A 57,671-nucleotide genomic window follows, 5' to 3' on the forward strand; every position below is an offset into this window, starting at 1 on the left:
GCGTTTGGGACGAGCTGAAGATTACTCAAAAACCCGATTTATGATATATTAATACCAAGTTCGACAGATCGGGGTTGGAAAGTTTTGTTGCATAAATTCGGGTTTTCCCAATATGAAAGTAAAGTGTATGAAACGCTGGCAGCGACGATGCAGCCGATGGATGCGACGATGATCGTCAAGCATTCCGGTGTGCCGAAAGCGAAAATCTACGAGGTCATTTCCCGGATGGTAGAGAAGGGGATGGTGCTCGAGTCGATTTCGGAAAAGAAAAAGCTGTACACGGCTTTAGCACTCCCGCTGGTCATCGAAAAGCTGACCTCCGAGTTTCAGTCCGACATCAAGGAGCTGGAGCAGCAAAAACTGCAAAAGGAGATTGTGGATGACCGGGTATGGAGCCTGAAGGCTGATACATCGATACAATCGCAGATCAAGCAAATGATGCTTGAGGCAGTCTCGTCGATCCGTTACTCGTCCTGGAAGGATGATTTTCTAAATTTTTTGCCGATTCTCGAGGAGAAGGAGCGCGGGGGCATCTCTGTTGAAGCGTTGTCAGTGGGGGACATCCCAAGCGAATTACAGCATTTGGTCATCCTGGAGCCAAACAAGGAGCATGTGTCACTTGAACGTTTCAGGCTGCTCATTGTGGATGATGCGGAAGTTATTTTCGCGGGTGTGGAGGATGACGCCTGGCAGGCCATCAAGACAAGATCGCAGCCGTTTGTGCGCTTCTTTACGGATTATTTCCATCATGATGTGCTCCTGAGCAAAATTACAACCAAATACAACGACGTCTTAATGAAGGATACCGAAATCATGGCCCAGCTGTTGCAGCTGCGGTATTAAAAGTCTATGGATTCGGTCCGGTAGCGGATAGAGCAGATGCTCTATCCGTTTTTTTTATCTTTCAGAATTTATCACTTCCGGGGCTCCCCGCAAAGTCTCCACTTTGTGGGGTTATATTGTGTGACTAAAAATTTAGGCTTGAAGACAAATGGGTAATAGGTTACCATTGCGGTAGTAACTAATTGGACGACATCATAGAAGGGAGCATAATTCTTACATGAATTTTAAAATTTACATTCTTGCGATCGCCTGCTTTGTAATTGGCATGGTAGAGCTGATCGTAGGAGGCATTCTGGATCTCATTTCGGGGGATCTTCATATATCTGTAAGTGCTGCGGGGCAGCTTATCACGTTGTACTCAATCGTGTTTGCCCTGTCGGGACCTCTGCTGCTTACGGCGACCGCGCGGATGGAGCGGAAAAGACTGTACCAATGCGCCTTGCTGGTGTTTATCATCGGTAACGTGCTGTCCTCGTTAAGTCCCAATTTTACAATCATGTTGATTGCGCGCGTCTTGTCGGCGGCAAGCGGTGCACTGATTACGGTTCTCTCGATTACGATGGCTTCGCAGATGGCGGAAGAACAATATAAAGCCAGAGCGATCGGCGTGATTTTTATGGGCGTCAGCGGGTCGCTTGTACTTGGTGTTCCGCTTGGTATGATGCTGGGGAATGCTTTTGGCTGGCGTGCCCCGTTTATTATGATTACGGCTTTGTCGGTCCTTGCTCTGATTGCGATTAGTATTTTCTTTCCGAAAACACAACCGGAGGCAGCCGTACCACTTCGTCAGCAGCTGGCATCCTTGAAGAACGGAAAAATCATTTTCGCACAACTGATTTCGGTCCTGATGCTGACAGGTCATCTGACGCTGTATGCTTATCTGACGCCTTTCCTGCAGGAAACGCTGCATCTGGGGCCTTCAGCACTTAGCTTTTTTTACTTGATCTTCGGCATTGCTGCGGTCATGGGTGGAGGCCTTGGCGGCTGGGTGTCGGATAAATTCGGTGCGGAAAAGAGCATTTTGACGATCGTTAGTGTGTTTGCCGTGGTAATGTTCCTAATGCCGCTTTCGACCGTTTCCGTTTATGTATGTTTGATCGTCATGATTGTGTGGAGCGCCTTAAGCTGGTCGATTTCACCTTCACTGCAAAGCTATCTCCTGCGATCGGCTCCGGAATCGGCCAATATCCAGCAAAGCCTGAACAGTTCCGCTACGCATATCGGCATCGCGCTGGGCTCGGCTATCGGAGGTATTGTTATTGAAAATTCATCGGTTTATTACAACGCTTGGGTGGGTGTGATTTTCGTGATTCTGGCATTTGGTTCTGCATGGATGTCTATCAAATGGAAAGCTCGCAAAAACACATCAAAGGCTGCGTCTGCGGCTCAGCATGTACAGTAACGTGTGAGGAACATTCCCATGTCTTCGCTTATGAGCGGAAACTGGACGGCAGACGTTTCCTGATCGTATCGAATTGGAGCAGGGAATCCCTTGATTTTGAAATGGATAACGACTTTATGAATGGAGGAATCCTGTGTCGGTGTATCCGCGGGCAGGCTGAAGCATAGAAAAGACCGTATTCTCCAGAAGAGAGAATGCGGTCTTTTTGCTCCAAATATAGAATTGTCTATCTTGCCATCCATCCGCCGTCCACACACAGGACATGCCCGTTCACATAATCGGAAGCGGAAGAGGCTAGGAAAATGGCTGCGCCCTGGATATCCTCCGGCGTACCCCAACGTCCAGCAGGAATGCGTTCCGTGATGGAAGCTTTGCGCTTCTCGTCCGCTTGGATTTGAGCCGTATTATCCGTAATCATGTATCCGGGAGCGATGCCATTGACCTGGATGCCGCTTGCGGCCCATTCATTGGCAAAAGCCTTGGTTAGTCCGGCAATGCCATGTTTGCTCGCAGTATAACCCGGCACATTAATGCCACCTTGATAGGACAGCATGGAGCAGATATTAATAATCTTGCCGCTGCCCCGTTCGATCATATGTCTACCAGCAAGCTGCGACAGCAGGAAGACCGTATTCAGGTTCAGGTCAATGACATCGTACCAGTCTTTTGCGCTGTGGTCCTTGGCAGGTGTCCGCCGGATGGTACCCGCATTGTTGACGAGGATATCAATCCGTCCCGTTAATGACAGGGCTTGATCGAATACCTTCTGAAGTCCTGACGCATCGCTTAGATCAGCTTCGATTGCAGCGCTCTTGCGGCCCATGGCTTCCGCTTTCTGCACGGCTTCCTGGGATGAGCTGCGGGCAACACATACCACATCAGCTCCGGCTTCAGCCAGGCCTATGGCAATACCTTGGCCGAGACCGCCGGAAGTACCGGTAATCAATGCCGTTTTACCTTCCAGATTAAACAGATTCATATGTACATCCGCTCCTTGACTATTCGATGGGGATCAATAATCCCCGCTCAGCTCAATCGGTACATTGGCTGCCCGGAACTGCTCCAATAGTTTGCCTGGCATCTCATTGTCTGTAATCAGACTGTGAAGCTCCTTCAGCTGCGCAAACGTACGCAGCGCAGTCTGTCCAAATTTATGATGATCGGCCACTACGATAATTTCCCTCGCTGTGTCGATGAGAGCACGCTTGAATGCAATCAATTCCCCGGTATAAATGGTAAGTCCATGCTCCGGATGTATGCCGGTAGCTGATATGAAAGCTTTTTGGATATTCAGCTCTTTTACATAAGCCACGGCTTCCGGACCGGTTAGAATGTTGCGGACCCTGTAGCCTCCAGGAACAACGAGATTGATTTTATCTTTTTTGGAAAGCTCGCTGATAATATATACATCGTTCGTAATGACCGTAAGCTGCTGGTTGGGCAGAAGGCGGGCAATTTCCAGCGTGGTGCTTCCGCCGTCCAGAGCGATAATATCGCTGGGCTGGATCCGTTTCACGGCTGCCGCAGCAATGCTCCGTTTCATGTCCAGATGTCTTGCGATCGGTTCCTTTAACGGCAATATGCCGAATTGATCCGCTTGAGCAAGTACGGCGCCGCCGTGAACGCGGCGAATCAGCCCCTGTTCCTCCAGCTTGGTCAGGTCTTCACGAATCGTTTTACCCGTGACCTCTAAGATGTCGCTTAATTCCGTCACGGTAACTTCTTTGCTTGTCAGCAAAACTTCCATAATCTTCTCGTGCCGCAGTATCGGGTTCATTTCACATGCCTCATTTCAAATCAGGGTAAATAAGAATCGGTTTCGCTTTATTTTAAATCCTTCATGTCAACCGGGTCCATATCGGAATAAATTTTGTTGTCGCCAGCCATGCCCCAGATAAATGTATAATTGCTTGTGCCTACTCCGCTGTGAATCGACCAGCTTGGCGAGATCACGGCTTGCTCGTTTCTCATGACGATGTGGCGCGTTTCGCTTGGTTCACCCATTAAATGAAAGACAACCGATTCCTCTGGAAGATCAAAATACATGTAAGCTTCCATACGGCGGGGATGAACATGCGCTGGCATTGTATTCCACATATTACCTGTCTTAAGCAGAGTCATACCCATGACCAGCTGCGAGCTTTGAATGCCATTTTGATGAATAAACCGGTAGATGGTCCGGTCATTGGAATTCTCGATGGAACCGAGGTCCGCGGACTCGGCATCCGCAAGTGTGGCCTTTTGTGTTGTATAAGATTGGTGGGCCGGAGCGGAATTCAAATAGAACTTGGCCGGAGCGGCGGAATCGACGCTTTTAAAGACAACCTCCTGATTCCCCATGCCGACAAAGAGACATTCCTTGTTGTCGAGCTCATACTCCTTGCCTTCTACTACAACGATACCTTTTCCGCCGACGTTAATGATACCGATTTCACGACGCTCCAGAAAATAGCTAACGCCAAGCTCTTTTAAATCCATGTCCAGCTTGACTTCCTCATTTACCGGAAAAGCGCCGCCAATGATGAGCCGGTCTTCGTGTGTCAGAACAAGCTCCAGGCGATTCGGGGTGAACAAGACAGGAATATGAAATTCTTCACGCAGTCGTGCCGTGTCAAATTGTTTGACTTCTCGTGGGTGCGATGCATATCTTCTTTCCAAAATAAACACTCCTTTTAGGGTTCATTTATGTTCATATAGGTTCACAATAAACCTTTTTGGAAATAATGACAATATCTTTTTTACGCATAAATGATACGAAATAGATGAACAACTCCTGGCAGATCGAATCGCTTTGAGCCCATCTCAAAAAAAATTAAAAATTTTATGTTTTTATATGTCCTTGGTGGATGTACAAATCGTTTAAAAGATGCTACATTGAAGATAAATAAACACTTGTATAGTAAGGATTTTTAATGATATTAATGTCCTCTATACGAGGACATATGTATATTTAGGAGGGAATTGCCATGTCCAGTCATTCGCTTGAGCAGTTTTTAACAGAGAATATTGAAGATCTGAAAAGCAAAGGATTGTACAACGTCATCGATCCGCTGCAAGGTCCTAACGGACCAACCATTCTCATTGAAGGCAAAACGCTGATTAATCTGTCTTCCAACAACTATCTTGGATTGGCTACGGACGAGCGGTTGGTTGAGGCATCCATCCAGGCAGCGAAAAAATACGGCGCTGGAGCCGGAGCTGTCAGAACGATTAACGGAACACTGGATCTGCATCTGGAATTGGAACGCAAGCTGGCCGAATTCAAGCATACGGAAGCGGTTATCACGTACCAATCAGGCTTTAACTGCAATATGGCTGCCATTTCTGCGGTTATGGACAAAAATGACGCCATTTTATCGGATGAGCTTAACCATGCCTCCATCATTGACGGCTGCCGGTTGTCGAAAGCCAACACGATCCGTTTCAAGCATTCGGATATGGAAGATTTAAGAGCGCAGGCTAAGGCTGCCAAAGAATCTGGTCTATACAATAAAATCATGGTCATTACGGACGGCGTCTTCTCTATGGATGGAGACATCGCCAAGCTGCCGGAAATCGTGGAAATCGCTGAGGAGTTTGATCTCATTACGTATGTGGATGATGCCCACGGTTCAGGCGTTTTGGGCGGGGGAGCCGGCACTGTGAAACATTTTGGCTTGTCGGACCGCATCGATTTCCAAATTGGTACGCTTTCCAAAGCTATTGGCGTGGTCGGCGGATATGTGGCAGGTACGAAAAAGCTGATTGAATGGCTGAAGCTGAGAAGCCGTCCGTTCCTGTTCTCGACCGCTATGCCGCCAGCATCGGTAGCTGCGTGCATCGCTTCGGTGGATATTTTGATGAATGATCAGACATTGATCAAAAAGCTTTGGGAGAACGGCGATTTTCTGAAAAGCGAGCTGAAGAAGCTCGGGTTTGATGTCGGTCACAGTGAGACGCCAATTACGCCTTGCATCATCGGAGATGAAGTGAAGACGCAGGAGTTTAGTAAGCGCTTGTATGAGGAAGGCGTATATGCCAAAGCGATCGTTTTCCCAACGGTCCCTAAAGGAACTGGACGGATCCGCAATATGCCTACGGCTGCCCACAGCAAGGAAATGTTGGAGCAGGTCGTTTCCATCTACGAAAAGGTAGGTAAAGAACTAGGGATTATCTAAACGGTCTGCGGGGAAGCCAAACGGGGAGGTATAACGATGAAAAAAATTTTGGTGACGGGTGCATTAGGCCAGATTGGATCAGAGCTGGTCGCCAAGCTGAGACATTTGTATGGTAACGATCATGTCATTGCTACCGATGTGCGGAATACGGGACATGAAATTACAAGATCGGGACCGTTTGAAACTCTGGATGTAACGGATGATAAAGCCATGTTCGAGGTTGCCAAACGATATCAGGTGGACACGATGATCCATTTGGCAGCGCTGCTGTCCGCAACAGCTGAAGAGAAGCCGCTGCTGGCCTGGAACCTGAATATGGGCGGTCTGGTGAATGCGCTGGAAGTCTCAAGAGAGCTTGGCTGCCAGTTCTTTACCCCAAGCTCCATCGGAGCGTTCGGCCCAACCACGCCAAAGGATCATACGCCGCAGGATACCATTCAGCGTCCAACCACGATGTATGGTGTGAATAAGGTGTCCGGGGAGCTTCTGTGTGATTATTATTTTCATAAGTATGGATTGGATACCAGAGGTATCCGGTTCCCTGGCCTCATCTCCTACGCGACCCCTCCGGGAGGAGGCACAACAGACTATGCCGTAGAGATTTATTATGATGCGGTGAGCCAAGGGCGTTATGCTTCGTTTATCGATAAGGGCACCTATATGGATATGATGTATATGCCCGATGCGCTGGATGCAGTTGTTCAGCTGATGGAGGCCGACCCTGCGAAGCTGGTGCACCGGAATGCGTTTAACATCACCGCGATGAGCGTAGATCCGGAAGCTATTGCCGCTTCGATCCGCAAGGTGATCCCGGCATTTGCCCTCGAATACCAAGTGGATCCAAAGAGACAGGCTATTGCCGAGAGCTGGCCGAATTTCATTGATGCTTCCGCTGCAGCCAGTGAATGGGGCTTTAAGGCAAAATACGATCTCGATGGGATGACACGTGATATGCTGAGCCAGATCAGCTCGAAAGAGATGCTTGCCCGGAAGGCGTAAACATGAATTGACGTTTGACGCCTGTAACAGAAGGATTAAATTATAGACTGTCTGCTTCGTCCATTTCGGACGTTGATGGGCAGTCTTTTTTACTGCTCTTCCTCACCATCTGCGTACCAAGGGTTCAAATGAACCATCACGTCTCCGACCTGCTTCATCCGCCGCATAATCGTTTTTTTGACCTCGCGACTTACGTCATGACCCTCTTTAACCGTCAATTGGTTGGGTACACTGACCTTAACGTCCACAATAATGGCGTTGCCAAGCTCGCGTGCGCGAATACTGTCTACCCGTTTTACATTCGTAACGGAATAGATAATAGAGCACAGCTCGTCGAGCTGTTCATTTGTAATGTTTTTGTCCATTAAAATATCGATCGATTCTCGGCCCATTTTAATACCTAGGCGAATCACAAGGTAAGAGACGATAATGCCTGCAGCCGCGTCGCCGTATTCGGTGTATGGAATATGATATTTGTCTCCAATCAGGGAAATGCCGATACCGACAACAGCGGCCGCGGACGCATACACGTCGGCAATGTGGTCATAGGCGGTCGCGATCAGGCTGCGGCTGTTCTCCGCTTTACCGATACGCATGCAGTACATATACAGCGCCTGCTTCCAGATCAAAGAGACCAGTGCTGCAATGAGAGATATCCAGCTGGCAGCGGCAGGCGGCTCGAAGAAGGATTCTACGGACTTATATACCATCAGAAGCGCAGCCATAATCAAGATAATCGCCACAAGTCCGGAAGCGATGGCTTCCGCTTTGCCGTGTCCGTACGGATGGTCTTCATCCGCAGGCTTTCTGGAGACGAGAGCGGAGGTCAGGGCGGCAATCGTTGCAACAACATCGCCGGCGTTGTGTATACCGTCTGCCACGAGAACTTTACTATTATAAATGATACCGGTGACAATTTTTAATAACGTCAGCAGGATATTACTGATCAAGCTGATCCAAACCGCAAAAATGGTTTTATCTTTTGCCACTTCTAAATTCTCCTTGAGTAATATTGTAATGTACTAGGGAAGCCGTTTTAACCAAAAGTTGGGATGAGACCCTCAAGTACAAAGTATTTATCACTAGAATAAATTATATTCATCAAGGATGGAAGGAGCAGCCGTTTATTGAATATACCCAAAAAACTCCCCAAAGCCTAAGCACCAATCTTCCTGTTTTGGAAGATGCATGCGGTTTTTGGGGAGTTGTTTTTTTGGAATAACTATCATTTAAGGGTTTTTCAAATAGCCAATCTTGATCAGTGTCGGAGTTCCATCTGCCGTACCGAGCAGCAGGGCGGTGTCCTTTTGACCCGAAATATGTAGAGGCTGAATGAAAAGGCCGCTGTTGAAAGTAGTCCGGTTAATGATCTTGTTCCATTTTGTGGTCCCATCGTCGCCAAGCTTCCAGACAAACTGCTTCGACACCGTACCATGCCAGTCCTGATTCACCGTTCCGGTTGCCATATAACCGCCATCCGGAGCAGGCTGGATATCGTTTAGCATACTTCGGTCAAGCGAAGCATCCGGCTTCTGTACCCATTGGAGAGAACCGTCCTGCCGCACACTCATCGCATATCCCGATGTCAGGTACCGGTAACCGCCATCCGGGTTCGGATGATTGTAATAACCGGCAAGAGCAAGATCGCCGTTGTTCCCTTCGGACATAGCCGTGATCCACAGATTTTGAGTATCCTCCGCAGGATCAAAGCGATTTTGCCAGATCAGATTCAAATCAGCATCCCATTTGGCAACGAAGACCTGCTCTTGGCCGGTTTCAGACACAGATTCCGCCGATAGGGCAAAACCTCCGCCCGATAAAGGGGTCAGCGTGTCCACGTTGTCGAATACTACGCCGGGAAACTCCTGTTCCTGAATGACTTTACCGTCTGCAGAAAAATGGATTAAACGAAGCTTGCTTGTATTCGCCATATCCGCAGGTGTTTTGAGGGCAGCGATATAACTGTTATCCTTCAGCTGAATGGCAGAACGAATGAGTCCTGAAGGAGTGGTGGAAGATGAGGAATAATCCCACTCCAGCTTGCCCGATGGGCCGATCTTCATCATAATATTTCCGCCGGCGATCAGAAATCCGTGGTCACGGGTTCCGTGAAATGAAGAGATATATTCGAGATTTTGCTTGGAAAATGAAGTGATGGGCTTGATCTGTCCGTAGGCACCAATGGCTGTTATGCGTACTTGGTCGCCTTGAATAGCAGCATACATCATTTGATTATCGTCATGCTCATATACAGCCCCATTCGGTATTGACATGGTCGTATAGGACAGCATTTCAGGCGGGATTTGCTGAGAAGGCGCAGCCTGCACATGGGACGCTAGAGGGAGGAGAAGGGCGGCTGATAGTGCAGCAGACAGCAGCTTCCTCTTATGTCCTTCTATTCTCATTGGCTTCAGATGATGCATCTTGAATCCCTCGCTTTATGTAGGTTTTTACCCGGGCTCATTCTATTATGGGCTCCGGCCAAACCGCCTTCAAGCGCAATTAGTCTTGACTTCACCAAGCTGATCATCGACCGAACGGACCGGTAGAATGGAACTAACTTCCTATGCAATCGGCAGCTTGAATGATTTTTTGAAAATGGGGTATAGCCACTTCACGCCGTTTGGCGTAAGCGTATCTGCAATCAGATGTGATAAATACCCGGCGGTAGCCACGAACATGATGCCGTCCAGATGAAGCTGCTTTTCCAAACCGGAACCTATGGCGGCCCAAAGTCCCAGCGCCCAAATCGTGTGCGTCATGCCGCGATGCTTCAGCCATGGGGCTACAGCCACGAATAGGCCGAATCCCATAAGCCACATCATATGATGCGACCAACCGGTATACAAGAGCAGGCATCCAATGCTACTAACAAGAATGTTCCTGAGCAGACCGTCCTTGATAATCAGACCGAGCAGAAACAGGCTTAGTGCTGCCAGAGAATATTCGACGACAAAAAAACTCTCCGTAAAATAAAGCCAAGCCAAAATCACGATCAGAAGCAGACCGGACCAAAAGAGCATTTCCCGCAGCCACTTGGAAAACTGGCCGATTCTTGAACTCAGCATACTTGGCCCATCCAGATCGGGACTGAGCGCAGAAAGTGCGGAAATTGCGATATAGAGTGCGGCATGCTCCAGCGTAAACGGATAGTGGGCGGCAGCTGCCGCTCCAATGGCTACGCCGATCGCCAAATGTGTTGAACCTTTCATTGTTCCTCCTCTGACTGACTAAGATGAAATGAATGCAAACGTATGTTTGCTACCATATTATACATGCTGAACCTGATTTGTGCAAAGCTTCATAGCGAAATGACTACGACACTGGGGTATGTATGACACAGCTGCAGCTTTATGGTTCTGAAAAGTTTGGATCCAGGTCTACGGAAGCGCTGGGTATTTCTCTCCTTCCCAGCAAGTAATCAATGGAGACCTGAAACAGATCCGCCAGTCGGTTCAGAGTATCAAAGTCCGGCTTCCTTCGGTTTTTCTCGTAGTGAGATAAAGCGGCCCTGCTGATGCCGATCGAAGCGGATAATTCCTCCTGTGTCCAACCCTTTTGCTCCCTTAGCTCCGCAATCCGGTGACCGTACTTCATCATTTTCCACCCTCCGTATGGATTTTAAGTCCACTTAAATAACGCTTGACATGATACAAAATGTATCGTAAATTAACAGTGTCGTCAATAGTTAATACACATTTTGAATCCATTTTCCTAAGGGATGGGGTTCCTCTCCCTCTTGCAACCCCTTGGTTTTTTCCTAATGGCGCAAGTTCTAGCCTTGGTTTGGTTTCTCATCAGGACTCTTCAGAATTCGATGTTCTTCAACAAAAAAATGCTGTGGATAAACAAATTATGATACATATTGTTACATTAATAGATATGAAGGAAACAGGTGAGATCAGATGATTGATACTCATTGCCACATCATTCAGGGAGTGGATGACGGTCCTGCCACCATCGAAGGTGCGCTTCGTATGGCTTCGACCGCGGTGAGGGAAGGAATAGATACCATTATTGCCACCCCGCATCATGCAACCAAAAGGTATAGCAACCCCGCCCGAAAAATTCAGAAGCGTGTTGCTGCACTAAACAGTAGGCTGAAGAAGAACAGCATTCCGCTCAAGATATTGCCAGGGCAGGAATTCAGGCTCACTGAATCATACCGGTCGGAGCATCGGGCTGGCCGGCTTCAGACGCTTGCTGGAACCTCCTATCTGCTGGTTGAGCTACCGTCCCGCGGGATTCCTGAATGCTTTCATTCATTTCTGGCTTATGCGAAACAGCAAGGTATTCACCCAGTGATTGCACACCCGGAACGAAATCTTGACATTATTAAGAACCCGGATCAGGTGCTTGAATGGATTAATCAGTATGGCGTGAGGCTTCAGGTGACAACCCAATCACTGATTGGTTTATTCGGTGAGGAAGTACACAAAACGGCGTCCTATTTATGCAGACAACGCTTTATTCACTTGATCGGCAGCGATGCGCATAACACGCTACGGAGGAGGTTTTACACGAATGAAGGTTATGAGGTAGTGAACCGGCTGTGCGGGTCATCTTATTTGCAATCTCTGCAGCATCATGCAGCCCAATTAATCCGAGGAGGCAAGATTGGCAACCTGCATACCTAGTTCCGGGAAGAGTAGCCGCCCGGGTTCAAATCGTATGAGAGTTGGGGGAGTTCTAATGGAATTCAAGTTAATGATAGAGATGCTGAGAAAGAGGCTGTGGCTGATTGTTGCCTTTGTCGTAATCTGCACCGCGGGAGCTGGATTGTTCAGCAAATATATGATGACACCGATGTATGAGGCCACGAGTACGCTGATCGTGAATAAGATGAATGTGGATCAGGGGGGAACCCGGGGACTGGACTTGAATGAGATCAACTCCAATATTATGCTGATCAATTCCTATAAAGTAATCATTACGTCAGCATCCATTATGGACAAGGTCGCCGCGAAGCATCCTGATCTGCAGGTAAGCTCCAAGGAATTAATCGATAAGCTGCAGGTGATTACCGTACAAAATTCGCAGGTGATTACGCTGAAAATGAGGGATCCTTCCTACACCCGAGCCATGAATGTCGTCAACTCCGTGTCGCAGGTCTTTAAGGAAGAAATCCCCCAAATTATGAAGATCGATAACATTTCTATTTTGGACAATGCCAAACCACAGACAGATCCGGTGCCGGTCAGTCCGAAGCTCAAAGTGAACATAGCAGTTGCGTTTGCTGCTTCCTTTCTGATTGCTGTGGGCATCGTTCTCCTGCTCGAATATCTGGATGACACTGTAAAAAGCGAATATGACGTGGAACGGTACCTTGAACTGACAACTCTCGGAGCGATTCGGAAAATAAAAAAGAGCGACCTCCGAGCACGTTCCTCAGCCAGGACCAAAGAACAGGCAGGTGAAAAATATGCGACACTCAGCCAATAAAAGCAAGCTCGTTATGAATACCAACCGCAGATCCAATATCTCTGAGGGTTACCGAAATCTCCGCACCAATATTCAATTTTCCGGCTGGAATCAAAAGCTGCAGGTGCTGGTCGTTACCTCAACCCAAGCAGGCGAAGGAAAGACAACAACGATCAGTAATTTGGCGGTCGCTTATGCCCATGAAGGGAAAAAGGTGCTCTTGATTGACGGAGATTTGCGCCATCCTTCATTGCAAGGCATATTCAATGTTCCCAACCGTGTGGGTCTCTCGAATATTTTGGCGAATCAGTGCTCGTATGGCGAAATCATTCACCAGACGACCGTCGAAAACTTATCTCTCATTACTGCCGGACCAGTACCGCCCAATCCGACTGAACTGCTGTCCTCGGATAAGTTAAGGGAAATCATTGAAGTTTGGAAAGAAGAATTCGATGTCATTCTGATCGACACCTCGCCGGTGATGGCGGTAGCAGATGGCCTGATTGTAGCCTCCATCAGTGACGGAGTCATTCTGGTCGTGCAAGCTGGCAAAGTAAAACGGGAATTCATCAAGAAAACCAAAGAAAAGCTGGAGCTCGCCAAAGCCAACATTCTAGGTGTGGTCCTGAACAATAAAAAGTACACCAAGTCGGAAGCGCATCAATATTACTATTACAGTATTCCTGAATAGAGTCCGGATCGGCTTCTCGGCCGAAGGTTATGTCTACTGAACCTTTATCACGGTAGGCACTCGATCATGCTGTGGGTATTTGTCGTACCTTAGACGTTCATCGTCGAGAGTGTGATGTGAGGCCGGGTTAGATGCCCGAGGTTCATACTTCGATTGAAGTATGAGCTATGTGATGCGCCGGACATATAGCTCATACATTAATCTATCACAAAGAGAATGCAGTATATGAAGGGGGAGAAGGAAGTGAACAAAGTCAGAAAAGCGATTATTCCAGCAGCGGGTCTTGGGACACGGTTTCTGCCGGCAACCAAGGCTATGCCCAAGGAAATGCTTCCAATCGTCGATAAGCCGACCATCCAGTATATCGTGGAGGAAGCGATCGCGGCGGGCATTGAGGATATCATCATCGTTACGGGAAAAGGCAAGCGCTCGATTGAGGATCACTTCGACTACTCTTTCGAACTTGAACATACACTGCAGCAGAAGGGAAAGTTGGAAGTTCTGGAATCGGTTCGCCGCTCTTCGGCTGTCGAGATTCACTACATCCGCCAGAAGGAAGCCAAGGGACTCGGTCATGCCATATGGTGTGCACGGAATTTTATAGGCAACGAACCATTCGCGGTGCTGTTGGGGGATGATGTTGTGAGATCGGAAGTGCCTTGTATAGGCCAGCTTGTCTCGCAATACGAAACTTATGGGACTTCCGTGGTAGGAGTAGGCCATGTTCCGGCTGACCAGACCCATCGTTATGGGGTCATCGATCCGCTGCATGTGCTGGATCATGCGGGTACTGCCTATAAACTGCTCAGGGTTGTGGAAAAGCCAGCTCCCGGCGAGGCTCCCTCCAATCTGGCTATTATCGGCCGTTATGTGCTGACGCCAGAGATTTTTGGCTATCTGGAGCGTCAGGAAGCAGGGTACGGAGGAGAGATTCAACTGACAGATGCCATTCAGCGGTTAATTGAAGAGAAAGGTTGTATCGGCTATGTCTTTGATGGGGAGCGATTTGATGTCGGCGAAAAGCTTGGCTACATTTTAACCACCATTGATTTCGCGCTGCATCAGGAGGACCTGAGGCTTCCTCTTCTGGCGGCCATGGACCGGATTCTGCAAATGGAGAAGCAGGAAAAAGCCGTATATTAGTGCTCAATTATTTCATTAATTTGATAATAAGGCAGGGACTCCAATGGTGAAGAAAGTTTGTGTGGTGGGACTCGGATATATCGGTCTTCCGACAGCCAGTCTACTGGCTATGAGAGGCTTTCAGGTGCACGGTGTTGACGTTAACATACATACCGTAGAAGGCATTAACCAGGGCAAGGTTCATATTACTGAGCCGGAATTGGACCGCGCTGTACAGAGTGCTGTTCAAAGCGGGCTGCTTCAGGCTTCCACGGTCCCGGCAGAAGCGGATATTTTTATTTTGGCGGTTCCGACACCATTTCGTGAAAACAACAGACCCGATTTGACATATGTAGAGCAGGCGGCAAAGGCGGTCATTCCATTCCTAAGGCCTGGAAATCTGATCATTCTCGAATCGACAAGCCCGGTGGGTACAACGGAACGGATTGCAGATTGGATCATGGAAGCGAGAGAAGATTTGAGTTTATCGGATTCACTTCTATATAACCGTATTTATATATCTTATTGTCCCGAGCGTGTGCTTCCAGGTCAAATCATGCATGAACTGGTTGAAAATGACCGCATTATCGGTGGCATCGATGAAGCTTCCACGCGCTGGACAGCCGATTTTTACAAGCATTTTGTCAAGGGAGCTATTCTTGAAACCAATGCCCGGACGGCTGAAATGGCCAAGTTGACGGAAAATTCATTTCGGGATGTCAATATTGCCTTTGCAAATGAACTGTCGCTGATCTGTGATCATCTGGATATCGATGTGTGGGAGCTGATTCGTCTCGCCAATCACCACCCAAGAGTGAATATCCTTCAGCCCGGGCCTGGAGTTGGCGGTCACTGCATTGCAGTCGATCCTTGGTTCCTGGTCGATGCGGCTCCGGAGCAGGCCAAGCTTATACATACTGCCCGAATCGTAAATGATCAAAAGCCCAGGCATGTGGTAGATAAGGTACTGCAGCTTGCCGCCAGGCTGAGATCGCCGGTGATTGCCTGTCTGGGACTGTCCTTCAAAGCGAACATTGACGATTTGCGCGAAAGTCCGTCCATGGCGATCGTAGAACATCTGACGAAGACGGAAGCAGCCACCTTGTATGTTGCTGAGCCTCATATTAAGCAGCTGCCGGAACGTTTGCAATATGAAAATGTGTTTTTCGCAGATGCGGAGGAAGCGATACGGAAGGCGGATATCGTCCTGCTGCTAGTGAACCATGAAGCCTTTCGCTCCATAAGCCCTGATCTATTACAGGAGAAGATTGTTGTGGATACAAGGGGCTTTTTCCTTCAGGCTGCCCGAGTGGAAGTGGGCGTGTAAAGAATGTCGACGGTTCAAACCAAAATCAGGCGTTTGATGGAAATGCCCCTTCGTGCTGCGATGAAGAAAATTGCCGACAAAGCAATCCAAGAGGCACGGTTTGCTTACAGACAGTACCGGATAAGTCGCTCGCCCATTACACTGCGGCCGGAGCTGTTTAGGTCCTTTGAATCCTCGAGTCATTTCCTCGTCGATCCGGCAAAACGCCAGCAGTATAAGGAAGTGCTGATCGCGGAGGGGCTAAACCAGGAGATTATCCGCGATGCGGACCAAATCTGCGAGCATGTGTTTAACCTGCTTGGTTCAGGAGATGTCCATCTTGGATCGTCACTGCCTTGGCATGAGGACTTCAAGACAGGGTTTCGGTGGGAAAACAAATTTTATAAATGGATTAAAATCGTTGACCTAGACAATGTTGCGGACGTGAAGGTTCCTTGGGAACTTTCCCGTTTTCAGCATTTGTTTACGTTTGGTAAAGCCTACTGGCTGACGGATGACGAAAAGTATGCATGTGAGTTTAAGGCACAGATAGATGACTGGATATTGCGAAACCCGGTAGAAATGTCGGTCAACTGGAGCTGCGCCATGGATGTTGCCATCCGTGCGGCCAATTGGATTGCCGCGGTTCCTTTTTTCCGGAAAAGCCCGTCCATACCGGATTCCTTCTGGGAAAGCCTTCATGCCACGTTATACCTGCATGGTGTCTTCATCCGCGGCAACCTGGAGAATACTGGGGAGCATACGGGCAATCATTATACGGCTAATTTGGCCGGATTGGTCGCGTTGGGCTTATATTTTGGTAGCTTCACCTTGCAGTCAAATCAGCCTCATGGCGGAAGCCCTGAAGAATGGCTCAGCTTCGGAATGACAGAGATGGAAAAGGAAATGTTCGTACAAGTCAATGGGGATGGAACGAACTACGAAGCTTCCACTTCATATCACCGTCTCGTTGCTGAAATGTTTCTGGTAACAACAATATGGTGCTCCCAAAACGGTCTATATTTCTCAGATCGCTATCTGAAGCGTCTTGAAAAAATGCATGAATTTATGCTGAGCATCATGAAGCCGAACGGATTGACTCCGCTGGTTGGCGATGCTGACGATGGCAGGTATCTCATCGTATCCCGTTACGGCAGTTGGGTACGTAGTGATTTTCGCCATCTGATGGCAGTGGCTGGTGAATTCTTTGACCGGGATGATTTCCGGGCTGCCGGTCTAGGCAGCGCAGAGGATGCGTTGTGGATTGCCGGACGAATAAAACCTGTCTTGGAGCAGGGAGATACTCTCATGAAATCCTCCGCTTTCTCGGATGGCGGTTACTACGTCCTGCGCAGTAGGGAGGCATACTGCCTGATCCGCTGCGGAGAGTTGTCTTTTCATGGCCATGGGGCGCACAGTCACAATGACCAGCTCAGCTTTGAGCTGAACGTGAAGGGACAGGATATTATTGTCGATCCCGGTTCATATGTCTATTCGGCAGATTTCCGGGCCAGGAACCTCTTCCGCAGCACGGCTGTCCATAGCACGCTGCAGATTGACGAACTAGAGCAGAATGACATCGAAGAACGGAATTTGTTTTTGTTGCGTGAGCAGACTTTTGCGTTATGTGATTCTTTTACGGATCATCATTTTTCCGGGAGTCACCAAGGTTATCTGACAAAAGCGGGATTTATTCATAGACGCGAGATGAAGCTGGAAGAAGCGGGGCTGGTTATTGTCGATACGATGGAGAAAGTCGGCGTGAGCTCCGATCCAGCTCCATCGGTATCCATCTCGTTAATGCTGGCTCCAGGGGTTAAAGTAACCGGACATCAGATGAACTGGGTTCTCGAAACCAGTGGATGCAGGGTTGCCATTGCTTTTGAGGGAGCTGCAGAAGTAATGCTTCATGATGCATGGGTATCCGCAAGCTATGGAACTCGTATTCGAAGTCAATTGCTGCGGGTGCATACCCGTAATCTAAGTCTGAAGATGAACATTCGTTGGGAATAAAACGGGGGAGCTAAGTCATGAATCAAGTCATTATTAGACAAGGAACTGCTGTCGTTGAACAAATTCCGGCACCTGAGATTCAAAAGGGAACCGTACTTGTACAGGTTGATCATTCATGCATTTCCATCGGAACCGAAATCAGTGGTCTACGAACAAGCGGTGTTCCACTGTGGAAGCGGGCGGTTCAGCAGCCGGACAAAGTTAGGAAGCTGATGAGAATTGTCGCTACACAGGGCTTGTCTCACACGCGAAATATGCTCAAAGTGAAAACGAGCGCGGGACAGCCTTCGGGTTATTCTGCAGCGGGAACGGTCATCGAAGTAGGGGAGGGCATCACAGACCTGAAAGCAGGGGAACGTGTAGCCTGCGCGGGAGCGCAGTTTGCCCATCACGCAGACATCATCCGGGTTCCCCGGAATTTGGTCACACCAGTGCCTGAAGGCTTGGGCTTGGCGGAAGCCAGCACGGTAACGCTCGGAGCGATTGCCATGCAAGGTCTCCGCCGCGCTGCTCCCACGCTCGGGGAGACATTTGTGGTGATCGGACTCGGCATCCTAGGGCAGTTGACCGTGCAGCTGCTGAAGGCAAATGGCTGCCGGGTTATTGGTACCGACTTGGATGACAGCAGGATCACCATGGCGAAGGAGATGGGGATGGATCTGGCCATACAGCCAAGGGAGGATAATGGTGTTGAAGCCGCTCTCCGGCTCACGGACGGCGTGGGTGCAGACGGTGTTATTATTACGGCAGCGACCAAGTCGAGTGTGATCCTGTCCGATGCGTTCCGGATGACAAGGAAGAAAGGCCGCGTCGTGGTCGTCGGAGATGTGGGGCTTGAGATCAACCGCGCTGACATCTATGAAAAAGAGCTCGACTTTTATATCTCTACCTCCTATGGACCTGGAAGATACGACCGGAATTATGAAGAGAAGGGGCAGGATTATCCACTTGGATATGTGCGCTGGACGGAAAACCGGAATATGAGGGAGTACTTGAAGCTGACTGCGGAAGGGAAAATTCAGCTTGGACCGATGATTTCACGAGTATTTCCGATTGAAGAAGCACCTGAAGCGTATGAATATATTCAGCATGCTGCGGCAAAGCCGATGATGGTTCTGCTATCTTATCCGAAAAAGGCCGAAACCTCCGGATCCGCACATCGGGTTACCGTTAATCTCCGGCCGCAGCATTTCCAGAGAAGTGGACAAAAGATACGTATCGGATTGATTGGAGCCGGTGAATTCGCCAAAAATATGCATCTCCCGAATATCAAAGCTTTATCCGGAACCTATGAACTGCAGGCGGTCATGAGCCAAACTGGCTACAATGCCGCCGAGACGGCCAAACAGTTTGGGGCCGTATATGCGGCGACAAGCTATCCGCTGCTTCTGCAGGACCCCGAAATCGATGCGGTTCTGATTGCCACCCGGCATGATACACACGCTCCGATTATTCTGGATGCACTGCGGGCCGGCAAGCATGTATATGTCGAGAAGCCGCTGGCTCTTACCCGTGATCAGCTCGAGGATATTCAGCAGTTCTATGAGGAGATTCCGGAAGGGAATGCCTCCCCGGTATTGATTACCGGCTTCAACCGGAGATTTTCACCCTACGCGGTGAAGATCAAGGAGCTCGTTGAGCAGCGTACTAATCCTATGATTTTGAATTACCGCATGAATGCCGGTTATCTTCCGCTGGATCACTGGACCCAGACTGAAGAAGGGGGAGGACGCAATCTCGGGGAATGCTGCCATATTTATGATTTATTCACCTATCTGACAGGCAGCAGGGTGCAGCGGATTCGCGTCTCCCATCTCCAACCGGCAACGAAGTTTTATTCGCATACGGATAACTTTGTGGCAACGATGGAGTTTGCTGACGGTTCCGTTGCTTCGGTAACCTATACTGCTCTGGGCTCGAAAGATTATCCCAAGGAACAGATGGATATTTATGTGGATGGAAAAAATATTTTTCTGGATGACTACCGTAAATTATCCATCGCAGGCAGTAAAGCGAAAGGTATGGAAACGAAAATTAGCAGCAAAGGACAGCGGGAGACGCTCGAACGGTTTGCCGAAGCGGTTCAGGGACACAACGATTGGCCGATTCCGTTATGGCAGCAGGTTCAGGCGACGGAGATTGCCCTCGAAGTTGAACGATCATTATCTAAAGGAATGATGAACCTATGAGTTTCACCAAAGTGGCTGCCAAACAGATTTTATCGTATTTCCCGTTCCGCTACGTCAATGTCGGCAGAGAATTTCATCAGTGGCTGAACAAGTTCGAGCAGATGAAGAATATGAGCTACGAACAAATTAGTCAGGCCCAGCTTCAATCCATGAAAGATATCGTCTCGCTGGCTTATGATCAAACTTTATTTTACAAACAGCTGTATGACAAACACGGCTTCCACCCGCGCATGCTAAAGGACTTCAGCGATGTGGAGCGTATTCCGGTAATCCATAAAGAGGATGTTAGGATGCACGGAAGGGAGATGGTGGTCTCCAAATATTCACCGGATAAACTGAAACAAATAGGGACCAGCGGAACGACGGGTACAGCACTCACCTTATATACGAACCGAACTGTGGAACAGCGGGAGTGGGCTGCAATCTGCTTCCAATGGGCTAATGTTGGATATAAGCCGGGAGACGGGCGAGTGGAATTCCGCGGAGCGCTGCCGAGCGGCAAATTGTACATACTGGACAGGTACTCCAGAGTTTTAAAAATAAATACGACAGCCATCACGGAACATAATATCAGGGAGATCATGGATGCTATTTTGGCGTCCGGATATGAATACCTGTATGGCTTTCCATCCGGCCTTGCGCTGTTCACCAAATTCCTGGTGGATCAACAGCTGACGACGTTATATCAGCCCAATGCCATTTTGCTCGCTTGCGAGATGGTTCATGATTATCAGGTGCATCTGATCAGCAGCGTATTTTCCAAGTCGAAATTGTTTGCTCACTACGGCCAGACGGAAAAAGTGGCTTTAGGCGGATGGATTGATGAGTCCCGCGCATATTATTTTCTGCCTTTATACAGCTACGTGGAGCAAAACCAAAAGACCAGTGCGATCATTGGAACCTCCTTTCTAAACGATGTGATGCCACTGATCCGTTATGAATTAACTGATGCTGCATCGCCTTTTAATCAGGAACCGTTGCAAGGTATGGAATATTTGTTTCCGGTGATTCGTTCCATTGATGGCCGCATGGGTGAAATCATGTACAAGCCGAATGGAGATATGCTTCCTTCACCACTGGTCGCTATTGCGTTAAGAGGAACCAAGACCTTCAGCGCTTGTAAGCTGATCCAGCACCGTTATGATCTGATTGAGATTGTAGTTGAATCCAGCCTGCCGGATGAGGTTGTGCAGGAAGAAATCAAATTGGTGGTGGAAAAGCTGACAAACTTGTTTACCATCGAGATGAATTTCAAGGTTTCGATCGTGCCTCATATCACCAGAACTGAAACTGGTAAGTTTAAGAATGTGGAGGTCAGGGTCGGAAAGGATCCGGTTATTGTATGAAAATAATTATGATAGGTCCGGTTCCTCCTCCAATCGGGGGTATCTCGGTTCATATTCAGAGGCTCTCTGCTGTGCTGAGAGAACATCATATGGATTGCACCATATACAATGAATCAAACCGAGCGGACGCACAGCAGCATATTATTGCCATTGGCAGCTATAAAAAATTGTTATTCAAGATTCCCTTTATTCGCGGGGATCTTTTTCATTTTCACACGATTGATCCACGGTTGCGAATGCTTCTGGGATTCTATAAACTGCTGGGCAAAAAGATCATGCTGACCATTCACGGCGAAAGTTTGTCACAGCAGCTTCAGCAAGCGGGTCCTATGAAGAGGAAGCTGCTCTTGGCAAGCTTGAAGCGGATCGATCATATCGTATCTGTCAGTGAAAGGACGACGAAAATGCTGCTTGATCTCGGCTTCAATTCTGATCAGGTAAGCACTATTCCAGCGTATATTCATCCGGTAGAACGAATGGAAGATGAAAGGGCGCTTCCTGCGGAGGTCCATCAGTTTATGGATCATCCGGACTTTGTCATCAGTGCTAACGGTTTTGTCCGGTTGTTTCAAAATTATGATCTGTACGGCATCGATCTCCTGATTGAACTTGTGAAGGATCTAACAGAAAACCTTATTCCTGTGCGCATGCTGTTTGCGCTTCTTGGTGCTGCAGATCAAAGTGCTGACGAGCGGAGATATTATGAGGCTATGAAGCAGAGGATTATGGACTACGGCCTCGCTGAACGCTTTTATTTTTATGAAGCAGCCAACACCGAGCTTTACCCGATCTTGAAAAAAAGCCGATTGTTTATCCGCCCAACCTGTATGGATGGCTATGGGGTGTCGATTGCAGAGTCGCTTCATTACAAGGTACCGGCGGTTGCAAGTAATGTATGCAGAAGACCGGAAGGTACGATTCTGTTTCAATCCCGCGATCTGACGGATCTAAAGGGAGTTGTGCGGCAAGTAATACATGATTACGAGAACTGCAAGCAATCCGTATCGGATGCGATAACGGAAGATTATGCAGCCGATCTGATTGCGGTGTATCGCCGGATTTCAGATCCCAAGCCTTTGAAAGGCAAAGTGATGTCCCGTGCAAACCGATAATCAAAAGATGCTGTCAAGCGGCGCGATTTACCTGTGCTTCTCTGTCTTGACACAACTTGTCAATCTGCTGCTTATTCCCTTGTACACAAGGAATTTATCTCAGGAACAATTTGGACAATACGATCTTATCATCAGCGTTCAGATGCTGCTTGCGTTGATTATCACAATGGGCGTACATTCCGGAATGATCCGATTTTTTAATGAGTTTACCGATAAGCAGGAGCTCCGGAATACAGCACTGACGTTTGCTTTCTTGTGGGGTGTATTATGCATTGGGGGAGCTTGGGCTGTCAGCCCCTGGATCTCGCCGCTGTTGTTCGACCACAGCACGAATACGAATCTGTTTATTCCTTATGTAGTTATGATCTCGGTGTTTTCATGCTTTAATGTGATCTACTCCAGCTTCTATACCATGCAGTTTAAAGCTATGAAATCCAGCAGCATTCAGTTCTCAATTATTGTATCTACTCTTGTTCTTGCTCTGTACTTTTTTATCCATTTGCAAATGGGTGTCATCGGCATATTGAGAGCCCAGCTCCTTGCAAATGTACTTGTGTTCACGACGCTGTTACTTATGAATCTCAGAACATATCGTTTTATCCTGAAGCGGGAACCGCTCCGCAAAATGCTGAGTTATGGCACTGGCCTGCTGCTTGGGGATATATCCGCTTGGGTTCTAAGTTTAAGTGATCGTTTTCTGATCAAAGGATATCTGAATTTGTCCTCCGTCGCGGTCTATTCCATCGGATATAAAATCGGCATGCTGATCAGTCCGGTTTTCATATCACCCTTTATGTCTGTATTTACCGCTTTTAAGTTCAAGGCTTATAAGGATGAGGACGGACCAGAAAAGATTCGAAAAATGTTTAAGCTCTACAATTTTTTCGGCTGGTTATGTGTTCTGGGATTATCCCTGTTTGCAGATGTGGCGGTTCGACTGGTGGCAACGGAGGAATACAGCACTGCCGGGTACTTAATACCGATGATTTCTTTTTCCTATTTCCTGTCAGGAAGCGTGGCATTTTACTCGCTTGGTTTGCATATCGCGAATCAAATGCGGACCAATTATCTGATTTCTCTGCTTGCTGCCATCATTAACGTTGTATGCAATATTGTTCTGATCCCATGGCTTGGAATTTATGGATCGGCCTTGGCGACTGTGATCTCATATGCAGTGACGAATATCGTTTTCTATCACTATGGTTCCAAATATTATCCGCTAAATTTGAGTGTTTTCTTTCCATATAAATATTTGATCCTGTATCTGCCGGTTTATGCTCTGCATGCTGCATTGCTACCGATATTCCATACGCTGCTGCTTGAAATTTTGTTGAATATTCTTCTGGTTTTTATTTTTATTGCATGCAGCCTGCTCTTTAGATTTATTTCCAGTCACGAATTGCTCGGTAATCTACTGCCTGCTATCAGCCGCAAATTCAAAAAGATAAGCTTGAAGGGAGTTCAATAAGGTTCATGGAAACCAAAATAATTACCGATGAGGACGAGTTTCTCGCCCTTCGGGAGGATTGGGAAAGACTGATGGAACAAGATCAGGACGCCACATACTACAGTACATTTGAGTTTAACTATTACTGGTGGCAGACGTTCGGAAATGATAAAAACAAGAAGCTGTTTATTCTTTGCCATTATCGCGACAATGTCTTGGTAGCAATTGCACCGCTGATGATCCGCTGTATTGACAAAAAAATAGTCAAAAGCAATGTGCTCTGCTTTCTCGGGAAGGGCGATTACTTCAACTTCATTATTGATTCGAGCAAGTTTAAGGCCTCCTCGATCATTCGGGAAATATTCAACACGATTGAGGAGAATTCCGCCAAGTGGGACAAAATCGAATTGACCCATCTTCAGATGGATACCCAACTGCTGCGGTATTTGATGAGAAATGATCACTATAGCAAGTATACGGAGTATTTGACCTCCTGCTCGCGGATTAACAGTGACGATTACACCTCCTATGCCCAGTTTGAACAGGAGATGGTTAACACTAAACTGAGACGAAAACGCGTTAAGCTGCAAAACGAAACAGGTTACAGGTTCAGGGTTGTAAGCGGCAGTCAAAGCGAAGACATTTACGAAAAAATAGCCTATATTCATCAATTAGAGAAGCAGTATTTGCAAGAGGTGAAGGGGAGAACAGACAGAGGGAGTCTATTTGAAGATTCAAATAATGAACAATTTTTAAAGCGCTTATTTAAAGGAAATGACCGGGTCATGTTCTTCTACCTGGAGTCGGATGACGGCGAGATTATTATGTATAAGTGCTGCTATCTGTATCAGAATGTGTTGTATGGCTGGAATACTGGATACTCTCCGAAATATTCGCATTTTCATGGCATATCTGATGTACTTTTGATGGAGATGATCGAACATGTATTCAAAAGCAGCAACATTAAACAGATCGATTTTGGCGCAGGCTCGTATTCCTGGAAATTTAGATGGACGAATCAGTTTTCGGTTAGTTATTCATTGATGATGTGGAACGAGTCTAGCCAGCAATTTAAACTGTTGCAGTTCTTGAATCAATCCAGAGAAATTCTCCGGGCAATCAAGGAATTGAAAAAAGCACTGTAAAATGCCGATGTCATGGAGTGAGGAAATGAAAGCATCCGTTATTCGAAATATGGAAGAACTTCATCAGTGGGAACGACCGTGGAAGGAATTAATTCAACATATGGAGAACGCAGAAGTTTATGATACATGGGACTGGCTAGAGTCTTATTTGAACCATATGTTCAATAAGGATCATCAGCTGTTTATTGTCGTCGTTACTAACCAGGATCAGTGTATTGCTATTGTACCGTTATGCATTGCAAAACAAAAAATGAAATGGTTTACAGTCAAGTCTCTGCAGTTCATTGTTTCTGGAACGGGTGAATCAGGGAGCTTTTTCTTACATAAAGAGTATAACTATTCCAGGCTTGTACAGGAGATTTCCGATTTATTGCGACTACATCAAAAGGAATGGGACTGGATTAATCTATATAATATTCATTCCCTTCATCCGGCTACCGGATTGATTCAGCAAGCCTTCGGTGAATGGTCTGAAGTATACGCAAGGCCGAGGTCCTACTCACCTTATATTAATCTTGAACTATATAACCAACATAAACTGGCAGGCAGCAGAATTAAAGCTATAGAGCGTAAAGAACGCAAACTGAGAAGAGAGCATGAGGCAGAGTTAAAAATCCATGTCCAATGTGATGACCGCATCTGGAACAGATTTACAGAGCTGCATAAGCTGAGATGGGAGCACAGCCTTTTTGGGGATCAGGGAACAGAGTCCTTTTATAAGGATATCATTCCAAAATTCCACCGGGTGGATCAAACCCATTTTTCATACCTTGAGATTGATGGCAGCATGGCCTCGGCCTGTATGACCTTTATTTGCAACGACAAGTTATATTTGTATTTGGCGGCATTCTCGAAACAATATGCTGAGTACGGTGCGGGTCTTATTCTAGTCAACCGAATGATGGAGTATTACACACAGCAAGGAATTAAGGAAATAGACTTCATGTCCGGCACACAGGATTATAAGTTTATCTGGTCAGATACCGTTCGGCTTCATTATCATATTCGCTTGGTCAGTAGAGACCGTGGTAATAAACTGCGAAGAGCATATACACTGCTGCAAATGAACAAGGATAATATTAAATCTTTGTTTTCGAAAAAGAGCAGCACCGGGTAAATGAACAGATATGAATTAAGGAGAATTACGGATGCTAATAGAACGGTGTAAATGGTACAACAACGCGGATTCACCTGTTCTGTTCATGATTGACGATCTGGCAAACACCTGGGTCGATACCAATCATAACGGAACCTTGGACTTAGGCGAGGATTGGGGCTTCTTCAGAGATGGAGACCGATCCTCGTTTCGTTTTTTGCAGGAAAAGATTCTGGGACCCTATCCCGAGGTGAAGGTCACCTTCTTCGTACCTGTTGGAGAACGAGTGGGTATGATCCAAAATCCGGTTTGTAGGATGACCGCGAAGCCGATCAATGCGGATGAGGAGAGTAAAGCTTTTTTTCGCTCAGTTCATCAGCATCCAAACTATGAGCTTGCTTATCACGGAACAACACATGGAATTGTAGGCGCGGAAGCTAAGGATTTTGTTCAGGAATGGGCATCTTTTAGCAGTCTGGATGAAGCGCTGATCCGTATCAGTGAAGGAGCTGCGATCTATGAGGATGCGGTTGGAACAAGGCCGCTGGGCGGAAAATACTGCGGTTACACCAGCAACGAGTTTTCGGATGCAAGTATTGACGAGGCAGGATTCGAATGGTGGTGCAGATACTGGAACCGCGGACGAGCAGATGGTTCAGAGCATCCGTCCTGCGGACAGGATTCCGATCCTATCACCAATTATGATGTGAAGCGTTTCGGAAGCACAGGTGTAATTGATATTCCTTCAACAGTGAATGGGGGGCTCCTCAATGGTATAAACCGAGTGGACTTATCCATAAAAGGAATCACGAAGCGTGTTCTAAAGAAACTGCTTATTCGCTGGAAGTTACGTGAATTGGACTATTTGCTTGATCATCGATTAGTGATTAGTATTCAGGAGCATATTGCTCCGTCACGTGATGATGGTAAGAGACAGAGTCCTAACATATTTGATGATTGCGATAGCTTGAATGGTATGTTCGATTATTTGAAAGATAAGAACGTGTGGTACTGCACAGGGTCGGAGTTAGCTGAGTATGTTAATTTGCGTGAACATGTATCCATTGTGTATGTCCATGACAATATGTTTACTTTAGAACACGAAGCAAAGTTTGAAGATCAGGTTATTTCATTGAAGTTCAATGAACTAAAGCGTTTCACAATTTCGCTCCCGAATCAGGTATATATCGATGTAAGTGATGGCGTCGTGAACCTGCCTGTAATGAGGGGGGAGTATTCGATCATAAAAGGTGGAGTTTAAATGAAGACAGTCCTCGTCATTTCGGATTACATCGAGGGCCAACCTGTGGTAGCGTCCGTAAGATATGCCGGCTTAATGAAATATTTCCAAGAGAAATATACCTTAGTGACGATCAATGATATGAAGTATGGCTCATCATCTAGTTACTTCTCCCAAATTAACTATAAATTCACTACACCGGATAGCATTTTTACGCAGTCCATGGATGAAAATACTCGGGCTACAAAAACATTCCTACGGAGATATAGTGAGCAGCTTCTCCGACATAAATGGATGATCTCAGCGTGGCGGAACTATAAGTATAGTAAATATAAATTTATGAAAATGAACCATACGTTATTCACTCAACTTGATGATTTATTAGATGAAAGAGAACTAGCAGCCGTATTTGTAACGGTACCAGATGTTTATGGGCTGTACATTTTAGAATACCTTAAGAATAAAACTCCAACCCTCCCGGCTATTATTGAAATCCGCGATATTATAAATCACGATATTGGCGAGGGAAATCCCAGATTTACTTTTAAACGGTCGGAACATAGAATTACGAAACTTGCGGATGGCATTATCGCAGTCTCTCAAGGCATTCAACAATATTATCAAGAACAGAATCAAGATCTTGACATTCAGCTTATAAAAAACGGGTATGATGAGCAGTACTTCTTGGACTGTTCCTATAAATCCCTTACACCTGAGTTAGAGCATTTGACGTTAGTTCATTTGGGCTCGATTTATAAGGGAAGAAATATTAAAGCATTTATTGAAGGGTTGTTATTGTTTAATGAACGAACGGGTATCCCTATTACATTGCATATTGTTGGCTTACTCGACCAACAGGCTTTTGATGATATTAGTGACGTAGAACTCTTAGGATCCGGTGTTAAAGTTGAGATTATAGGCAGCGTAGAGCATGAAAAGGCATTAGCACTGTTAAAAGCTGCGGATATTGCCGTTATTTTAACGCATACCAAAGGCAGTGACTATGCCATTCCGGGTAAAACCTTCGAATATATTGGAGCTTGTAAACCGATTATTGCCGTTACACAAGATCGTGAGCTGGTAGACCTTGTCCATGGTAAATATGGCGAATGTGCAAGACATGATAAAGAAGACATAGCTGATGGGTTAATGAGTTTGCTTCGGCGTAAATATGATTACACAAATCGAAGTAGTTATTCAAGAAGATCACAAGCTGAACAAGTCATGAACTTTATTGATCGTAAGATTGGCAAGTAAGGCGTGACGAAGATAATCAAAAATTGAGGGATACCCAAATATGGAAATAATCATTGCATTGACATATGTATTCCATCAGGCAATTTCACCCAATTTGGATCTGTTTTATTTTCTAAGTATCGCATTAATTGGAAAAGATATTTTACAACGTAAGACAATAACATTAAAAGCGATGGGATATGTATATTTAATCATTCTATACGCACTGCTCCAATTAATTCTCAATGATTCCATCGAAATACAGAGACTTATCATTAACATCGCTAAAATATTTGTAAATGTATTTTTGTTCTTGCAAGTAAGGGAGATATTCTTACCTCAATTGTCTTTAAAAAAAATTCTGGATACGGTATCCGTCAGTTATTTCGTATTGTTGCTGGTGGGCTTAGTCTACAAGACGGATCTGCTCTGGAGATTAGATGACCAAGTGAATATTTATCAAACACTAAGATTCTCATTATTGTATTTTGAACCGAGTGAGGCTTCATTCCACGTTTGTATTGTCATCATCCTGTTAATGTATTATGTGCTACGAGAGAAAGATATCAAGAGAAATTGTTTAAATTTATTGCTTGTCATATCGAATGCAATCATAGTTATACTAACAGCGGGGATGGGGGGGATTCTTGGCGTTACATTGGCACTTGTTGTTATGTATCTATGCTATTTAAGGGAGAAAATCAGTGTAGAAAGAGTACTCATGTTTATTGCGTTATTCATTACATGTTCGTTCGCCATTTTTATATTTATTACAAGCAGCAACGGTTTTTATCTAAGAATCAATGATATTGCTGCAGGTCGTGATGGTTCAGTATTGTACAGATTCAATACGAGTTTTGAAGTTATGAAGCAAATGCTCTTGAACACGAACTTTCTGGGGATTGGGTTTGGCAACTTAAATACAAGTGCCATTCAAGGTGGATATGCCGGGTATGGTTTAGTGGAGGTTATTTCTAATTCTTTTATGTATGTAATTGCCGAGGGTGGCATTGCTATGATCATACTTTTAATTGTGTTTCATATTGAAATGATTCGTCGAATTCGAATAGATGAGCGAATTTTAAAATATTCATTATTAATTTTCATATTTAGTTATCAAATCGCAGGCGGTTATTTTACGAATCCTATCAACTGGATTGTCTATGGTCTAATTGCTAACACCGTTTTCATGAGAAAAGATCTTTTACAATGCAATTTTCAAGTTTATCGATCAACAATAGAGCTTAAGAATAATATGTAGGAGGATTAACATTGAATGCCAAACTTGAAAAAGCGAATGTTTTTGATTTTTTGAGACTATTTGCGGCATTTTCTGTGCTTATTCAGCACTCAGTTGGTCATTTGGGTGTTAATTTTCTTTGGCTGCAACCAGGGGGTTCCATATGGTTCTACGATGGTGTACCTCTATTTTTTGTATTGAGTGGTATGTTAGTCTATTACTCTTATGAACGCCACGTTAAAGACAGTAAACCTTTAAAGTTTTATGTTACAAATCGTTTTTTGAGAGTTGCTCCAGCCATTTATACGTATGCCATCATAACGACGATCGTACTTCTGATTATTGGAGTTATATCATTGAAAACACTGATTACAGTAAAATTTTTAGCTTGGTTTTCCGGGAATTTTTTACTAACACCAATAGCATATCCCAACATTTTTAAATCCTTTGGAACGGGTGTAGTCAATGGAAGCTTGTGGACAATACCGCAGGAGTTTTCATTTTATTTGTTTGTCCCGATTATTTTCATGATTGAACGCAAGTTTGGATTTAAAAAAATGTTTATATTTCTAATTGCTATCTCAATCCTTGGGATTGTACTGCTTCAAGCATTGAACACAACATTAGGTGAATCCAATATGATAACTTTCCTGTATATTCACAGCTTTCTTCCTTATATGATTTATTTTTCAATGGGTATATTTTGGTTAAAGTGTTGGAGTAAAGTGAAGTCTAATGGGTTCATGGCGTTATTATCTATACTAGTATACTTTGGCATTCGTAATTTAACTGTATTAGATCATGTATTAGGGCCATATTTAAAATTGTTATGGATCATTCCCCTAAGCTATTCTGTTATTTGGTTTGGTTACAACGGGCCTTCCATCTTACATAAAATGGTGAAAAAGACTGGTGATTTGAGTTTCGGGGTTTATATTTGGCATATGGTTATCATTAATCTATTTATGTACTATAACGTTACAAAAACTCTTGCTGGGTGGCCATCTACTTTAATCCATGTGCTTGTAATTATATCTACATTTGTTCTAGCAGCATTATCCTGGAGGTTTATTGAACGGCCAGTATTAAAATTTAAACCTTATACATCGCGCGCAGGAATGGAGGATGAATCGAAGAGAACAGAAAACCTTATTGTTGCGAATGAATACATTAATTGATATCGGGAGTTATATGCATGAGAATATTACATGTTACATTAGGATTGCCGCCCTTACGTACAGGAGGGTTAACGAAATATAGTGTTGATTTAATGTTGACACAACAGCAATTGTTACATGAAGTTATTGTGTTGTACCCAGGACATTATACGCTAACAGGAAGTTTAAGGGTAAAGAAGAATGATTCATATCAAGGGATTCAAGTATATGAGATTATTAATCCATTACCAGTCCCCTTATTAGGTGGGGTTAAAAAACCAAGGGAATATATGAAACAAATTAATGGGCAGCAGTATACTACCTTTCTACAGCAATTGAATCCGGATATTATACACGTCCATACCTTAATGGGATTGCACAAAGAGTTTCTCGAAGCTGCTAAAGCACTAGGTATTCGAATGGTGTTTACTTCACATGATTATTTTGGCATTTGCCCTAAAGTAAATTTATTAGATTCATCTGGGACTGTATGCGAAAGCTACAAGGATGGGATAGAATGTGTTTCTTGTAATCAGGGAGGATACAGTAGTACGATGATTCGTCTTATGCAATCACGGGCGTATAGATATTTTAAAGAAAGTCGTGCAGTAACGTTGCTGCGTAAAAGAGTAAAGCACCGTTTTCGAGCAGAGAATCGAAAGAGATCATCTGATGCTAGCAATAACATCAAGAAAGATCCTGTCATGGGACTATCTTATGTAGAACTCCGGAAATATTATATGGAGATGCTTCAGTTCATGAACGGTATTCATTTCAATAGTTCTGTTGCCCAACAAGAATATCATCGTTATGGACAGTGGAATGGCAAAGTCATATCGATTACCCATAGAGATATACAAGATCGCCGCTCCATTCGCACGGTCCAGTCAGCAGATAAGCCTTTACGGTTCACCTATCTAGGTCCGGTGGATGCGTATAAAGGCTTTTTTCTATTGCATCAAAGTTTACAGCAGCTGAGGAAGCATAGTTATATGAATTGGTGTCTTCAGGTATACGGTGATATGAGTCATGCTAGTGAACTTTTCAATACAGAAAAGTATACGTTCCATGGAAAGTATTGTTATGATGATCTTTCTCATATTTTTGAAAATACAGATATTCTGGTGATACCGAGTATATGCAAAGAAACATTTGGTTTTACTGGATTGGAGGCATTGTCGTACGGTGTACCGGTACTTATTGCCGATACGGTAGGATTTAAAGATATGATCCGGAACGGCGTTACAGGATTTATTGTCAAACCAGAAGTTAAGGAGCTCGCAGATCAACTTCGTAACATTATTGAGAATCGAGACATTTTAAATGTAATGAACCAGAACATCAATGAAATGGATATTCAGTTCTCGATGGAACGGCATGTAGAACAGTTAATGGATTGGTATTCTCACTTGGAAGCTGAGGTAATCGTATGACGAAGCATATATTTATTGTTGGATCGAAAGGTATTCCTGCGAAGTATGGCGGATTTGAAACGTTCGTAGATCAATTGACAGAACGTAAGAAAAACAATGAAATTCAGTATCATGTAGCCTGTCTATCGGACCGTAAGAGCGAATATATTCATAACGGAGCTCGTTGTTTTGAAGTGAAAGTACCACGAATAGGGAGTGCTAGAGCTGTTCTATACGATGTGCTGAGTTTGCGGGAATGTATTCGCTATATAAAGAAAAATAAATTATATAACAGTACGGTTTACATTTTGGCCTGTCGAATAGGGCCTTTTTTTTATGTCTTTAAAAGGAAATTATCCAAAATGGGTGTTCAAGTACTCGTCAATCCTGATGGCCATGAATGGAAACGAGGAAAATGGAATGCATTGATTAAGCGGTATTGGAAGCTATCGGAAAGACTTATGGTGAAGCATGCTGATCTATTAGTATGTGATTCAAAAGGAATTGAACAATATATCCAGCAAGACTACGCATCTTACAAGCCGAACACGATCTTTATTGCTTATGGAGCAGATATTACAAAATCGACTTTGGAAGATTGCGATGAAAAGTTAATAAACTGGATTGAACGGTTTCAAGTATGGCCGAATGAATATTACTTAATCATTGGCCGATTTGTTCCAGAGAATAATTATGAGCTCATGATCACGGAGTTTATGAAGTCGAGTTCGAATAAGGATTTAATTATAATTACAGGAGTAGAGACGAACCCATTTTATCAAGAATTGCTCGAAAAAACGAATTTTACTCAGGATAAGCGTATCAAATTCGTAGGAACGGTTTATGATCAACAACTGCTTAAGAAAATTCGAGAACTTGCCTACGGATATTTACACGGTCATGAGGTAGGCGGAACGAATCCATCACTACTTGAAGCATTGGCTTCCACTAAGTTGAATTTACTATATGACGTCGTTTTTAACAGAGAAGTTGGTGAAGATGGAGCAGTTTATTTTACCAAAGAACAGGGTTCACTTGCCAAACTAATTGATACCGCAGATCAATATTCCCATACGATGATCTCACAATTGGAACAAGCGGCTAAACATAGAATTACAATGGCATATGCTTGGGAGAGTATTGTGGACAAATATGAGCGAATCTTCATAGATGAGGAGTTATCGGAATTTGAAAGGGAACAACATAGGAATTGGAAACAGAGCCGGACTGTATCGATGAATGAACATCATGTGTAGTTGCTAGTTGAAACCTGCCTCTTCGTGATCACGCCGTATCGTCTATTACAATGAATTCAGAATTTGGAGGAATCTTTTGATAAATTTGACTACAGCAAAAGAGATTCGCTCTGAATATGATACATTGCAATTAGAAATAGATAGGTGTGAAAGATAGAATTGGGGAGGTTCATAACACATGATAGATTTCAAACAAAAGCTCAAAAAAGTAATGAAGTCCATCCTTCCTCCAAAAAATAATTCGTTGGCTACGGGTGAAGAAGGAGATTTGGTTAAAGCTTTTATATCAGCAGCTTCGGATCTGCCTGTTAATTCTGTTACTACAGCTAATATTGTAGATGGCGCTGTAACGGGCCCCAAGCTTGCAAGTAGTTCAGTTTCTGCAGATAAATTAAATTTGCCTTGGCTAAGTGTGACGGATACAACACACTTCGCAAATTCACTTGCGAGCTTGAAAGCGAATGGCGGCGGAATTCTTGTATTGCCAAGTGGTACTTATGCAGTGAATGCAGATACGACAGTAGATGCTAGCATCACGTTACATTTTATGAATGGAGCGAAACTGAATATTGCAAGCGGGAAGAAATTGATTCTTAACGGTAATATTGAAGCAGGACTTGTACAAATTTTTACTGGTAATGGTGTGATCACAGGCCGCCCCCAAATAAAGGAACTCTATCCACAGTGGTTTGGGGCTATTGCAGATGGTAAGAACGATGACACCCAGGGAATCCAGACAGCTATTAATACAGCTTCTTCAATAGGAGGGACTGTGGTATTTCCGCCTGGGTTATATAATGCCAGCTCATTGAATGTGAAATCGAATGTCAGGATTGTCGGAGAGAAAGGGGCGGTTCTTCAGTCCACATCGGCAACTAGTCCGGATACGATATTTAATGCAATGGGTGTTTCTAATTTTGAAATCGCAGAGTTGGAAGGGAAAATTAGTTTTATCTTGAATGGGTGTTCTGATTTTGTTATTCGAAGCCTATATGTGCGTGGAAATACTGCGAACTGGTACTTGTATCAAGCATCAGATGGGATGATACTAAACAATCAAATTGAGAATACGCTCAATACGACGGAGCGAATTATTTATTTGAATGATTGTACCACCATGCTTGTGGATGGTAATCGAATCCAAAATACGACTTTATTTAATAATGTAGGTCCTAACAATAACACGGGGATTAATGTTTCTTCTTCAAAATACTGCAAGGTGAGCAACAATCATGTTGAAAACTGTGGCGGTCAAGGAATTTGTTTTGATACCAATATAGGAATATCAGACATTAATGAAAGACAATGTTTTAGTAACATTGCGATAGCGAATATTGTAATCGGGAACGGACAGGAAGGTATTACAGCATTCTCCTCCAATCAATTCGAGACCTATGATATAACAATCGCTAACAATATCTGTATTAACAATAGATATGATGGAATCGAAATATGGGGTGTTAGACAATGTATTGTAGAAGGAAATAGTATTAGTGCTCCATTGATGAAGGAATATAGTTTTGGAGCTATTAATATCTATGGGTCGAAGGATATAATTGTTAATGGCAATTCTATTGAGAATGTTCCCAACTCTGGGATTGCAACAGCTTATGGCTATAATTATCCTGAACCTACTTGTTCAAATATTATGATAACGAATAATCGTATTCAGAACTGGAATTACCAAGACTTAAACCCTACTGTAAATCATGATCAAAATTGTGGCATTAACTTATTCGGTGGGGATTACACCGTTGTACGAGGTAATATATTTATGGATACAAAATCGGGAAGAAAGTATGGAATAAAGGCAATATCGGTCGTACAAGGCCATCATTATATACAAGGAAATGTGAATCCGGGCAATCTGCCTATTGATGACCATGTTGAGGCTGATATGATATGGGTAGGCAGACAAATAGCAGATCGCATTCCGATGCTGCGGATGTCTCAACTACAAGGTGATATCAACAATGGTTCAATGTCTGGCGTTGATCCGGGATCTGTGTGGTATAACGCCAATAAATTTGCGCTTTTCTTCAAAGGCTACGAAAAGGCCATGCTCACCCCGATGATCATTGATGAGAACAGTACCTCCGGATTTCCATCTGCGGATTATGCGCCGGGTTATATGCAGTATCAGCTTCAGACAGGACGACTCTTTTTCCGGGGCAAAACGGGCAGCTCCAACGGAAAATATACCGAAGTAGTGATGAAAGATAAATTTATCAACTTGAAAAGAAGCACAGAAGTTACCAAAACACCGGTGGAAGGCGACACGTATTACGACCCGACGAAGAAAAAACCGGTCTATTTTGACGGAACGAATTGGAGAGACTACGCGGGTAATATCGTCAACGTGAATCCGTAAATATGCAGACTAGAATTGAATCAGAGAGCTTTTTTATCTGCTCTAGCTGATGTCAGTTCTTTTTTTTGTTCTTGAAAATATCAAACCTATGAGAAGGTGGCATACCATGCAAAAAACCATGACCGGACTCATTAAAGAGCACCGCGCTCCCGGCGCGGTGCTTAAAGAGGTTCCTGTTCCGACAATCGGTCCGGATGAAGTGCTCGTTAAGGTTAAAGCAAGCTCCATCTGCGGTACGGATGTACATATATACAACTGGGATGAATGGGCCGAAAAGTCGGTCGTGACCGGAAACGTATTCGGTCATGAATTTGCCGGAATCGTCATGGAGATCGGCGAACAGGTCGAAAACGTCCGGATCGGTGATCATGTGTCCGCCGAAGGGCATATGGTTTGTGGACAATGCAAAGCATGCCGCACCGGAAACGCACATGTCTGCCTTCATACCCGCAGCTTCGGTATTAACGCACCGGGCTGTTTTGCGGAGTATGCAGTCGTGAAGGCCGGCAGCATTATTCAAAATGATCCGGCTATGCCATATGAACTGGCTTGTCTGCAGGATCCTTTGGGCAATGCCGTACATACGGTTCTCTCCGGTGACATCGTTGGCAAATCCGTACTAATCGTAGGAGCAGGCTTGATCGGACTGATGGCTATATCCGTAGCAAAAGCCTGCGGAGCCGGACTCGTCATGGCGGCGGATATTCATCCTTACCGTCTAAACATGGCGCATCAGATGGGAGCGGACATCGTCATCGATAGCTCCAAGACTAGTCTGCCGCAGGTGGTCCGTGATGTTACAGGTGGCGGAGGTGCTGAGGTCGTGCTGGAAATGTCGGGTCATCCGGACGGTATCCGGAACGGTTTTGAGGCGGCGGCCTGCGCAGCCCGCGTTTCTCTATTAGGCATACCGACTCGCGATGTGGCGATGGATCTGGGCCAAATCATCTTCAAGGGCATCCGGGTGGAGGGAATTACCGGCCGCCGGATGTACGAAACCTGGTACCAGATGAAGGGGCTCCTGCGAAATGGAAACTTAGGATTGGACAAACTGGTGACTCATACTTGCTCGCTGGACCGCTTTGAAGAAGCTTTTGACCTGATGAAAAGCGGTGCCTGCGGTAAAATTGTTTTCTTAAATGAGCTCACGGGCCACTTCGAGGCTGTACAGGATCCGTCAACCCCGATGTTGCTGCATGTATAAGAAACAAAACTAAAAAAGCAGGGAGCCTGCCGTAAAGACATCATTGTCTATGGCATGGTCCCTGACAACTCCTCAATATACCCGGTGAATCACGTCCTCGAAATCAGGTTCCTCCATATGAATATCCGCAACCTCGCCCCAGCCGCTGACCATCCGCAGGATGTCCATGGCTTTGACCTGCTGCCTGTTGGCTTCAATATGTACCTCATGGCTTCCGGCGTCAACGATCTGAAAAGTGCGCTCCGCATCCAAGCCGAGTTCAACCGGAAGGCACTGATCTTGAGGCGCCGGCAGTTGATAGGTTCCGTGAAACGTAACCCGGATGAGCGTAGGCAGTCCAATTTTATCCCGCAGATTTTCGATGGTTCCTTCGTAGCTGAGCTGCCCGTGATTGATCACCATGACCCGTTCGCACAGCTGCTCGATGTCATCCATATCATGGGTGGTGAGCAGGATCGTTTTTCCGAACTCGCTGTTCAGCTTTTTTAGAAATCCACGGATACTGCGCTTTGCTGTCACATCCAGGCCTATCGTGGGCTCATCGAGAAAAAGGACATCTGGATCATGCAGCATGGAGGCGGCGATGTCTGCCCGCATACGTTGTCCGAGGGATAGCTTGCGAACAGGCGTAAGCCAAAATTCTTTCAAATCCAGCAGTTCCCCCATCTCCCCTTGACGCTTCTCCTTTTCGTCAGGAGCCACCTTATACATATGAGCCAAAATATCATACGAATCCTTGACAGGCAGATCCCACCACAACTGGCTGCGCTGGCCGAATACGACTCCGAGCCGCTTGGCGACTTGACGCCTGTGTTTATGCGGATTGATTCCGTTAATTTTCACTTCGCCCGAGGAAGGATGAAGAATTCCGGTCAGCATTTTAATGGTGGTGGATTTGCCGGCTCCGTTCGGACCGATATACCCGACGAAATCTCCTTTTTGAATGGAAAAGCTGATGTCTTTTACCGCTTCCTTCATCCGGTATTCCCTAGTGAATAGGGTCCGAATGCCGGCGAAGCGGCCTTCCTTGACCACCGGCGTCCGGAACTGTTTGTGCAGTCCGCTAACCTCGATCATTGGCAGTGTATTTTTCATAAGTTGATATCCCCTTTCCTTCTAGCTCCCTGTACTTTGATAACGGGTTAGCCCGAATTTCCAAAACCTCAAGCTGATGACGAGACAAATGACTGCAAGCAAAGCTATGCCGTAGACCAGCCAAGAACCGTACTCTCCGCGGAGAATGAACAGGGAAGGGACATAGCCTACGAAGCCAACCGGAATGACGATGAGCAGTAAGGACCGGAGCCAGGCAGGGTAGAGGACAAGCGGATAGCGGACAGCCGTTTGAGCGGCATCCTCTGTGAGTGTTTGCAGTTCATTAATTCTTGTGATCCAAAATCCTACCGTTGCGGTGGCCAGTCCGATCGAGAATAGGATCACGCCTCCGGTGACAATGACGAACAGCGTATAAGGCAAGGCCAGCCAGGTAATTTGACCGCTGGATATCATTCCATGCATCGACCAGTAAAGGATCGCGCCTCCCTGAAGCAGTTCACCCGGCATCAGGCGGATGTTTTGCGACATCAGCGCAAGCAGAATCGGGACCGGACGGGTCAGCAGCTGATCAAGCTCACCTGTCGTCAAGTACCTCTCCAGATGATGGACATCACTTGCGAAAGTCCGGTACAGCGTTTTGGCGAGGGTCATGACAGCAAAAAGATACCCCACTTCATACAGTGACCAACCCTTAACCGCACCAAATTTGTTCAGGACGATGGAGATCATGAGAAACTCGGCGATTTGGATCGTCGCAGCGAGGACTGTGCCAAGAATAAAGTTAAACTTGTATTGCATTCGGCTGCGTATGCTTGAACGGATGAGAACCGCGTACAAATCCAGCCAATATTTGATAGTCATCCTCCCTGCACCTCCACTTTCCGTCTGACCACGATAGTTACAAGTAGACAAAGCAGCGTAAAGAAAATGCACCATGCCAAAGAACCCAGTAAACTGCCTGCTTGCTCATAACCCAGATAGATGCGGGTCGGTACATACAGCAGATAGGGGTAAGGTGACATCCAGCTCACCGTCTGCAGCCAAGACGGCAGCCATTCCACCGGGATAAAGAAACCGGCGAGCAGATTCATAAGGGCATGATTGACCCAAAACAGCCAGTTCGATTCCGTTGTCCACAGCGAAGTTGCACCGATAATGTAATTCATGCAGATGGACATGTAAGCAGAGGCGGCTAAAGCGACGAATGTGTACAGCAGCGTTGTCCAGTGGGTTGGCAGGGAGAGCCGGAACAGAACCATATACAGCAGATAGATGGGGAGAGATTTATAGATGAATTGATAGGCGATTTGTCCCCATTCCCTGCACATGCACAGAACAAACAAATGGACAGGGCGCATCAAATCCAGTGAGATTTGGCCTGTCCTGACAGCTTCCGGAATGCCGAGTCCATTCGTGATAAAGCCGGTAACCCACAGTGAAGCCTGGGTAAAAGCAATGTAGCCGATCATGCCGTGCACGCCATACTCTCCAAGCGGGCGGTCATGTCCGATTCCGATCCAGATGCAAGCGTAGAGATAGCCGAAGAGAGCGCTCGCAACGTTGTGCAGCATGTGCGCCCCGCGGTAATGAAGATTGCGGGCATACGCTTTTGAAGCCAAAGAGAAATAGAGCATTGCACACCTCCGATAAGTTTTGTAGCGACGAGATCCGTCAACTTCAGTCAAGGCGAACGAGTGAGAAGGATTCCATCATACCAAAATCTGGCTGAGGCCGCAATCAAAACTTTAGCAGGTGTGCGTGCTCCTTGATAAAACAATCCTTAAGTGGAAGGTAACTGCGATTTGGCGTTTTGCAAGATGCCGCTGATCTGATTTTCTAGCGAGAGGATTTTTTGTTTCTGGCTCTGGATTTGAAGAAGCTGGTTGACCAGAGTATTCAGATCCGTATGGATTTTTTTAGCGTCACCCACTTTCACCGCCTGGGTTACGCCTTTCCACAACGGGCTGACATTTTTATTCAGAATGGTCGCAGTGCTTTTCTCAGCTTTGATTTTGATGCGAACCGAATCAGCTCCTGCGAGGATTCCCCGGATCTTCTTCTGAGCTGAGGATCTTTGGGCTTTGGCGGAAGCGAGCGCCTGTTCTTTGTTTTGAATATCCATTTTCGCCATCTGTACGGCAAGTTTCATCGTATCTACCTGTGTTTTCAGAGCGGAACTGAGCTGCTTGTTTTTGAGTTTATTGGCAGTCGTAATCTGCTGGTTAAGCGTGGTATACATCGTAAGAATCGGTTTGTATTTATCTTTCGTCTGTTTTACTGCCTGTTCGAGTCTGGCGATCTTGTCCGCATCAATCACCTTGATCTGCTTGGTTAGTGAGGATTGTGTTTCTTCATTTTTGTAATGAAGTGAACTGATGCTTTGATCAACCTGCTGCAGCTGGGATTGCAGATCTTTGAAACGGCTGTACAAAGACCCTAGCTTGCTGCGGAGTGCGGCATCCGAGGCGGTCGCACGGTCCACAGCGGCTTGCTGTGAGGCGGACCATTGCATGGATGCAGCTGCAGCTGCAGCACCAGAGAAAGTCAGTGATAATGCGAAAATGAAAGTCAGGACGGCTGGGAAAAGTTTCTTGAATGGTTTCATGAAATATTTCTCCTTTGTACGGGAATGGGAATGAACAGCTTGAAGCTTGAAACTTCGATCAAACGCTAAAAAGCACCCGCAAAGAAAGGCATATAACGCCTTTTCTTACGAGTGCTTCAACGTAAGCTGTTCATCAATTTAATTGAACCTAATATATCGGGAATTCCTGTTTATGTCAATCCTTAAGAAACAGCAAAAACGAAAATGAGTTGGATGAATTAATAACAAATCAAAACAGACATAAAGTATACATAAACAAAAATAAAACAAGATATATGTGTTTGTTTGTGTTGACTACAGGGAGGGGCTGAAGTACGATGAAGTTGTAAAATACAGCTTATATAAAAGGAGAGGCTTGCTGTGAGCACATTGATGATGGATTTGAACCGGAACGTGCCAGCGCTTGATATTCCGTTTATCCGGGAGATGGCGGAAATTACGTATCACATGTGGAAGTTCGGCTGGGATGAGCGTAACGGCGGGAATATCAGCCGTATTTTGGATGAGGCGGAGGTCCGCCCCTATATAGATCTTAATGGAACCGGACGCGTTATTACGCTGACTTTTCCGGTACCCGAGCTGGCCGGCACCATTTTTGTCGTGACGGGATCGGGCAAATATTTCAGAAACGTAATCAGCGATCCGGAAATGAATCTCGGTGTGATCCGGGTAACGCCGGATGGAGAGCATGTCGATGTATTGTGGGGCTTTAGCGGCAATACGTTCCCTACAAGCGAGCTCGCATCCCATTTTATGAGCCATATTGAACGATTGAAGGTAGATCCTGCCCACCGGATTGTCATGCATACGCATGCTACCAATGTGATTGCCATGACGTTTGTGCATGATTTAGATGAGAAAAAATTCACAAAAACGCTCTGGCAAATGTGCACCGAATGTATTGTCGTTTTCCCTGAAGGGGTGGGCGTTCTGCCATGGATGGTACCGGGAAGCGCTGAGATCGGCCGGAAAACAGCGGATAAAATGAAGGACGGGCGAGTTGTCATTTGGCCGCATCATGGCATTTTCGGTACCGGATCCACCATGGACGAAACATTTGGCTTAATCGAGACGGTCGAAAAGGCGGCTCAAGTCTATATGCTCACCGCAGGCCACAGCATCAAACAGACGATAAGCGACCAGGAGCTGTCGGACCTCGCCAAGGCATTTGGCGTCGTCCATGCAGAAGGAATTCTTGAAGTTTAAGTCATAAAAGAACGGAGCAGCGCATCACTTGCGTACGCTCCGTTTTTCTTTAGAGTATCGACCTATGACCTTACAATATAACGTTTTCGGTGGGGCATTTCTACGTGAAGTCCCACAAATTTTTTTGTGATATTAAGGATAGTCCATTGTATTGACTTAGGGTTCTTTGCGAGTAGAATGATGAGCAAGAGAAAGCATCAAAGGAGTGCACATCATGATTTTATTAAGATCGAGGCAGCAGTATCACCGTAAAAGGTCGGTGCAGCGGAAAAACCTGAGAATCGCCACGATGGAGGGTATTCCGGCTGTCATGTTCATGACCCTGCTTGGGGGTCAGTTTCTCACCGGCTATTTGCTGTATCTCGGAGCGAACTCCAGCCAGCTGGGCTTCGTACTGGCGATCACCACGTTTGTGAATATCGGCCAGCTTTTCGCCGCTTTTTTGATCCAGAGGCTAAAGAGCCGCAAGTGGACACTGGTGCTGTTTGTGGCGCTTCACCGGATATTGTGGGCCTTTACGGGCCTCATTCCGTTTGTAATTCCGAAACCGTACTGGGTTATCGCATTTATTATTTTATATACGCTAGCCTTTATCTTTAATACGGTTGGCGGCATATTGTGGAACTCGCTGATCAGCGATATCGTGCCGGCACGCGTCAGGGGCCGCTATTTCGGAATCCGCAACACGATGATGAACGCGCTGGGGACGCTCGTCATGTATGCGGGTGGAATTATTCTGGATCATGAGCCTGGAGGCAAGGGCTTTTTGATTCTGTACGTGTTTGTATGGATATGTATTATCGTGAATATTACGATGTTTTTCTTTTATCCGGATATGCCTTTTGAGCGCTCCACGGAAAGCAAGTTTGTCCCGATGTTGAAAAAACCGCTGAAGGACAGCGCATTTCTGAAGGCGACCCTGTTTTTGGCAGGGTTTCTGTTTTTGCAGAACCTGGTGGTACCGCTGTATTCGTATGTTATGCTGCAGCTGCTGCATATCAATTACCAAACGCTGTCGCTTCTGAATGTAGCGCAAACCGTATCTATGATGGGCAGCTTCTATATCTGGGGCAACCTGAATGCGAAGTACAGCAACCGCCGTCTGTTGTTCTGGACACTGCCAATAATCGCGCTATCCTGCCTGCTGTGGGGACTTTTGTCCGTGCTGCCGATGCTGGTTGTGCTGGTGGCGGCTCATATCGTGTTCGGAATCGGGGTGGGAGGCTTTAACCAGCTGGCTTTCAACTTTATGATCGGGGATACGCCCAAAAGCGAACGGCCGATGTATATGGCGATGTATGCGGCGATTACCGGAGTCGCGGCCTTCTTCGGACCGCTGCTCGGAGGCAATGTGTATAGTCTCATTAAGCACTGGCCGGTATGGATGCAAGTCTACGGCATGCAGGTGATTGTAGGGCTGGCCATGATCGTGATAACGGTAACGTTGGGACGGCGGATTCTGAAGGATGCTTAAGCTAGCGTAAAATATCCTGCCGCTTCTGAAAAGAGCAATGAAGCATTAAAAAACGGATGCGCCCTTTAAGGGCTGCATCCGTTTTTGGTAATACGAATTATTTGCTGGAATCCGATTTAGTTGCATCGGCTTTTTTGTTTTGGTCTTCTTCCAGATAGTTCGTAATTTTTGCTTTTGATTTGAGATCAGCAAGCCAAGTTGGGGCTTTACTCATGATCTGTTGATAGGTCAGCTGCTCTTTGATGTCCGCTTTCTTCTCATCGAACGTCGCAGTATGAGCTGGTTTATAGCCTGTTTTCTTGATGATATGGTAGCCTGCGTCCGTTTTAACTACGCCGCTGATCTCGCCTTCTTTCAAGCTAAACGCAGCATCCTCAAATGGCTTGTACATTTGATTGCGGCCGAAGTAACCAAGATCGCCGCCTTTATCTTTGGAGCCTGGATCTATCGATTTTTCCTTGGCTAGGGTTGCAAAATCCGCACCCTCTTTTAGCTGTTTCTCGATTGCATCTGCTTCTTCCTTGGTAGCTACCAGGATATGGGAAGCGCGAACCTGCTCAGGTGTGTCAAAGTAAGCTTTATTTTCATCAAAATATTTCTTTACGTCTGCATCACTGACTTTTACTTCAGGACCAATGAGCTTGACTAGTCGAGCTTGCATCTCCATTTGCTTGTTGAACTCTTCTTTAGAGATGCCGTTTTGCTGAAGCGCCGCCTCAAACTCTTGATCGGAGCTGTAGCCTTTCTTGACAAAAGCTGTTTCTTTATCAATATCCGCTTGAGTGATCTTAATGCCTTTTTTGTCGGCTTCCTGTTTCACCAGCGTTTCGGCAATCATGCCGTTAAGGGTTTGAACGCCGCCAACAGAAACGAGTTGGTCATAGAGCTGATCCTTGGTAATTTTCTCACCGTTTACAGTTGCAACAGCTTCTTTGGCAACTGGAGGGTTGATCAATACAACGACCAGCACAACGGCTAGCACAAGAGAAACGATCATCCATACTTTACCGCCCATTCCCTTTGAAGGAGATGGTGTTGGCGGTACTGTACCCGCTTTAGGTTTCGCAGGAGCTGCTGGAGTATTGTAACGATCGTCCGGAGTCTCCTCTTCTGTTTCTGTGTGTTCAGAAACTGGGGTTTCTTCGGCAGGCTTGTCCGATTCTAATTGGTCTATAGGCTGTTCGTTTGGTTCCTTGATGTCCCCCGATTGTTCTTCCGGAGTGAGGCCTTCTTCGTTATTCAATGTTTCTTTTTCTTTGTCTGACATTAAATGTAACTCCTCCTTTTGATAGTAAAACAAAAACACCTATGCGTAACACTTTACCAGATTCAGCAGAAATAATCCTTAAGAAGAAATAAATTGTGGAGAAAATTTTTTAATATAGTTTTAAGAAACGGAAAAAAAAGGCTGTCCCTCAGGCAGAAAAAATGAGAAACAGCCGATGATTTCCAGCTGGAAAAGCAGTTTTATTTTTCGCGTTCGATCGATACCGCATGTGCAATGCATGGGATCGTCTCGTCTTGCTGAAAAGTCAGGGGAGAGAGCAGGGCACCGGTTGCAACGACCAAAATCCGGTTCAGTTCTCCCCGTCGCATCCGGTTCAGGAGATGGCCATAGGTGACAACCGCAGAGCAGCCGCAGCCGCTGGCACCTGCCTGTACATTTTGGGTTTCGTAGTTATAGATCATCATGCCGCAATCAGAATACGTTGTTTGCTGCATCGGGATATTATGCCTTTTGAATAAATCGCAGGCGATCTCATAGCCGACCTTCGACAAGTCGCCGGTGACGATTAGGTCGTAATGACTTGGCTCGATCTGAAGATCCCGGAAATGGGCTTCAATGGTGTCGACAGCCGCCGGCGCCATGGCTGCGCCCATATTGAAGGGATCTTTGATGCCCATATCTACAACGCGTCCGATGGTTGCGGATGTAATGAATGGACCTTTGCCTTCCTTGCCAATAACTGCAGCACCCGCACCCGTGACTGTAAACTGGGCCGTTGGCGGTTTTTGGGAGCCGTATTCGGTAGGATACCGGAACTGTTTCTCCACGCTGCAGTTGTGGCTGCATGTGGCGGCAAGTGTATGCTTTGCGCCTCCCGAATTCACGACATAGGCGGCTAGAGCAAGGCTTTCCATCGATGTGGAGCAGGCCCCGAACAACCCAAAATAAGGAATGGTCAGTGTACGGGCGGCAAAGCTGCTGGATACAATCTGGTTCATCAGGTCGCCGCCAAAATGGAACTGGATCTCTCCTTCGGTCAAGCCGGCATGCTCGATCGCCATTTTGGCTGCTTCCTCGAGAAGCGCCTTCTCGGCTTTCTCCCAGCTCTCCTGCCCGAGATAAAGGTCCCCATGTATAATGTCAAAATCTTCTGCCAGCGGACCTTGCCCTTCAAAGGGGCCAACCGTTGTTGCGCTAGAGAGAAAGGAGGGCTTGTTTTCAAATACCCAGCTTTGATGGCCTTTCAGCATTTTCGGTTCAACCTCCTACTATGTTGGGATCAAATATAACGTAGGCAATGCCGACAGCAAATGCCGCCATGGTACCAAATACAATGACAGGACCGGCAACCTTGAATATGCTGCCGCCGAGGCCCAGCACGATGCCTTCGCGGCGGTATTCGATGGCTGCAGAGGCCATGGAGTTCGCAAAGCCGGTAACCGGCACGGCGGAGCCGGCTCCGGCCCATTGGGCAATTTTATCGTAAACCCCAAAGCAAGTCAGAATGACCGAAATGAGAATCATAACACCTACGGTCGGGCTAGCGGCTTCTTTGACGCTGAATCCGCCATAATGGACGAATAGCTGCTGTATGACTTGGCCAACCAGGCAGATCAAGCCGCCGACAAGGAAAGCCCGATATAGATTCTTGAAGGTGAATTTGCTCGGCTCGCGTGTCTTGGCTAGTACCTTGTATTCCTGCTGCACAGGGGTAAGCTTTTTTTTTACTTTGCTGACCATTTGATTACAACCCTCCTAACGCGTTAATAACGGTTTAACGTCAGAGATAACCTGCTCGAGCTGCTTGGAGCAGTTCTCATACAAGGTTTTAGCGTCTTGCCGGTTTGAGGACAATCCGAACATTTCAAGATCCGCTTGGCATTTCTTTAGTTCGGCATATAAGACGGCCTTTGGCTGCGGCTCCGGCACTTTGAGCTTGTCGTCAAATAGATCGACATACAGCTGGTCATAAGCATCGACTTGTCCGACGTACACGTTATCTAAAGAAACGCCAATTTTTTCGAGCTCTGTATTGATCCACCGGCGGTTCAGCCCGCGCGTCGCGAGCGGCTCATCCATGATTTTTCCATCGAGGATGACGGTTTGTGGCTCCGATTCAGGGCCGACTTTAATGCCCAGATGTGTGGGTGCTAGAGGCTGATTTTCCTTTTTCAGCAGCACGTTGACATCGCCATTAGGCTCCATGACCGCAAATTCGACTTCTGCGGCTTTGAATACGTCCTTGCCCCGGAGCTGTTCTAGCAGCTCTTCATTGGTAAGGCGTTCCTTTTTAAGATTATCCTCCAGAATTTTTCCGTCTTTGATCAGAACGGTGCTTTTGCTGTCGATGAAATCCCGTGCTTTCTTGCTCTTGAGCTGTAAAAACTCAATGCCGAGCGATATCAGCACCCATACGGACAAGGAGATAAGTCCCAGATACCAAGTCCCCTCAACATCAAGCGAGATGGTCGCAGCCAAGTCACCGATTGTGATGCCTGTTATATATTCGAAAAAGGACAATTGGGATATCTGTCTTTTTCCGAGCAATCGGGTTAGCGCGAACAGCACCACGATGGCTGTCAAAGTACGGGTTATAACCTCGACCCATTCCGGCATTTGCATAACCTCCATTTTAGTCGAATAAACAAATTATTTACTTCTCCCATGATTTTTATGAATTTTTTCATGCCATACAGGTTAGATTAATTTTCGTACTTATGATGCAAAGGAGGTGAGAACGAACCATGACAGTAGCTTCCCAGGTTAAAACGACTCTCGCTTCTTTAAAGAGCGCTCAAGCCAGCTTGGAAACCTTTGCGCTCAGCACGCAAAACCAAGATGCTAAGAACCTGTTCACTAACGCGGCACAGCAAACTCAGCAAATCGTGCAGCAAGTGGAGAGCAGAGTACAGCAATTGGAAAATGAAGAGCCGCAGTATAAGGGATACTAATCCGCTCCCGAGGGTCTTGTTACATACAAGACTTTACTCAAAAAAAGCACCGGCGCTGCCGGTGCTTTTTTTCTAGATATCAGAGAATAGATTTTACGCCCATTTTACATAAACGTGACAAAAGGACGGGCTTTAGGGATAATAGGAAGGATATTATTTTCATCCAAAAGTTGGGGGGATATTTTACAATATGAATTTGCATCAGAACCGCTTGAGAAAGTTGGCCATAACCAGCCTGATTCTCGGCGTATTGTTTGTCATCACAACGATCTTAATTGAAACGAATCATATTGCTTGGTTTGACAATGCAGTCATTTCCTTAGTGCAAGGTTTGGAGACCCCTTGGCTTACTTCAGTGATGAAATTTTTTACCTTTATCGGCTCCTCATTAATGGCTTCGGTTCTGTCCTTGCTTGCCTTCTTCTTTTTGATGGTGGTTTTGAAGCACCGGCGTGAATTGATCCTCTTTGTGCTTGTAGTGGGCGGCTCTGAGATTTGGAATATCATCCTTAAGAATTTCTTTCAACGGCCAAGACCCAATACTCATCGTCTGATCGAAATCACCGGCTACAGCTATCCAAGCGGCCATTCCATGGCGGCATTTTCGCTTTACGGGGTCATTACCTACTTGCTGTGGAGACATATTCCTTCCTTTGCAGGCAGAGTGGCTATGATCATCATTGGCGTAACACTGACACTTCTGATCGGCATAAGCAGAATTTATCTAGGGGTGCATTATCCGAGTGATGTGCTTGGAGGATATCTGGCGAGCGCCACATGGCTCATGATTTCCATTGCCCTATTCGAAAAGTACTTGAAAAAGCCACAAAACGCGAAATAATCCGCTTGGAAAGTGCCTTAAAACTTGCATGAAAACAGTATACTCGCGTAATATGATGTCATAGAGGATTTTTACTGCATCCCAGAGAGAAACTTTGTAGATAAAAAGGAGTCTGGTTGCGAAACAATGACATCAGTGAAAGATTTTTTCCAACTTCCCGCCGTAAGAAAAGGCGTGGTACTTATTTTGCTAGTCCTGTTTTTATATATGTTCAGAAGTATGATGAATTTCATTCTGATTACATTTATTCTGACATATCTGGTAAACCGGCTTCACACGTTCTTAACCCGGCGTTTTACGAACCGGATGGGCATCAGTAAAAAGATCGTGCTCATTTTAATGTATGCCTTGGTTGTGGCCGCATTACTCATTGGAATCTTACAATATGCGCCCAAGCTCATCTCGGAGTTGAATGTGCTGATCCAGCAGGTTATTTCCTTCTATAGCAACCCTTTAGTGCTGACGGACAACAGGATCATGAATTATATTCTGGATTATATACACAAAATTGACTTTGCCGCTTATCTCACACAGGGCTATGGTCTTATGAAGAATACGATCTCGAATATTGGGAAAACCGGTTTGAATGTGGGACTGGCAATCATCATGAGCTTGTTCTTCATGCTGGAAAAGGAGAAAGTGACGAATTTCACGGAAAAGTTCAGAACGAGCAAGTTATCGTATGTCTATAATGAGCTCGCCTACTTCGGAAAGAAATTCACCGATTCCTTCGGTAAAGTCATTGAGGTACAGTTTCTGATTGCGGTAATCAATGCATGCTTCTCCGTCTTGTTTTTATGGATTCTGGGTTTTCCGAGCCTGTTTGCTTTGGGAATGATGATTTTTCTGCTGGGGCTTATTCCGGTGATGGGCGTTATCATTTCGCTGGTTCCGCTTTGTGCCATTGCGTTTGGGATCGGGGGCATTCCGAAGGTCTTCTATGTTTTGCTCATGATTGCAATTTTGCATTCGTTTGAGACGTACGTGATGAATCCGAAATTTATGTCTGACAAGACGCATCTGCCGATCTTTTACACTTTTGCGATCCTGATTGTATCCGAGCATTTCTTTGGGGTATGGGGATTGCTTCTCGGCGTTCCGATGTTTATGTTCCTGCTGGACCTGCTCGATGTCCCTGTGAACAATTCGCCTAAGGATCCTCCACGAGTAAAGCCAAAGAGTACAGGGTCTTGAAGATAAATCCACACAATAAAATCCTAACGCATCCGTTAGGATTTTATTATTAAGTGATAGTTGTCTAAATTTCAGAATGGGCTGCAGGCAGTCTGCGGTCCTGACGCTGGTGATAGGTATGCTGCGTGAAGCGTCTCAATGATTCGGGCAGCTTCTTCTTGAGCTGATCCGCCTGTTGCTGCGTCATTTTTCCGGCTTTGACGGCATTATCGATCTTAGCACTTTGAATAGCGGTAAGCTTTTGCACGAAAACATCGGCATCCCAGTTCTTTTTCTCTTTGGCGATCTGCTGGAGCGATTTGCCCTGCTTCCATTCTTTTTTGAGATCCTGCTCGGTCATGTCAAGCAGCGTGGCTGCATCTTTGAAGAGCACGAATTTTCTGCCATGATGTTCACGGTGTCTTTGGTGGCTTTCGTTGTCCTGTTTTTCCGCCGGAGGAGTCACTTCAGCAGGAGGGGTCATCTGGGTTTCGGAAGCCGCATCGGCTGTATGCGCAAAGGAGAAACTACCAGCAGTCAGAATACAGGAGAGAGCTCCTGCCATTAAGTTTTTTTTGAATTGGTTCATCTTGTCACCCCGTTGATGTTATGGTACTTCTTTCATATTCTGTATTTATTATAGGCTGAATTGGATAAATCATACTTATTTTTGCAAAACGGCTCTGGCTGAGCTGCTTGTATCATAACGAAGGACAAAGGGTAATATTCCGTATATAGAAACATCTGCAGCGGTATCACCTGAAAAAACATTTATTTTCGTGATTATCGTGATATTTTTGCGACAGGAGGAGATGCAGCCATGACTTTCGGAGCGCGAATGCTTAAGACGGGAATCGCCGTCACGCTCGCACTATATATCAGCAAGTGGCTACATTTATCCTCGCCGACTATATCGGCTATAGCAGCCATTTTTGCTATGCAGCCGTCTATTTACCGCTCTTGGCGTTATTTCCTGGAACAGCTTCAAACCAATACGCTCGGAGCCGTACTGGCTTTAATCGCAGGTTTGGTTTTTTCCAATGAACCCATTGCGGTTGGACTTGTATGTATTATCGTTATTATGATTTGCTTGAAGCTCAAGATGGGAGATACTATTGGGTTGACCCTCGTAACGGTGATCGTTGTCATGGAGGCGTCTGGACAATGGCAGTTCGCCCTGACCCGTTTTTCGCTAAGCTTGATCGGCATCGTATCCGCGTTCCTGATCAATGTTCTACTCTTTCCGCCAAAGCCGAAAGTGCAGTTTACGGACCAGATTGAGACAACCTTTGACCAGATGTCGCTATTGATGCGTACCGCCATTTCCGCTGAAATCAAAGAGAACATTTTCAGGGATAAAAAAAGAGAGCTTGAGGACTCCATCAAGTCGTTGTCCGACAAGTACAAGCTGCTGGAAGAAGAACAGAAAAAGATGAAGCGGGCCACGTTCAGTCAGACCCGGCATCTCGTGGTGTACAAGCAGATGCTGAACACGCTCCGGAAGGGGCGCGAGGTGCTTGATGCTGTAGAAGAGCATTATTTTCAGTCCGAGCGGCCTGAGGAGATGGATCGGAACTTCGATCACCAGCTGGAGAAGCTGATTAAGCTGCATGAGCATGTGCTGCTCAAGTTCGAGGATAAACTGAAGCCAAACAGTGTCGAAGCCGATATACTGCTGGAAGAGAGTGACAAGTTTATCAAGCAGGTGCTAGATTATGTGGCAGAGCAGCCAGAGAGTAGTCTGCGTCTGTCCATTGTAGCTTCAACCATGTATGACTACGGATATCAGCTGGAGCGTCTGAACCGCCTGGTGGAACATTACCATAAGTCTGATGATGAGGCTTTGTGGTTGTCCTGGCTGAAGAGATAAGAAAGAGGAAGAGGCTCCCTTGGACGGAATACGAATCCAGGGCGAGCCTCTTTTTGCTCTATCTAATAGGAATGAATGCGTCATTCAAGCGGCAGTCGGACGATAAATTCGGTCTGCTGCGCATTGCTTGTGGCAGTAATGCTGCCATCGTGAAGCTCGATGATGCTTTTCACGATGGCGAGTCCGAGACCTGCACCGCCTGTATCGACCGATCGAGACTTTTCCACGCGGTAGAACCGGTCGAAAATATAGGGCAGATCCATAGATGGAATGGGGGCGCCGAAGTTAATGATTTTCACGACGGCCTGTTTTCCTTCTCTGGCGATATGGACAACAATTCGCTTGCCTTCTTTGCCGTAACGCATGGCATTTGTGATCAAATTTTCGATAGCTTGCATGATTTTATCTCCGTCGCCGTCGATCAGGAGCTTCTCTTGCGGGGCGATGAGCTGAATTTCCATTTTGTGATGTTGAAGCTGCAGGGTAAACTCGGCTGTCAGCTGCCCGATCAATTGCACCAGATCAATCGAGGTGCGGTTCAGCGGAATCTGGCCAAACCCCATGCGCGTATAGTCGAAAAGGTCTGTGACGAGCCTGTTCATGCGCTTGGATTTCTCATAGGCGATATTGACGTAATACCGCAGTTCCACCTCATCCTTGTATTTATCTTCTTCAATCAGCCTCAGATAGCCGATGATAGAAGTAAGCGGTGTACGAAGGTCATGGGATACATTAGTAATGAGTTCATTTTTCGCCTGTGTGGCCATCCGCTCCTCATGAATGGAGATTTGCAGCTGCTCTGCCATGGTATTGATCTGATCGGCAAGCATGCCGATCTCGTCATTGGAGCGGACCTGAATCCGTTCATCCATGTTGCCTTCTGCCATCCGTTTTACCCCGGTAAAGATACGTGTTAATTTTCTAGTCGTTCCCCAGCTGAGAAGGAGCACGTAGAAGATGAACAGGAGGATGACCGCGACAGCCTGCCACAATGAAAAGCCGACAATCTGGTTCGGCCGGAGAATCCGTTCAACAACAGGGTAGAGTAGCTTAAAGTTCTGGTAGTAGATATTATTAAGGATCGGACGCAGCATCACAAGTGTTCCGAAGGTCAGGGCGACACTGAAAAAGAACAGTAAGATAATCTTCCACTGCAGTTTATTAAAGAAACTACGCATCGATTTTATAACCTACTCCCCACACGGTTTGAATCAGCTTGTAGCCGAGCTCTTTCTCCAGCTTGTCACGCAGGTTGCTGATATGAACCATGACTGTATTGTTGGATACATAATACTTTTCCTTCCATACTCTTTGAAAAATCTCCTCTGCACTGAAGACACGGCCGGGATGTGAAGCCAGCAGTCCCAGGATGTCAAACTCACGGCCGGTCAATTGCACGTCGTTGCCGTCAGCCGTTACACGGTGGGTGCTGCGGTTAATCTCTACACCCTGAATACGGAGCACCGAATCATCGGCAAGCCGGGGGTCAGAATTGTACTGGAAAGTTCGGCGCAGCAGCGTTTTGACTCTTACTGTCAGCTCCAGCGGATTGAAGGGCTTGATCATGTAATCATCGGCGCCGGTCATGAGTCCAAGAATCTTGTCCATATCTTCGGTTTTGGCACTGAGCATCAGAATCGGAATAACCGATGCCTTGCCGCGCATCTGTCTGCATACTTCAAGTCCATCCACCTTCGGCATCATGATGTCCAGCACAATGAGATCAAACTGCTGCTCTGGACTGTTCAGAAGCTGCAGCGCTTCTTCTCCGTCATGGGCACAGATAATATGAAAGCCTTCATTTTTCAAGTAAATAGATATCAGATTTGCAATTTCCTTGTCATCATCAACAACGAGTATATTTCTCATTTCATGTCCTCCAGAAAAACTGTGAATTAGCGAAACCATAGTCGAACATTTTGGTGGCATCTTCAAAGCGCTTGTTGGTATCCTGTGCTCCCATCACAACGACAATAAAACGTTTGCCGTTCCGTTCGGATGTACCGGTAAAGCAGTAGCCCGCTCTTTGGGTGTAACCCGTCTTGAAGCCGTCGTTGCCGCTATAGGCAAACGCTTCTCCGGGCAGCATTGAATTGGTAGTATGTAGAGTTAAGTTCATTTCGGGTATGTAAACTTCTGTTTTTTCGGTCACCTTCAGTATTTCCGGGTATGTTTGGATCAGATAACGGGCCGTTTTAGCCAAATCCTTGGCAGTCATTTGCGTTTCGCCTTCCAAGGAGGCCGATTTGAAAACCTGCAGGTCAGCTGACGACAAACCGGTGCAATTCGCGAATACAGATTGGGTAGACAGCCCGATTTCGCGAGCCATTGCATTCATTTGTGCCACGAATGCTGTTTCGCTGCCTGCGATATGCTCTGCAAGCGAAATGGCCGCGTCATTCGCGGAATGGATGACCATTGCTTCAAACATCGTAAGAAGCGGCAGCGTATCGCCTGGACGAAGTCCGATTTCGGCACCGGTTACATTAGCGGCATAATAGCTTGCCGTAACAGGCTCGTCCCAGGAATTATGCCCTTCCTTGACATTTCTCAGCACTAGCAGTTCCGTCATCATCTTGGACATGCTGGCTGGCGGCAAAGCCGCGGATGCATTATGTTCATAATATACTTTTCCCGTTTTGACATCCATAAGGACTGCTGCGGACGCATCAATTTTAAACAGCGGGAAGCGAAGCAGTACCGCAGATCCGGCGAGCACCACGATAAAAAACAGCAGTAGAAAAATGATAGGCCTATGCTTCTTTTTCTTTTTGATCACTCTCATGAAAATCGTTCTCCGTTCGTTCGTATTATATTTTCGTAAAACCCACAGTTATCATCATAACCAGCACACTTAAAGTGCCTACTAAGAATATCTTAAGAAATTTAAAGATTTGATTTTTCTTCCGAGCCGGATGTATGATGGGAAGAATTGAGCAAGATCTGGCAATAAGATTAGGTACAGAGAGATGGAGGGTTTACATGAAAACAGCAGCATGGGGAAGACGTCCTTTCGCGGAATGTGTGCCTGAACTGGTAGCAGCCGCGCGCGGAGACCAAAAAGCAAGCCTGGTCATTCAAAACGTAAGATTGGTCAATGTGGTATCCGGAGAGATTCTGCCGGGAATGTCCATCGCGGTGAAGGATTCACGAATTGTATATGTAGGGCTGGATGTAAGTCATACTATTGGTGAAGAGACCCAAATCATTGATGCGGGAGGAAAATATGCTGCCCCTGGACTGCTGGACGGTCATTGCCATATCGAAAGCACGCAGATGACGGCTACTGAATTTGCCAGAGCGGTGCTGCCGCTTGGAACGACTGGCGGTTTCTTTGATGCGCATGAAATATCCAATGTCCTGGGACTGGATGGACTTCGCTTCATGCTGGAGGAAGCCAGATCGACTCCGCTTGCGGCATATATGCAGGTAGCCTCCTGCGTTCCGTCAACGCATCCGGGCCTTGAAACGACCGGCGCTTTCATCGGGCCTGATGAAGTTGCCGAAGCCCTGAGCTGGGGAGACGATATGATCGGACTCGGGGAAGTCATGAACTTTCCGGGTGTAGTGTACGGCGATGAGAAGATGATCGGAGAAATTCAGGCGACGCTGCGGGCGGGTAAGCAAGCGGACGGCCATTTTACTTGGAAATCGGATGATTGGCGCCTGCCGGTGTACGCTGCTAGCGGAGTGAACGGTGATCATGAATGCGTAACGGCTGAGGATGTCATTGAACGTGTCCGGCTTGGCATGTACGCTAAAATGCGTCAAGGCTCAGCTTGGCATGACGTGGCAGCGACCATTAAGGCGCATACAGAAGGAGGCATTGACACCCGGCGGATGATCCTGGTTACCGATGACCGCAGCTCGGAATCGCTGATGAATGAAGGCCATATGAACTTCGTAGTGCGCCACGCGATCGCGCAGGGTGTCAAGCCGGTGACGGCCTTCCAGATGGCGACGATCAATACGGCTGAACGATTTGGGGTTTCACGTGACATCGGTGCGATTATTCCGGGCGCATATGCGGATATCATTCTTCTCGATGGCAATTTGGCGGATGTGAATGTGGTCATGACGATTGCCGCAGGCAAGATTGTCGCAGAGAATGGCCAAATGACCGCCGACTGGGAGCGTTATAAGCTGCCAGACCTGGCGTTTAACACGGTGAAACTGGACCGCAAGCTAAGCGCCGGCGATTTCGCCATTACAGCACCAATTGCTGAAGGCAAAGCCGAAATTCGGGCTGTTGAAGTGGTTGAAAATCATGTGGAAACCATCGAAAGACTTGTTCACGTGAATGTGAAAAACAACACGGTTCAGCTTGATCCTGCGGTTGACCTCTGCAAAATGGCGGTGTTCGAGCGGCATGGCAAAGGCGGCGGTCAAGCGGTCGGAATCGTGAAAGGAATCGGATTTAAACAACCTGCAGCGATCGCAATGACGGTAGCTCATGACAGCCATAATCTGACGGTGATCGGCAATGACGATGAGCTCATGGCCCGCGCGGGCAATATCGTAGCTGACATGCAGGGCGGCGTCGTGATGCTGACGGAGGATAGCATTGCAGAATTCCCGCTTTCGGTAGGCGGCATTATGTCGAACGAGCCGTTTGAAACGGTTGCCCGTCAGTCCGAAGGAATCAGCCAGGCACTAATTCAAGCAGGATGCCCGCTAAACAATGCATTTATGACTCTGTCGTTGCTGGCCCTGGTGGTTATTCCTGAGGTTCGAATCTCCGACAAAGGACTGGTTAGAATTTCTGCGGACGGCATTGATATTGTACCTTTATTTACCGGCAATTAAGCTGGTTAATCATACAACTCAAACTTGAAAAAAGGGGAGCCATCGGCTCCCCTTAAAATGTTTGATTTTAAGGATGAATATTGACAAAATAGATAAATGTTAAACATTAAAAGGGGATGAAGACAGGCATGGACTTGAAAGATCAGGATTGGCAGTACGAACAGCAGCGGGTCGACAGTGTAACCGGTAAAATTGCCGCCCGCAAGGGAACGCTTGAAGCGGAAGTGGGCCTGGTTCGGGGCGATGTGGTCGAGATGCGTAAAGATTTCTGGGATGAAGTCAGAGTCAATTTCAGCAGCTCCGATGATCTGGGAGAAACGTCCACCAGCCTGCGTCAGCAGTCCCAGGTATTATCGGAACGGGAACGAGCGCATTTACAGGCTTCGGAAACACTGAAGAAACTAAGGCTGCTGGTCAAATCGCCTTACTTTGGACGGATCGATTTTACGGAAGAGGGAGAAGAAAAGAAAGAAACCATCTATCTTGGCATTGCTTCTTTTCTCGATGATGATCAGGAGACGTTTCTGGTGTATGACTGGCGAGCGCCAGTATCCAGCCTTTATTACGACGGAGCCCCGGGTCCGGCATCTTACCAGACGCCAAGCGGTGAAATCAGCGGCAAGATGGATCTGAAACGCCAGTTCGTGATTAGGGATGGGCAAATCAAGGTCATGTTCGATACAGGTGTCACCATCGGCGATGAGCTGCTGCAGCAGGTGCTCAGCCATTCCTCCGATAACCAGATGAAGAGTATTGTAGCAACCATTCAGAAGGAACAAAACGCAGTGATCCGCAATGACAAAAGCCGGATGCTTGTCGTGCAGGGAGCCGCAGGCAGCGGCAAAACCTCAGCAGCGCTCCAGCGGGTTGCTTATTTATTGTATAAATACAGGGAGACGCTGAAAGCGGATCAGGTGATCCTGTTTTCGCCGAACCCGATGTTCAACAGCTACGTATCGACGGTGCTGCCGGAACTGGGTGAGGAAAATATGCTGCAGACAACCTTCCAGGCCTATCTAGAGCACCGGCTTGGCAGAGACTTTGATCTGGAGGATG

The 57,671-nt window shown here is 46.2% G+C and carries 50 protein-coding genes and 1 pseudogene (1 of these 51 running past the window's edge); 32 read left to right on the forward strand and 19 right to left on the reverse strand.

Annotated features, from left to right (window positions below; all coding sequences use genetic code 11):
* Positions 1–84 precede the first annotated feature (84 nt).
* Together MUG84_RS01725 and MUG84_RS01730 are read left to right on the forward strand one after the other, a co-directional pair.
* Positions 85–843 carry a TrmB family transcriptional regulator gene (locus MUG84_RS01725; protein ID WP_244718565.1) on the forward strand — a complete coding sequence of 253 codons (759 nt, stop codon included), beginning with the start codon at positions 85–87 and terminating at the stop codon, positions 841–843.
* Between the two features lie 217 nt (positions 844–1,060).
* Entirely contained in the window at positions 1,061–2,245 is a 1,185-nt protein-coding gene (locus MUG84_RS01730) for an MFS transporter (protein WP_342346085.1), read from the forward strand.
* Positions 2,246–2,471: 226 nt separating this feature from the next.
* On the opposite strand, the gene kduD is transcribed toward MUG84_RS01730, so the two are convergent.
* From kduD to kduI, 3 genes are read right to left on the reverse strand one after another with little or no spacing between them, the layout of a single operon-like run.
* The gene (gene kduD, locus MUG84_RS01735; protein WP_244718568.1) at positions 2,472–3,224 is read right to left on the reverse strand and encodes a 2-dehydro-3-deoxy-D-gluconate 5-dehydrogenase KduD; all 753 of its coding nucleotides are present in this window, start codon (positions 3,222–3,224) and stop codon (positions 2,472–2,474) included.
* A gap of 33 nt (positions 3,225–3,257) precedes the next feature.
* On the reverse strand, positions 3,258–4,022 hold the full coding sequence (locus MUG84_RS01740) for a DeoR/GlpR family DNA-binding transcription regulator (protein WP_244718572.1): 765 nt from the start codon (positions 4,020–4,022) through the stop codon (positions 3,258–3,260).
* 47 nt (positions 4,023–4,069) lie between these two features.
* Positions 4,070–4,903, reverse strand: coding sequence for a 5-dehydro-4-deoxy-D-glucuronate isomerase (gene kduI, locus MUG84_RS01745; protein WP_244718575.1), 834 nt, complete (start codon positions 4,901–4,903; stop codon positions 4,070–4,072).
* A gap of 308 nt (positions 4,904–5,211) precedes the next feature.
* On the opposite strand from kduI, the gene MUG84_RS01750 reads away from it, so the two are divergent.
* Entirely contained in the window at positions 5,212–6,402 is a 1,191-nt protein-coding gene (locus MUG84_RS01750; RefSeq protein WP_244718579.1) for a glycine C-acetyltransferase, read from the forward strand.
* A gap of 36 nt (positions 6,403–6,438) precedes the next feature.
* On the forward strand, positions 6,439–7,401 hold the full coding sequence (locus MUG84_RS01755; RefSeq protein WP_244718583.1) for an L-threonine 3-dehydrogenase: 963 nt from the start codon (positions 6,439–6,441) through the stop codon (positions 7,399–7,401).
* Between the two features lie 89 nt (positions 7,402–7,490).
* On the opposite strand, the gene MUG84_RS01760 is transcribed toward MUG84_RS01755, so the two are convergent.
* The 4 genes and pseudogenes from MUG84_RS01760 to MUG84_RS01775 all read right to left on the reverse strand — a co-directional run.
* Positions 7,491–8,390, reverse strand: coding sequence for a cation diffusion facilitator family transporter (locus MUG84_RS01760; protein ID WP_244718587.1), 900 nt, complete (start codon positions 8,388–8,390; stop codon positions 7,491–7,493).
* A 240-nt stretch (positions 8,391–8,630) separates the two neighbouring features.
* Positions 8,631–9,824, reverse strand: coding sequence for a hypothetical protein (locus MUG84_RS01765; RefSeq protein ID WP_244718590.1), 1,194 nt, complete (start codon positions 9,822–9,824; stop codon positions 8,631–8,633).
* A 141-nt stretch (positions 9,825–9,965) separates the two neighbouring features.
* A complete protein-coding gene (locus tag MUG84_RS01770; RefSeq protein WP_244718593.1) occupies positions 9,966–10,613 on the reverse strand; it encodes a metal-dependent hydrolase in 648 nt (215 codons plus the stop codon).
* A 160-nt stretch (positions 10,614–10,773) separates the two neighbouring features.
* A pseudogene (locus tag MUG84_RS01775) lies at positions 10,774–10,998 on the reverse strand (helix-turn-helix domain-containing protein); the annotation flags it as partial.
* Between the two features lie 308 nt (positions 10,999–11,306).
* Between MUG84_RS01775 and MUG84_RS01780 the strand changes: the two are divergent.
* The 20 genes from MUG84_RS01780 to tdh all read left to right on the forward strand — a co-directional run bounded on the left by MUG84_RS01780 (position 11,307) and on the right by tdh (position 37,405).
* Positions 11,307–12,038 carry a tyrosine-protein phosphatase gene (locus MUG84_RS01780; RefSeq protein WP_244718596.1) on the forward strand — a complete coding sequence of 244 codons (732 nt, stop codon included), beginning with the start codon at positions 11,307–11,309 and terminating at the stop codon, positions 12,036–12,038.
* Positions 12,039–12,093: 55 nt separating this feature from the next.
* Positions 12,094–12,843 (forward strand): YveK family protein, encoded by a 750-nt coding sequence (locus MUG84_RS01785; protein WP_244718599.1) that lies wholly within the window; start codon positions 12,094–12,096, stop codon positions 12,841–12,843.
* Positions 12,824–13,513, forward strand: coding sequence for a CpsD/CapB family tyrosine-protein kinase (locus MUG84_RS01790; RefSeq protein ID WP_244718602.1), 690 nt, complete (start codon positions 12,824–12,826; stop codon positions 13,511–13,513). Before MUG84_RS01785 ends, MUG84_RS01790 begins: the two co-directional genes overlap by 20 nt.
* Positions 13,514–13,756: 243 nt before the next feature.
* Positions 13,757–14,656, forward strand: coding sequence for a UTP--glucose-1-phosphate uridylyltransferase GalU (galU, locus tag MUG84_RS01795; RefSeq protein WP_244718606.1), 900 nt, complete (start codon positions 13,757–13,759; stop codon positions 14,654–14,656).
* A gap of 43 nt (positions 14,657–14,699) precedes the next feature.
* Positions 14,700–15,962: a UDP-N-acetyl-D-mannosamine dehydrogenase gene (wecC, locus tag MUG84_RS01800; RefSeq protein ID WP_244718609.1), complete on the forward strand. Its 1,263-nt coding sequence runs from the start codon at positions 14,700–14,702 to the stop codon at positions 15,960–15,962.
* A gap of 3 nt (positions 15,963–15,965) precedes the next feature.
* Positions 15,966–17,954, forward strand: a complete 1,989-nt coding sequence (locus MUG84_RS01805) for a heparinase II/III family protein (protein WP_244718626.1) — start codon at positions 15,966–15,968, stop codon at positions 17,952–17,954.
* 17 nt (positions 17,955–17,971) lie between these two features.
* Complete coding sequence (locus MUG84_RS01810) at positions 17,972–20,143, forward strand: bi-domain-containing oxidoreductase (RefSeq protein WP_244718629.1); 2,172 nt, start codon at positions 17,972–17,974, stop codon at positions 20,141–20,143.
* Positions 20,140–21,489, forward strand: a complete 1,350-nt coding sequence (locus MUG84_RS01815) for a phenylacetate--CoA ligase family protein (RefSeq protein ID WP_244718632.1) — start codon at positions 20,140–20,142, stop codon at positions 21,487–21,489. The genes MUG84_RS01810 and MUG84_RS01815 overlap by 4 nt, the downstream gene beginning before the upstream one ends.
* 8 nt (positions 21,490–21,497) lie before the next feature.
* On the forward strand, positions 21,498–22,601 hold the full coding sequence (locus tag MUG84_RS01820) for a glycosyltransferase family 4 protein (RefSeq protein WP_280521159.1): 1,104 nt from the start codon (positions 21,498–21,500) through the stop codon (positions 22,599–22,601).
* The gene (locus tag MUG84_RS01825) at positions 22,588–24,069 is read left to right on the forward strand and encodes a lipopolysaccharide biosynthesis protein (protein WP_244718657.1); all 1,482 of its coding nucleotides are present in this window, start codon (positions 22,588–22,590) and stop codon (positions 24,067–24,069) included. Before MUG84_RS01820 ends, MUG84_RS01825 begins: the two co-directional genes overlap by 14 nt.
* A gap of 5 nt (positions 24,070–24,074) precedes the next feature.
* On the forward strand, positions 24,075–25,193 hold the full coding sequence (locus MUG84_RS01830) for a GNAT family N-acetyltransferase (RefSeq protein ID WP_244718661.1): 1,119 nt from the start codon (positions 24,075–24,077) through the stop codon (positions 25,191–25,193).
* Between the two features lie 25 nt (positions 25,194–25,218).
* Positions 25,219–26,310 (forward strand): GNAT family N-acetyltransferase, encoded by a 1,092-nt coding sequence (locus MUG84_RS01835; RefSeq protein WP_244718664.1) that lies wholly within the window; start codon positions 25,219–25,221, stop codon positions 26,308–26,310.
* 31 nt (positions 26,311–26,341) lie between these two features.
* The gene (locus MUG84_RS01840) at positions 26,342–27,550 is read left to right on the forward strand and encodes a polysaccharide deacetylase family protein (RefSeq protein WP_244718668.1); all 1,209 of its coding nucleotides are present in this window, start codon (positions 26,342–26,344) and stop codon (positions 27,548–27,550) included.
* Positions 27,551–28,786 (forward strand): glycosyltransferase, encoded by a 1,236-nt coding sequence (locus tag MUG84_RS01845; RefSeq protein WP_244718671.1) that lies wholly within the window; start codon positions 27,551–27,553, stop codon positions 28,784–28,786.
* Positions 28,787–28,826: 40 nt separating this feature from the next.
* A complete protein-coding gene (locus MUG84_RS01850) occupies positions 28,827–30,026 on the forward strand; it encodes a hypothetical protein (RefSeq protein WP_244718674.1) in 1,200 nt (399 codons plus the stop codon).
* 11 nt (positions 30,027–30,037) lie between these two features.
* Positions 30,038–31,183, forward strand: coding sequence for an acyltransferase family protein (locus tag MUG84_RS01855; RefSeq protein WP_244718677.1), 1,146 nt, complete (start codon positions 30,038–30,040; stop codon positions 31,181–31,183).
* Between the two features lie 17 nt (positions 31,184–31,200).
* A complete protein-coding gene (locus MUG84_RS01860; RefSeq protein ID WP_244718681.1) occupies positions 31,201–32,595 on the forward strand; it encodes a glycosyltransferase in 1,395 nt (464 codons plus the stop codon).
* Positions 32,592–33,830 carry a beta 1-4 rhamnosyltransferase Cps2T gene (gene cps2T, locus MUG84_RS01865; protein ID WP_244718683.1) on the forward strand — a complete coding sequence of 413 codons (1,239 nt, stop codon included), beginning with the start codon at positions 32,592–32,594 and terminating at the stop codon, positions 33,828–33,830. The genes MUG84_RS01860 and cps2T overlap by 4 nt, the downstream gene beginning before the upstream one ends.
* A gap of 178 nt (positions 33,831–34,008) precedes the next feature.
* Positions 34,009–36,201, forward strand: a complete 2,193-nt coding sequence (locus tag MUG84_RS01870; RefSeq protein ID WP_244718686.1) for a right-handed parallel beta-helix repeat-containing protein — start codon at positions 34,009–34,011, stop codon at positions 36,199–36,201.
* Positions 36,202–36,307: 106 nt separating this feature from the next.
* Entirely contained in the window at positions 36,308–37,405 is a 1,098-nt protein-coding gene (tdh, locus tag MUG84_RS01875) for an L-threonine 3-dehydrogenase (protein ID WP_244718689.1), read from the forward strand.
* 72 nt (positions 37,406–37,477) lie between these two features.
* On the opposite strand, the gene MUG84_RS01880 is transcribed toward tdh, so the two are convergent.
* From MUG84_RS01880 to MUG84_RS01895, 4 genes are all read right to left on the reverse strand, one after another.
* Positions 37,478–38,482 (reverse strand): ABC transporter ATP-binding protein, encoded by a 1,005-nt coding sequence (locus MUG84_RS01880; protein WP_244720884.1) that lies wholly within the window; start codon positions 38,480–38,482, stop codon positions 37,478–37,480.
* Positions 38,483–38,521: 39 nt separating this feature from the next.
* Positions 38,522–39,322, reverse strand: coding sequence for an ABC transporter permease (locus MUG84_RS01885; RefSeq protein WP_244718706.1), 801 nt, complete (start codon positions 39,320–39,322; stop codon positions 38,522–38,524).
* Positions 39,319–40,095: an ABC transporter permease gene (locus MUG84_RS01890; RefSeq protein WP_244718709.1), complete on the reverse strand. Its 777-nt coding sequence runs from the start codon at positions 40,093–40,095 to the stop codon at positions 39,319–39,321. The genes MUG84_RS01885 and MUG84_RS01890 overlap by 4 nt, the downstream gene beginning before the upstream one ends.
* Positions 40,096–40,241: 146 nt before the next feature.
* Positions 40,242–41,066 carry a hypothetical protein gene (locus MUG84_RS01895; RefSeq protein ID WP_244718712.1) on the reverse strand — a complete coding sequence of 275 codons (825 nt, stop codon included), beginning with the start codon at positions 41,064–41,066 and terminating at the stop codon, positions 40,242–40,244.
* A gap of 372 nt (positions 41,067–41,438) precedes the next feature.
* Here MUG84_RS01895 and rhaD point away from each other — a divergent pair, with 372 nt between their 5' ends.
* On the forward strand, positions 41,439–42,272 hold the full coding sequence (gene rhaD / locus MUG84_RS01900) for a rhamnulose-1-phosphate aldolase (protein ID WP_244720886.1): 834 nt from the start codon (positions 41,439–41,441) through the stop codon (positions 42,270–42,272).
* Positions 42,273–42,486: 214 nt separating this feature from the next.
* Complete coding sequence (locus MUG84_RS01905) at positions 42,487–43,746, forward strand: MFS transporter (protein WP_244718715.1); 1,260 nt, start codon at positions 42,487–42,489, stop codon at positions 43,744–43,746.
* Positions 43,747–43,843: 97 nt separating this feature from the next.
* On the opposite strand, the gene MUG84_RS01910 is transcribed toward MUG84_RS01905, so the two are convergent.
* The 4 genes from MUG84_RS01910 to MUG84_RS01925 all read right to left on the reverse strand — a co-directional run bounded on the left by MUG84_RS01910 (position 43,844) and on the right by MUG84_RS01925 (position 47,590).
* A complete protein-coding gene (locus MUG84_RS01910) occupies positions 43,844–45,013 on the reverse strand; it encodes a peptidylprolyl isomerase (protein WP_244718718.1) in 1,170 nt (389 codons plus the stop codon).
* A gap of 200 nt (positions 45,014–45,213) precedes the next feature.
* A complete protein-coding gene (gene spoVAD / locus MUG84_RS01915) occupies positions 45,214–46,224 on the reverse strand; it encodes a stage V sporulation protein AD (protein ID WP_244718721.1) in 1,011 nt (336 codons plus the stop codon).
* Positions 46,225–46,231: 7 nt separating this feature from the next.
* A complete protein-coding gene (gene spoVAC / locus MUG84_RS01920) occupies positions 46,232–46,714 on the reverse strand; it encodes a stage V sporulation protein AC (protein ID WP_244718724.1) in 483 nt (160 codons plus the stop codon).
* Positions 46,715–46,729: 15 nt separating this feature from the next.
* Complete coding sequence (locus tag MUG84_RS01925; RefSeq protein WP_244718727.1) at positions 46,730–47,590, reverse strand: DUF421 domain-containing protein; 861 nt, start codon at positions 47,588–47,590, stop codon at positions 46,730–46,732.
* Positions 47,591–47,718: 128 nt separating this feature from the next.
* On the opposite strand from MUG84_RS01925, the gene MUG84_RS01930 reads away from it, so the two are divergent.
* The 3 genes from MUG84_RS01930 to MUG84_RS01940 all read left to right on the forward strand — a co-directional run bounded on the left by MUG84_RS01930 (position 47,719) and on the right by MUG84_RS01940 (position 49,960).
* Positions 47,719–47,925, forward strand: a complete 207-nt coding sequence (locus MUG84_RS01930) for a DUF1657 domain-containing protein (protein ID WP_244718744.1) — start codon at positions 47,719–47,721, stop codon at positions 47,923–47,925.
* A gap of 190 nt (positions 47,926–48,115) precedes the next feature.
* The gene (locus MUG84_RS01935) at positions 48,116–48,766 is read left to right on the forward strand and encodes a phosphatase PAP2 family protein (RefSeq protein WP_244718747.1); all 651 of its coding nucleotides are present in this window, start codon (positions 48,116–48,118) and stop codon (positions 48,764–48,766) included.
* Positions 48,767–48,892: 126 nt separating this feature from the next.
* Positions 48,893–49,960 carry an AI-2E family transporter gene (locus MUG84_RS01940; RefSeq protein ID WP_244718750.1) on the forward strand — a complete coding sequence of 356 codons (1,068 nt, stop codon included), beginning with the start codon at positions 48,893–48,895 and terminating at the stop codon, positions 49,958–49,960.
* Positions 49,961–50,024: 64 nt separating this feature from the next.
* On the opposite strand, the gene MUG84_RS01945 is transcribed toward MUG84_RS01940, so the two are convergent.
* Positions 50,025–50,528 carry a hypothetical protein gene (locus MUG84_RS01945; protein ID WP_244718754.1) on the reverse strand — a complete coding sequence of 168 codons (504 nt, stop codon included), beginning with the start codon at positions 50,526–50,528 and terminating at the stop codon, positions 50,025–50,027.
* A 231-nt stretch (positions 50,529–50,759) separates the two neighbouring features.
* On the opposite strand from MUG84_RS01945, the gene MUG84_RS01950 reads away from it, so the two are divergent.
* Complete coding sequence (locus MUG84_RS01950) at positions 50,760–51,809, forward strand: FUSC family protein (protein WP_244718757.1); 1,050 nt, start codon at positions 50,760–50,762, stop codon at positions 51,807–51,809.
* An 80-nt stretch (positions 51,810–51,889) separates the two neighbouring features.
* On the opposite strand, the gene MUG84_RS01955 is transcribed toward MUG84_RS01950, so the two are convergent.
* From MUG84_RS01955 to MUG84_RS01965, 3 genes are read right to left on the reverse strand one after another with little or no spacing between them, the layout of a single operon-like run.
* Entirely contained in the window at positions 51,890–52,987 is a 1,098-nt protein-coding gene (locus MUG84_RS01955) for a sensor histidine kinase (protein WP_244718760.1), read from the reverse strand.
* Positions 52,980–53,678 carry a response regulator transcription factor gene (locus MUG84_RS01960; RefSeq protein ID WP_244718776.1) on the reverse strand — a complete coding sequence of 233 codons (699 nt, stop codon included), beginning with the start codon at positions 53,676–53,678 and terminating at the stop codon, positions 52,980–52,982. Before MUG84_RS01960 ends, MUG84_RS01955 begins: the two co-directional genes overlap by 8 nt.
* A gap of 1 nt (position 53,679) precedes the next feature.
* Positions 53,680–54,594, reverse strand: coding sequence for a D-alanyl-D-alanine carboxypeptidase family protein (locus MUG84_RS01965; RefSeq protein WP_244718779.1), 915 nt, complete (start codon positions 54,592–54,594; stop codon positions 53,680–53,682).
* A 197-nt stretch (positions 54,595–54,791) separates the two neighbouring features.
* On the opposite strand from MUG84_RS01965, the gene MUG84_RS01970 reads away from it, so the two are divergent.
* Both MUG84_RS01970 and helD read left to right on the forward strand, forming a co-directional pair.
* Entirely contained in the window at positions 54,792–56,615 is a 1,824-nt protein-coding gene (locus MUG84_RS01970) for an adenine deaminase (RefSeq protein ID WP_244718784.1), read from the forward strand.
* A 128-nt stretch (positions 56,616–56,743) separates the two neighbouring features.
* Positions 56,744–57,671: the start of an RNA polymerase recycling motor HelD gene (gene helD, locus MUG84_RS01975; RefSeq protein ID WP_244718800.1), read on the forward strand. The gene runs 1,430 nt beyond the window's last position; the window shows 928 of its 2,358 coding nt (coding positions 1–928); its start codon is at positions 56,744–56,746; its stop codon lies off the right edge, out of view.

Source organism: Paenibacillus mangrovi (assembly GCF_022898935.1).
Classification (GTDB): Bacteria; Bacillota; Bacilli; order Paenibacillales; family Paenibacillaceae; genus Paenibacillus_AQ; species Paenibacillus_AQ mangrovi.

What these genes read in the sequence shown, in the direction of transcription:
- MUG84_RS01730 (WP_342346085.1), top strand. Translation starts at nt 1,061, where the DNA reads ATGAATTTTAAAATTTACATTCTTGCGATCGCCTGCTTTGTAATTGGC.
- kduD (WP_244718568.1), bottom strand. Translation starts at nt 3,224, where the DNA reads ATGAATCTGTTTAATCTGGAAGGTAAAACGGCATTGATTACCGGTACT.
- MUG84_RS01740 (WP_244718572.1), bottom strand. Translation starts at nt 4,022, where the DNA reads ATGAACCCGATACTGCGGCACGAGAAGATTATGGAAGTTTTGCTGACA.
- MUG84_RS01750 (WP_244718579.1), top strand. Translation starts at nt 5,212, where the DNA reads ATGTCCAGTCATTCGCTTGAGCAGTTTTTAACAGAGAATATTGAAGAT.
- MUG84_RS01755 (WP_244718583.1), top strand. Translation starts at nt 6,439, where the DNA reads ATGAAAAAAATTTTGGTGACGGGTGCATTAGGCCAGATTGGATCAGAG.
- MUG84_RS01765 (WP_244718590.1), bottom strand. Translation starts at nt 9,824, where the DNA reads ATGCATCATCTGAAGCCAATGAGAATAGAAGGACATAAGAGGAAGCTG.
- MUG84_RS01770 (WP_244718593.1), bottom strand. Translation starts at nt 10,613, where the DNA reads ATGAAAGGTTCAACACATTTGGCGATCGGCGTAGCCATTGGAGCGGCA.
- MUG84_RS01780 (WP_244718596.1), top strand. Translation starts at nt 11,307, where the DNA reads ATGATTGATACTCATTGCCACATCATTCAGGGAGTGGATGACGGTCCT.
- MUG84_RS01785 (WP_244718599.1), top strand. Translation starts at nt 12,094, where the DNA reads ATGGAATTCAAGTTAATGATAGAGATGCTGAGAAAGAGGCTGTGGCTG.
- MUG84_RS01790 (WP_244718602.1), top strand. Translation starts at nt 12,824, where the DNA reads ATGCGACACTCAGCCAATAAAAGCAAGCTCGTTATGAATACCAACCGC.
- wecC (WP_244718609.1), top strand. Translation starts at nt 14,700, where the DNA reads ATGGTGAAGAAAGTTTGTGTGGTGGGACTCGGATATATCGGTCTTCCG.
- MUG84_RS01805 (WP_244718626.1), top strand. Translation starts at nt 15,966, where the DNA reads ATGTCGACGGTTCAAACCAAAATCAGGCGTTTGATGGAAATGCCCCTT.
- MUG84_RS01810 (WP_244718629.1), top strand. Translation starts at nt 17,972, where the DNA reads ATGAATCAAGTCATTATTAGACAAGGAACTGCTGTCGTTGAACAAATT.
- MUG84_RS01815 (WP_244718632.1), top strand. Translation starts at nt 20,140, where the DNA reads ATGAGTTTCACCAAAGTGGCTGCCAAACAGATTTTATCGTATTTCCCG.
- MUG84_RS01820 (WP_280521159.1), top strand. Translation starts at nt 21,498, where the DNA reads ATGATAGGTCCGGTTCCTCCTCCAATCGGGGGTATCTCGGTTCATATT.
- MUG84_RS01830 (WP_244718661.1), top strand. Translation starts at nt 24,075, where the DNA reads ATGGAAACCAAAATAATTACCGATGAGGACGAGTTTCTCGCCCTTCGG.
- MUG84_RS01835 (WP_244718664.1), top strand. Translation starts at nt 25,219, where the DNA reads ATGAAAGCATCCGTTATTCGAAATATGGAAGAACTTCATCAGTGGGAA.
- MUG84_RS01840 (WP_244718668.1), top strand. Translation starts at nt 26,342, where the DNA reads ATGCTAATAGAACGGTGTAAATGGTACAACAACGCGGATTCACCTGTT.
- MUG84_RS01845 (WP_244718671.1), top strand. Translation starts at nt 27,551, where the DNA reads ATGAAGACAGTCCTCGTCATTTCGGATTACATCGAGGGCCAACCTGTG.
- MUG84_RS01850 (WP_244718674.1), top strand. Translation starts at nt 28,827, where the DNA reads ATGGAAATAATCATTGCATTGACATATGTATTCCATCAGGCAATTTCA.
- MUG84_RS01860 (WP_244718681.1), top strand. Translation starts at nt 31,201, where the DNA reads ATGAGAATATTACATGTTACATTAGGATTGCCGCCCTTACGTACAGGA.
- cps2T (WP_244718683.1), top strand. Translation starts at nt 32,592, where the DNA reads ATGACGAAGCATATATTTATTGTTGGATCGAAAGGTATTCCTGCGAAG.
- MUG84_RS01870 (WP_244718686.1), top strand. Translation starts at nt 34,009, where the DNA reads ATGATAGATTTCAAACAAAAGCTCAAAAAAGTAATGAAGTCCATCCTT.
- tdh (WP_244718689.1), top strand. Translation starts at nt 36,308, where the DNA reads ATGCAAAAAACCATGACCGGACTCATTAAAGAGCACCGCGCTCCCGGC.
- MUG84_RS01880 (WP_244720884.1), bottom strand. Translation starts at nt 38,482, where the DNA reads ATGATCGAGGTTAGCGGACTGCACAAACAGTTCCGGACGCCGGTGGTC.
- MUG84_RS01885 (WP_244718706.1), bottom strand. Translation starts at nt 39,322, where the DNA reads ATGACTATCAAATATTGGCTGGATTTGTACGCGGTTCTCATCCGTTCA.
- MUG84_RS01890 (WP_244718709.1), bottom strand. Translation starts at nt 40,095, where the DNA reads ATGCTCTATTTCTCTTTGGCTTCAAAAGCGTATGCCCGCAATCTTCAT.
- MUG84_RS01895 (WP_244718712.1), bottom strand. Translation starts at nt 41,066, where the DNA reads ATGAAACCATTCAAGAAACTTTTCCCAGCCGTCCTGACTTTCATTTTC.
- rhaD (WP_244720886.1), top strand. Translation starts at nt 41,439, where the DNA reads ATGATGGATTTGAACCGGAACGTGCCAGCGCTTGATATTCCGTTTATC.
- MUG84_RS01905 (WP_244718715.1), top strand. Translation starts at nt 42,487, where the DNA reads ATGATTTTATTAAGATCGAGGCAGCAGTATCACCGTAAAAGGTCGGTG.
- MUG84_RS01910 (WP_244718718.1), bottom strand. Translation starts at nt 45,013, where the DNA reads ATGTCAGACAAAGAAAAAGAAACATTGAATAACGAAGAAGGCCTCACT.
- spoVAD (WP_244718721.1), bottom strand. Translation starts at nt 46,224, where the DNA reads ATGCTGAAAGGCCATCAAAGCTGGGTATTTGAAAACAAGCCCTCCTTT.
- spoVAC (WP_244718724.1), bottom strand. Translation starts at nt 46,714, where the DNA reads ATGGTCAGCAAAGTAAAAAAAAAGCTTACCCCTGTGCAGCAGGAATAC.
- MUG84_RS01925 (WP_244718727.1), bottom strand. Translation starts at nt 47,590, where the DNA reads ATGCCGGAATGGGTCGAGGTTATAACCCGTACTTTGACAGCCATCGTG.
- MUG84_RS01930 (WP_244718744.1), top strand. Translation starts at nt 47,719, where the DNA reads ATGACAGTAGCTTCCCAGGTTAAAACGACTCTCGCTTCTTTAAAGAGC.
- MUG84_RS01935 (WP_244718747.1), top strand. Translation starts at nt 48,116, where the DNA reads ATGAATTTGCATCAGAACCGCTTGAGAAAGTTGGCCATAACCAGCCTG.
- MUG84_RS01940 (WP_244718750.1), top strand. Translation starts at nt 48,893, where the DNA reads ATGACATCAGTGAAAGATTTTTTCCAACTTCCCGCCGTAAGAAAAGGC.
- MUG84_RS01945 (WP_244718754.1), bottom strand. Translation starts at nt 50,528, where the DNA reads ATGAACCAATTCAAAAAAAACTTAATGGCAGGAGCTCTCTCCTGTATT.
- MUG84_RS01950 (WP_244718757.1), top strand. Translation starts at nt 50,760, where the DNA reads ATGACTTTCGGAGCGCGAATGCTTAAGACGGGAATCGCCGTCACGCTC.
- MUG84_RS01955 (WP_244718760.1), bottom strand. Translation starts at nt 52,987, where the DNA reads ATGCGTAGTTTCTTTAATAAACTGCAGTGGAAGATTATCTTACTGTTC.
- MUG84_RS01960 (WP_244718776.1), bottom strand. Translation starts at nt 53,678, where the DNA reads ATGAGAAATATACTCGTTGTTGATGATGACAAGGAAATTGCAAATCTG.
- MUG84_RS01965 (WP_244718779.1), bottom strand. Translation starts at nt 54,594, where the DNA reads ATGAGAGTGATCAAAAAGAAAAAGAAGCATAGGCCTATCATTTTTCTA.
- MUG84_RS01970 (WP_244718784.1), top strand. Translation starts at nt 54,792, where the DNA reads ATGAAAACAGCAGCATGGGGAAGACGTCCTTTCGCGGAATGTGTGCCT.